Source organism: Frondihabitans sp. GW821-FHT04F02 (assembly GCF_059420045.1).
Genome location: NZ_JBWKSZ010000004.1, coordinates 506,666 through 554,944 on the forward strand (window position 1 = coordinate 506,666; position 48,279 = coordinate 554,944).

Genomic DNA, 48,279 nt, shown 5'->3' on the forward strand with positions numbered 1-48,279 from the left:
TTCCCTCGCGCCGTCAAAGCCGGCACGGTCCGCTCGAAGGCGTGGAGTCAGACGAAGTACGGCGGGACGTACAAGGAGATTCACAAGGGCACGTTCTACTACGACGGGGCGAGGGCCTGGTCGAAGGAGCAGACGTACCGAGGCAAGAAAGGATCGCACTCCTGCGGTGTCGCCGGCAGCTGGGGCTTCGGGGTGAACGTTGCTACGGTCGCCTGCACTCAGCCGCGTTCCGGCGCGAACGTCGTGAACCGCGAGACCTACAAGGTGCAGGCGGTGGCGAACGGCAGTCCGATCAACTGGACGCTGGCGATGTCCATGATGCTGAAGGCCAACGGAACGATGACGAGCCGTGCGTCCTGAGGCAGTGCCGGTCGGGAAGGTCGCCGTGGACGGTCGTGCGGTGGCCCTATTCGTTCTGGGAATCATCGTCTTTGGCGCCATCGTCCCGGGCGGGGGTCTTCTGGTCGCGCTCGCCGCGCGCTTCACGACTGTGCGTCAGTCGAAGCGCGCGATGGTGATGCTCTGGGTGGTTGCCGGAGTCATCACGGCCATTCCGGTCATCACGATGATCAGCTTCGCGTTTCCACCCGTAGCAACCGTCGGCCCGGAGGTCGTGGTCAGTGATTGACATAGGTCTCGCCGATCGGCTCCCCGACTGGGAAACGGGTGGCCCTTCGTCCCGACGCATGTCTCCCAGAATCGATCGCGTCTTCGTTGTCGTCTGCGCTCTCCTGATCGCGATCGGAGTCGTGGTGGTCGTCGGCATGGTGCTGGCAGCGGTCGCCTTCGTGAACGGCACGAGCATCGGCATCCCGCTCGTCGCGACCTTCGATGGCGTTCGAGATGTCAGCGCGACGCCCACGGTCACCATCACCGGATCGGGGGTCGCCGTCGGCGTGGTGGCGATCGTCCTTGCTCTTCCGCTCGGGATCGTCGCCCTGCAGTACCCCGACGAAGTGCCGGGGCGGGCGGGCGGCGAGGTCAGCGGGCGAGGGAGTACTGCACGTCGATCGCGTGGTCGGTGAAGCCGCGGGTCGCGTAGAGGCCGAGGGCCGCGTCGTTGTCGCCCTCGACGTAGAGGGACGCGGTCGCGACGCCGCGCGCCGCCAGGCGTGCCAGGCCGGCGTCGACCACTGCTCCTCCGAGATGCTCGCCCTGGTGATCCGGGGAGACACCCACGGCATAGAACTCGCCGATGGGCGCAGCGAACTCGCCGATGGGCCCAGCGAACTTGCCGATGGGCGCAGCGAACTCGCCGATGGGCGCGGCGAACTCGCCGATGGGCGCGGTGAACTCGTCGACCGAGGCGTCCGGCTCCACCTTCAGCCAGGCGAACGCCACGAGCTCGTCGCCGAGCGAGAGGAGGAGGAAGTCGTCGGCGTCGAACCACTCCTCGGCCATTCGCGCATCGAGGTCGAGCTGCGTCAGGGAGCCCTGCTCGGGGTGCGAGGCGAACGCGCGGGCGTTGAGCTCGAGCCAGGCGGTGTCGTCGGCGCCGGGGCGGAACGCTCGGACGGTGGTGCCGCCAGGGAGTTCCTGCGCCGTGAATCCCGAAGGGACGGAGGCGCGCTGCTGGAGGAGCCGACGCGTGGGGGTGAACCCGAACCCCTCGGCGAGACGGCGCGCACCCGGGTGGTCGCCGTGCGCCCAGACGGCGAGCGGGCCGGTGGTCGCGTCGAGCACGGAGTGGAGCAGGGCGGTTCCGAGGCCCCTGCCGCGCGCGGACGGACGCACGACGAGCTCGGCTTCGCCCGGGCGCAGGATCGCGGCAGCGTCGTCGCCGCCGATCACGCGGGCGTCGCCCGAGCGCGCCTCGACCAGTGCCTGGTCGGAGAAAGGAGGAGCGCCGTCCGCCGCCGCCGCCTCGGCGGCCAGCGTCGTCAGCGCACTATGAGGTGAGGACATCTCGCTGGTCGTCGTCGTAGACGTTGAAGCGATAGCCGACGTTTCGCACGGTGCCGATCAGCGACTCGAGGTCGCCGAGCTTGGCGCGAAGGCGCCGAACGTGGACGTCGACGGTGCGGGTGCCGCCGAAGTAGTCGTAGCCCCACACCTCGCTGAGCAGCTGCTCGCGCGTGAAGACCCGCGAGGGGTGCGTCGCGAAGAAGCGGAGGAGCTCGAACTCTTTGAAGGTGAGGTCGAGCGGGCGGCCGTGGACCTTGGCCGAGTAGCTGGCCTCGTCGATCACGACGCCGGAGGCCTGGATCTTGGAGCCCGACTGGCTCTGCGCGAGGCGGCCGGTGACGAGGCGGATGCGCGCATCGACCTCGGCGGGGCCGGCCGACTCGAGGATGACGTCGTCGACGCCCCACTCGGAGTTGACGGCGGTGAGGCCGCCCTCGGTGAGCACCAGGACAAGGGGAACGGTGACGCCGGTGGTGCGAAGGATCTTGCAGAGCGCCTTGGCGCTGGAGAGGTCGGTGCGGGCGTCGACGAAGATGAGGTCGCTCGACGGGGCGTTCACGAGGTGCGCGGGCTCTGCGGGGATCTGCCGGGTGCGGTGGCTGAGGAGAGCCAGCGCCGGAAGGACTTCAGACGTACCGGAAGAGGTCAGGACCAAGAGCTGCGCCACACGACCTCCAGTAGATGTACTCTCGACGATTCTAAGTCACGCCGAACTTGCCCCCGATAACCCTAGTGGGTGCCCGCAAGGCTCGAGTGGGGGAGGATGGTGGTCGTGGAAACCATCTCGCGCCGCACCCGTCTCCGTCTCGCCACGACGATTCCGGTCTGGTGCGTCGCTCTCGCGGGGGCGATCGTGGTCGGTCTGACGGTCAAGGGCGACGGGTTCCTGACCTGGCTGCCTCTGGTGCTCGGGGCCTCGATCCTGGTGACGTTCTGCCTGCAGCTGGCGACGCGGGAGAAGGACGGCCTCGTCGACCGCACGATGCTGAGCCTGAGCGGCAGTCTCGTGGTGCTGGGAATCGCGACCGGAGTCCTCGCTCTTCTCTCGCTCTGACGGGGGTCGCGGGTAGCATGGAGCCTATGGACTCGCTGCTTCCCCTCGAGATGTTCTACATCGGCCTGCTCGTACTGGCCTCCCTCTGCATCGCCTTCGTCGCGGTCACCGTTCTGGTCAAGCTGTTCAAAGGACAGCGCTAGTGGCCCCTGAAATCGGCGCCGCATGATCGACATCCCCACCGATCTGCCGGCCGAGCTCGTGCCCCTGTCGTGGCTCCTCGGCGTCTGGGAAGGCACCGGAGTCGTCGACTACAAGACGGGCGACGACCCCGATTCGCGACGCACCCACGAGTTCGGGCAGCGCGTGAGCTTCAGCCACGACGGCCTGCCGTTCCTCAACTACAGCTCGTACAGCTGGCTGCTCGACGACGAGCGCACGCCGCTGGTGAGCGAGACCGGCTACTGGCGGCTCGACCGCCCCGCCGAAGAGGGCGACCGCGGTCCCGGCATGCTCCCGGGCGTCGGCATTCAGCCCTTCACGACCGCTCGCGCCGTCGAGGTCCTGCGCACCCCGGACGACGGCTTCAACCTCGAGGTGTCGCTGGTGCACCCGACGGGTGTCAACGAGCTCTACCTCGGCCGGGTCAAGGGCCCGCGCATCGACCTCTCGACCGACGCCGTCGTGCGGTCGAGCCACGCCAAAGAGTATTCGGCGGCCACCCGCATGTACGGCCTCGTCGACAACCACCTCCTCTGGGCGTGGGACGTAGCGGCGCTCGGCCATGAGCTCCGCACCCATGCATCGGGGCGGCTCGCTCATGTCGACTGACGCGTCGACCAGCACTCCCTCTCCGTTCTCCACCCGGCCCGGCTTCGTCGCCGACGAGGCGACGGGTGTCGCCGCGCACTTCGGCAATCCGCTGGTGGAGCAGAGGGCGCTGGGCGCCGGCACCGCGGTCGTCCAGGTGCCGTCCCGGGGTTTGATCACGGTCACCGGCCCGGACCGCCTCTCGTGGCTCGACTCGCTCACCAGCCAGAGCCTCAAGAGGCTGGCTCCCGGTGTCTCGACCGAGACGCTCCTCCTCGATCCCTCGGGCCGTGTCGAGCACGCTGCCGGTGTCGTCGACGACGGCGAGACGACGTGGCTCCTCGTCGACGCGGCTGCCGTCGAGTCGTTCGCCGTCTGGCTCGACCGGATGCGATTCATGCTCCGCGTCGAGGTTGCCGACCGCAGCGCCGACTTCGCCGTGCTCGGCTCGTTCGGCGAGCTCGGGCTTCCCGCCGCCGCGCCGTCGGGCGTCCCGCTCGTCTGGCTCGACCCGTGGGCGTCCATCGCGGTCGGCGGCGTGGGCTACTCCGACGCCGCCACCCACCCCGCGCGCGACTGGTCGTATCGCGAGACCGTCGTGAGCCCCGAGTCGCTGGCCGAGGTCGCGGCGTCCGGCGTGCCCGTGGCCGGTTCGCTCGCCCTCGAGGCGCTCCGCGTCGCCGCCTGGCGGCCCAGCCTCGTGCACGAGCGCGACGAGCGCACGATCCCCCACGAGCTCGACTGGCTCCGGTCGGCCGTCCACCTCGACAAGGGCTGCTACCGCGGCCAGGAGACCGTCGCGAAGGTGCACAACCTGGGGCACCCGCCGCGACGCCTCGTGATGCTGCACCTCGACGGCTCCGACACCGTGCTGCCGGCGCCGGGATCCCCCGTCTTCGCCGGTGAGAACGAGGTCGGCTCGATCACGTCGAGCGCGATCCACTTCGAGCTGGGCCCGATCGCGCTGGCTGTCGTCAAGCGGACGGTCGACGTGAGCGCGCAGCTCGTCGTGCGCGCCGACGGCATCGAGATCGCGGCCGCGCAGGAGGTCATCGTGCCTCCCGAGGCCGGTGCCGCCGCGGGTGTCCCGCGTCTGCCGCGCCTGGGAGCCGTGCGGCGCTGACCGTGCGCGTCCCGTTCTTCTCGCGTACCGATCTCGTCACCTCCCTCGCCCGGGTCCGGTCGTCGATCCCGGCGATAATCCAGATCGTCCTCGCCGCGGGCGCGGCCTACGCCATCACGCACTACGGAATCGGGCACGCCATCCCGATCCTGGCCGTGACGGTCACCATCTCGTCGCTCGGGTTCGCCCGCGACGCACGCCCCCGGCGGGTGCTCGAGAATGCGATCGGCGTCGTCATCGGCATCGCCCTGAGCGAGCTGCTGCTCATCGCGTTCGGCAAGGGCGTCTGGCAGTACGGCGTCGTGCTGCTCGCCGCGCTCGTGATCGCCAGGTTCTTCTCGGCGTCGAGCGCGTTCGCGGTGGCGGCAGCGACCCAGTCGATGTTCGTGATGCTGCTGCCGGATCCTGCGGGAGGGCCCTTCACCCGGTCGCTCGACGGCCTGGTCGGAGGCGCCGTCGCGATCGCTGTCACGGCGATCATCCCGCGTGACCCGATCGGCCTCGCTCGCGCCGACGCCCGCCGTCTCTTCGCCGAGCTCGAGCCCGCCTTCGCCGCGATCGTCGCCGCTCTGCGGCATGACGACGTGCGCCGGGCCGACGCGGCGCTCGACCGGCTGCGGGCGACGCAGCCGCTTCTCGACGACTGGGCGGCGACCCTCGGAACGGCGCAGTCGATCTCGCGCATCTCGCCCTTCCTGAGGCGGCGGCTCCCTGCCGTGACCGAGGAGGCCCGCCTCCTGCGCTACCTCGACCTCGCCGTCCGCAACCTGCGGGTCGTCACGCGCCGAATCGACACGACGATCGGCGACGGCCGACGACGTCCCGAGCTGGCCGACCTCGTCTCGCGGATCGCCGTCGCGACCCAGGTGCTGGGGGAGTCGCTCGCCGACGTCGAGAAGCGGCCCGCTGCCCGTGACGCGCTGGAGGCCGTCGGCGGCCGGCTCGACCCGGCTCTCGTCCTGCCCGGAGCGCCGGTCGGCGAGACCGTGCTCGTGCTGATGCTGCGCCCGCTCGTCATCGACCTGCTCATGGCGACGGGGATGGCGCACGACGACGCCCGCGGGCGTCTGCCGGCGCTCTAGCCGGCGTCCGGCCCGGCGAGCACGGGGGTTGAGCTGGCCGCTACTGCGCCCCCGGCGGCAGGGTCGCAGCAGTCGGCGCGACCGAGGCCCACGGCACCGTGATCTCGCCGAGACGCCAGCGGGTGCGGCCGTGCAGCACGGGCCAGCCCCCGTCGCGCATGGCATCGACGGTGGCGAGCCACCGCTGCACCGGCGAGTAGACGGCGAGCCCGGCGTTGTACTGCCAGTTCCGGCTCAGGTCGTCGAGGAAGGCGTGCACACGCTCACCCTCGACATTGCGGTGGATCAGCGCCTTGGGAAGCCGCTCGGCGATGATCGACGGAGTCTCGAGCGACGCCAGGTGCAGCGAGGCAGTGAAGGTGCGCGGGCCGTCGGCGGTGAGGTCGATCCAGCTCGCGACCCGGCCGACCTCGTTGCAGGTGCCCTCGACGAGCACCCCGTCAGGAGCCAGGCGCGACGTCATGAGGTCCCAGGCGGCGGGGACGTCTGCTTCGGAGTACTGCCGCAGCACGTTGAACGCGCGGATCACTGCGGGCCGCCGGTCGCCGTCGAGCGGCACCTCGAAGCCGCCGAGCCGGAACGACACCCCGGGCCTCGCCGACAGCGATGCCGTCGCCACGCGCTCCGGCTCGATCTCGATGCCGATCACCTCGACGTCGTCGCGCACCCGCGAGAGGCGCTGGTGCAGCTCGAGCGGAGTCGTCGCGCTGGCACCGTAGCCGAGGTCGACCACGAGCGGATCAGGGGAGCGCAGGAACTCGGGAAGCGCGGCGATCCACCGATCGATGCGGCGAAGACGGTTCGCGCCCGTCGTCCCCCGTGTGACCTGACCGATCGGCATGGCACCCATCGTAAGACGGCGTCGCCTGCCGAGAGGCGGCGATAGGATCGTGGCCATGACTTCGACCCTCATCCTCCTCAGGCACGGCAACAGCGAGTGGAACCAGAAGAACCTCTTCACCGGGTGGGTCGACGTCCGCCTGAGTGAGCAGGGTATCGCCGAGGCGAAGCGCGCCGGCGAGCTTCTCCGCGAAGCCGACCTGCTGCCCGACATCCTCTACACATCGCGCCTGACCCGGGCGATCCAGACCGCTGACATCGCTCTCGAAGAGATTGACCGCCTCTGGATCGACGTCAAGCGATCCTGGCGTCTGAACGAGCGTCACTACGGCGCCCTCCAGGGCAAAGACAAGGCGCAGACCCTCGAGGAGTACGGCCCCGAGCAGTTCCAGACCTGGCGCCGCTCGTTCGACGTGCCGCCGCCGCCGCTCGATGACGACAGCGAGTTCTCGCAGGCGCACGACAAGCGCTACGCCGAGCTCGGGATCAACGCTCCCCGCACGGAGTCTCTCGCACTCGTCATCGAGCGCATGATCCCCTACTGGGAGAGCGACATCACGGAGAGCCTGGCCGCCGGCGACGTCGTGCTGGTCACTGCGCACGGCAACTCGCTGCGCGCGCTGGTCAAGCACCTCGACGGCATCTCGGACGACGAGATCGCCGAGCTGAACATCCCCACCGGCATCCCGCTCGTCTACGAGCTCGACGACGACTTCCACCCGACCGGCCCGGGCAGGTACCTCGACCCCGAGGCCGCTGCCGCCGGTGCTGCCGCTGTCGCCGCGCAGGGCAAGAAGTAGGGCGAACATCTGCAGTGTTGCTTTTGTAGCAACGCATTGAGACAATCATCGCTACAAAGGAGTGGTCGATGAGTCTTTTCTTCGTGGCAGAGTGCGTCATCCTGGGCGGCCTGCTGGTGGGCACGGCGGTGCTCTCGCGAGTTCCTGCGTTCCAGACCTGGCGGATCGGCAAGCTCGCCGAACGCGTCGGGCTCGGCGTGCCCGACGAGCTCGACGGCATGATCCGCGACTGAGTGGCCTCGCGGCTCCTGGCCAGCAGCATCGGCGGTGTCATCGGGCTGGTGCCCGGCGTGTTCTTCTCGTGGGGCTACGGCTGGACCCGCGGCGACATGAACGAGCAGCTGGTCGCCCTGTACGTCGTGCTTGCGGGCTCCGCCACCGGGACGGCCCTGGGAACGGCGTGGGCGGCGCTACGGGCCGAGACGCGACTCGACGATCGACCGCGAATCGCTCGCGCCGACGTGGTGACGATCTCGGACTACATCGTCTCTCTGCTCAGAGGGCTGGCCTGGGCGGTCGTGGTGCTCGCCGCGGTGACCGTCGCCGTGGTCCGCTGGCAGCAGGGCGCGCTGCGAGGCCCGGGCCTCAGCGTCGGGCCGGGCGAGGTCCTGGTGGTGATCGCCGTCGCGTGCCTGATCCTGTTCGAAGTGCTCGGCCGCCGACTCGTACGGCGGGGGCGTCCGTCGACCTCCACCGACGAGCTCGTCTGGAACGACGCTCTCACCTCGTCGGCTCTCCGCGACATGCTCTACGCGCCCGTGCTCGCGGTCGGCCTCGGCTCGTACTGGACGGTGATCACGCCGGGCCCGGCGAGCCCGTCGGGCCTGTCGATCGGAGTGGCGCTGTCTCTTCTGGGCGTGTACGCGGTGTTCGCCTGGATCTACCGGTCGACCCCGACCTGGTACCTCACGCAGCTGTGGCCGAACGCGCGGCGCGGAACGCCGGAGGAGCGTCAAGCGCGTCGGGAACGCGAGAGCGCCCAGGCGCGGCACGCATGATCATCCTCGACCCGCGGTCGCCGGTACCGCCCTTCGAGCAGCTGCGCCTCCAGCTCGCCGAGCAGGTGCGGGACGGCACCCTCCCCATGAGCCAGCGACTGCCGACGGTGCGCCGCCTTGCCGAGGACCTCGGGATCGCTCCCAACACGGTGGCGCGCGCCTACCGAGAGCTCGAAGCCGACGGGTTCGTCGAGACACGCGGACGCAACGGGACGGTCGTGCGGGCTCAGGGCGAGGTCGCCGCGCAGCAGGCCCAGGAGGCCGCTCAGGCCTACGCGGAGAGGATCGCGCGGCTCGGCGTCTCGCAGGCCGATGCGCTCCGGTTCGTGACGGGGGCGCTCGGCGCCTGACCCGGGTGCGCCAGGCCGGGGTGCGCCAGGCCTGGCCGTCCTAGGCCCGGACACGCTAGGCCCCCTGATCCGGGCTGAGCACCCGTCCGCGGGCGGGTCCGGTGGCCGGTTCGGAGGGTTCAGCCCGGTTCGGAGGGTTCAGCCCGGTTCGGAGGGTTCGGCCCGGTTCGGAGGGTTCGGCCCGGATCGGAGAGTTCAGGCGGGGCGGAGGGTCGGCGAGCGGAAGTTCAGCGAGCGGAGGCTCAGCGCGGCCGCTGAGCTCGCGCGATCGCGCCGAGCACGCCGGTCACGAGCAGCAGTGCCCCGAGCGCGACGACCGCCACGAGGCCGGCCCCCCACGGGCCGAGGCTCTGCGCCCAGACGGCGAAGGAGTAGCGGGAGGCGTCGCTCGACAGCACGCTCATGACGGTGATGCCGAGGGCGGCGAACACGGCGCCCCAGACGATCCCGGCCCAGCGGACCCGGGGGAGCGCCGGAGTCGAGGGGGCCGGAGTCGAGGGGGCGGGCGGGGCGGCGAACGGGGTGGCGGGTTCTGAAGCCGGGCCCGAGGGCCCTTCGCCCGACGGCGTAGCCGGAGTGCTGGTGTCGTTCATGATGATCGCTTTCGGTTCAGTACGTGAAGTAGAGCGAGTAGCCGCGACCGATGAAGGTCGTGCCGAGGAGCAGCATCGCGGTGACCACGGTCAGCACGATGGCGAAGAACGCCAGGACGCCGCTCCGTCGTTTCAGGGCACCGGCGACAATCATCGCCACGCCGACGACGACCGTCGCTGCGGCCGTGCCGACCGCCGCCTCCCAGCCGCGGACCCCGGGCATCGACCAGCCCACCGCCACGCCGATCGCACCGGCCATCAGGGCGAGTCCGAGCGTGATCGCAACGAAGGAGCCGCTGATGCGCGGGTTGGCGATGCGGTCGAGTCGGGCCCGCTCGAAGGCCTCGGCGCTGCGCGCCGCAGCTTCGGCGTTCCGCTGCTCGCGGGCGGCGCGGTTGGAGTCGGCCTGCCGGTCCTTCCACTCGTCGTAGCGGGCGCGCCACTCGTCCTGCCGTGCGCGCCACTCGTCGACGGCGGCCGGGGTCGCGCCGGCCGCGGGACGAGGTGGTGCGGTCGGTGCGGCGCCCGCCGGCTCCTTGTCGAGGAAGCTGGCCGCCATGGTCCGGGCGTCCGCGGCCGCCGCAGCAGCTGCGGCCGGCGCAGCAGAGTCCGGAGCAGCGGGGGCCGAAGCGCTGGACGGTGCGTCCTGAGAAGCCGACGCCCCCCACGAGCGGCCGTTCCACCCCGCTCGCCGCGTCGCCCAGACGACGAGCCACACGATGGCTCCGATGACCAGGGCGCTCCAGAAGACGCGCCCCAGGCTGTCGACCCAGCCGATGCTGCTGCCGAACGGCCAGGCGGCCGCCCACCACACGCCCTGCGCCAACGGCAGGAACGACAGCAGCACGAACACGATCACGCCGGCCGTCGCCGCCTCGAACACACCGCCGATGAGGGTCTGCAGATGGATCCGGTCGACCTCGTCGGGGAGCAGGAGCCAGGCGATCGCGTAGACGAGGAAGGCGGGCCCGCCGAGGAGTGCGACGACGACGGCGATGCCGCGGACGATGAGCGGGTCGATGCCGAGGCGCGCGGCGATCCCGCCGCAGACGCCGCCGACCCAGGCGTCGCCACGGACGATCCCGAGGCGCCGCACCCAGTCGAAGAAGCCCTGGCCGGGAGTCGGCGCGGGTCGTCCGGAGGTCGAGGCCCCCGGGGACGGAGAGGAGGTGTGATCTGACATGCTCCGATGGTGGCCCCGCGTCGCGGTCCCCGCTATGGGGTGACACCCTGATCGCACCCTGAGATCCGGCCCCGAGCCCCCGATGACCAGCCCGCGGATGGTTTGATTCTGGGGTGACCACTCCGACCCCTCGATCCGCGCGCGTGGTGACGCGTCCGCGCGAGTGCGTCGTGAGCGGGGTCAGCGCCGGAGTCGCCGAGCACCTCGGCTGGAGCCCGTCCGCGGTGCGGTGGGCCTTCGTGCTGTCGAACCTCGCCGCCGGGGCGGGCGTCCTGCTCTACCTGTGGCTGTGGGCGCTGACGCCCGTCCGTCCCGGCGATACGACGCCGACCCGGACGGTCTCCGTCCCGGCGCTTCTCGTCGCATCCGCAGCGGTGCTCGTGGCGGGGGCGTTCGGGGTGACCCTTACGGCCGGCACGACGTCGGCGTTCGGGGTGACGGTGCCGCTGGCGGTCGCGCTGGGACTCGGCGCGGTCGGGTGGTCGCGGTCGATCGAGCCGCCGCTGACGGGGGAGGGGCGGCGGTCGGCGCAGTTCCTGCGCGTCGGGGTCTTCGGTGGTCTCGTGCTGGTGGCAGTGCTGCTGGCGGCGACCGCGACACTGCCGCGGGCGGGGTGGCTGTGGCTGCTGGTCGCCGTGGTCGCCGCTGCCGCCGCGGCCGTCGCCGTGGGGCCGCAGGTGCTCACGCTGCGTCGAGATGCCGCCGACCGCCGCACCGCGGTTGTCCGCGACGAGCAGCGCGCCGAGATGGCCGCGCACCTGCACGATTCGGTGCTGCAGACGCTGGCGCTGATCCAGAACCGGGCGGGCGCCTCGAGCGAGGTGGCGCGCATCGCCCGGGCGCAGGAACGCGAGCTCCGCGACTGGCTCTACGCCGGCGCGACCTCCTCCGGGCGCGACCTGGCCGGAGAGCTCCGCGAGTTCGCCGCCGCCCTGGAGCTCGACTACGCCGTGCGCATCGAGGTCGTCGTGGTCGGCGACACGAGCGAGCTCGGCACCGGCGAGCTTGCCGCGGCCGCCCGCGAGGCCATGTTCAATGCCGCGCGCCACGCCGGCGGCGAGGTGTCGGTCTACCTCGAGAGCACGCGGGCCTCGGTCGACGTCTTCGTGCGCGATCGCGGCCCCGGATTCCGGCTCGACGACGTGCCCGAAGACCGCCTCGGCGTGCGGGAGTCGATACTGGGTCGCATGCGCCGCGCCGGCGGAACCGCCCGCGTGCGGCCGGGCGCGGGCGGCGTGGGCACCGAAGTGCAGCTCCATCTCGAGAAGGCAGACGACGAATGACCGACGCGCAGGAACTCCCCGGCGCCGACCAGGCCCCGCGCATCTCGGTGCTCATCGTCGACGACCACTCCATCTTCCGGTCGGGACTCCGCGCCGACCTCGATCCCGACCTCGACGTCCTCGCCGAGGCCGCCGACGTGCCGACCGCCGTCGAGGAGATCCTGGTGCGGAAGCCCGACGTCGTGCTGCTCGACGTGCATCTTCCCGGAGGGCAGGGCGGTGGAGGGGCCGAGGTGCTGAAGCGGACGGTGTCGCGGGTTCCCGGCACGCGCTTCCTGGCGCTGAGCGTCTCGGACTCGGCAGAGGACGTCGTCGGGGTCATCCGGGGCGGCGCCCGCGGGTGCATCACGAAGACCAGCTCGGGTGCCGAGGTGAGTGCCGCCGTGCGTGCGGTCGCCGGGGGAGACGCCGTGTTCTCGCCGCGGCTGGCGGGCTTCGTGCTCGACGCCTTCGGGGCCGCGAGCGGCGAGCAGGCTGACGCGGCCGACGAGCTCGACCGCCTTTCGGCCCGCGAGCGCGAGGTGATGCGCCTCATCGCGCGCGGCTACGCCTACAAGGAGGTCGCGAGCGAGCTGTTCATCTCGATCAAGACCGTCGAGACGCACGTGTCGAGCGTGCTGCGCAAGCTGCAGCTCTCGTCGCGCCATGAGCTGACGGCGTGGGCGCTGGAGCGGCGGCTGCTGTAGCTCCGCCCGCCCCGCCCGCTCCGCCGCGCCCGTCCCGCCCGCCCGCTCCGCTCGACCCTCGAGATCGGCCTGAACAGGTGTCCGGGGACTATCGCTGGCGCCGATCGGGAGGCTTCAGCGCCTCCGCGTTGCCGCGCTGCCGCAGTTCAGCGGCTCAGCGGCGCGGGTCGCGGGCGGCAGCTAGACGAACAGGGCGCTGATCTGCTGCACGAGGGCGTCCATGTCGACGGTCGCTACATCGTCGACCTCGACGAGCGGCGTGATGTCCAGTGCGCCGCCGGCCGGGCCGCACCACACCTCGACGACGCGGGGGGCTCCGGCCGTCGCGATGCCGGCGCGAACGGTCTCGGCGTCGTCGGCCGTGAGGGTCGCGTCGACGATCACGCCCGCCTCGATGAGCCCAGCCGTCCGCCACACGGTCTCGACGCCGAGCGTGCGCACGGCCTCACGCGGTGCCACCGGGCCGGTCTGCTTCGTGATCGCCTCCTGAACGACGGACGGGTCGAGCACGGGGCACCCGAGCAGGATTCCGAGCGCGCGGGCGATCTCGGTCTTGCGGGGATCGGGGGTGCCGTTGACGATGATTGCGACCTGGGCCATGGGTCAATCCTGCCGGATGTGCCGGCGCTCTTCGCGCCGGCGTGCGCCGCGTCCTGTCCGCGTCGGTCGGCGTCCGCGAGGTGGCCTCCCGCGTCGGGTCGGCGTCCGCGAAGCGACGGCGGGGGCCACCTCGGCCGTGCGCCGTGCCCCGACGCCTTCGCGAACCGGGTAGCGGTAGAACCTTCCACGCCCCGCGGCGACCGACGCGATGATGCCGAAGATCGCTCGGATGACGAGCACGACGAGCATGATCCCGTGGCCGACGAAGGACACGCCGATGCCGGGCGGCAGCCCCGGGTCGGCGGGCGTGCCGCGGGCGGCGCTGGAGAACGAACGGTCCCGGACGTCGGTGCCCGCCGGGGCTCGAGATGGCCCTCGTCGTCGGGTCGCCGTCCGCCGTGCGACGGCGAAGGCCACCTCGCCACCCGCCAAAGGTTCGAGTATTGACAGTTAGAACTCAAACGGTTAGAGTTCTAACCATGAACGCGGACACCCCACCCCTCACGACCAGCCTGGACCTCCTGCGCTGGATCGGCTGGGCGCAGCGCGAAGCCGGCATGGACTGGATTCGCGAGCGCGAGCTCACGCACGAGCAGAGCTTCGCACTGGGATTCCTCGTTCAGAACCCCGGATCGATCCAGCGCGACATCGCTGCGATCACCCGGACGAGCGCCGCGAGCGTGTCGAGCCTCCTGCAGGGGCTCGAACGGCGAGGGCTCATCGAGCGCCGCACCTCCGGGGGCGACTCGCGCAGCAAGCGCGTGTTCGCCACCCCGGCCGGCGTCGAGCTCATCGACGGATTCGACGTCGCCATGCGCGATGCCGAGGAGTCGATCCTCGCCCCCCTCGACGAGGCCGAGCGTGTCACGCTCCACGACCTGCTCGCCAAGATCACCTCCGTGCTTCCGCAGCCGACCCGGCCCGAGTAGCGCTCCCTCTTACCTCTCTCTTCGTCGGCCCCGTCGACAAGAAGCTTTGCCCTGCCCGGAAAGGAGCAGTCATGAGCACCGAAACCTCCTCCCCGAACGTCGAGACGTCCGCGCGGTCCAACCGGTGGTACCTGTCCAACGCGCCCATGGTGCGTGCCCTCCTGCACCTCTGCGTGCCCATGGCCGCCGCGATGATCGTCGGCGCCGTCTACAACGTCATCAACGCCGGCTTCATCGGCTCGCTCCACGACACCGCCCTCCTCGCCGCAGTCACGTTCGGCTCGCCGATCCTCGGCCTGGTCATGGCCGTCGGCGGCGTCTTCGGCGTCGGCGGAAGCGCACTCATCTCGCGCCTCCTCGGAGCCAGCGAGAACGATCCCGAGAAGGCCGGCGACATCAAGCACGTCGCGTCGTTCGCGGTGTGGGGCGCTGTCGTCGTCGGCGTCGTGCTCGGCGGCCTCGGCCTCGTGCTCCTGCACCCGCTGGTCGGGGTCCTCGGCGCCCACGGGGTGGCCGTCGCACCGACAGCCGCCTTCGTCGGCGTGATGCTGGCGTTCGTGCCCGTGCTGGCCGCCGCGTTCTGCCTCGAGCAGATCGTGCGCGCCGAGGGCGCAGCCCGCCAGGTCATGATCGGCCTGATCGCCTCCACCGTCGCGAACCTCGTGTTCGACGTGCTGTTCATCCTCGTGCTCCACTGGGGCGTCGCAGGCGCCGCTCTGGCGATCGGCCTCTCGAACGTCGTCACCATCGTCTACTTCGTCACCTGGCTCACCCGCCACAGCGAGAACATCAGCCTGGCGCCGAAGTGGTTCAGCCTCTCGCCCGCCATCGTCAAGCCGGTCTTCGGCGTCGGAGTCGGCGAGCTGCTCCAGTCGGCCTTCCTCATCGTCACGTCGCTCGTGCTCAACAACCTCGCCGCCGGCTACGGCGACGGTCCGCTCGCCGCCATGGGAGTCGCCGTCCGCATCGCTCAGGTGCCGGAGTTCCTGGTGATGGGCGTCACGCTAGGCATCCTGCCGCTCCTCGCCTACTCGTTCGGCAAGGGCGACGGCGCTCGTCTCGCCTCGGCGCTCCGAGCCGGCGCACTGACTGTCGGAACGATCACCGTCGTCTCGGCCCTCGTCGTCGTCGTCTTCCGCGACCCGATCTTCTCGGCCTTCGTCAGCGACCCGAAGGTGCTGGCCATCGGCGCCACCATCATGACGGCGCAGCTCGTCGCCATGATCGCCAACGGCTTCACCGGCCTTCTCACCTCGCTCTTCCAAGCGACCGGCCGTGCCACGGCGGCCATCGTCATCTCGATGGCGCAGGGTGTCCTGTTCATCCCGATCGTGATCTTCGGCAACCTCTGGTTCGGCCTCGGCGGAATCATCTGGTCGCTCACCGTCACCGAGATCCTGGTGTTCGTCGCCGCTGTGGTGCTGTGGCTCACATCGCGCCGGGCCATCGCCACGGGTCTCGCCGAGGGCACTCCCGAGCGCGCCGAGGCCACGCTGCAAGAGGCCTGACCTCGTCCATCTGAGTCCCGACACGGGCGCAGGAATCGGCCCCCGCCGTCGCACCCCGCCGGCGGGGGCCGCTCGCGTCTCCGCCGGCGCCCGGCCTAGTGCCCCTGGGGTGCCGGGGCGGCCAGCACGTCGCGCACCGTGACCGGCTGGCGCCCGAGCAGCTCGCCGAGCAGGGGATCGGTGCCGGCGAAGAAGCCCTGGTCGGCGGCCTCGTACATGCCCAGCATGAATCGCGCCAGGAACTCCGGCTGGCCCGCTGCCACCTGACGGGCGACCCACTCCTCCGGGTCGACCACGCGGGTCGTGACCTCGCGGCCGGTCAGCTCGGAGGCGATCGCGGCGACCTCGACGAAGGTGGGGGCGGCGCTCGCCGTGATCGTGACGAGGCCCTCGCGCGGAGTCGCCGCGGTCAGGATATGCGCCGCAGCCTCGGCCGCGTCGCCGCGCGAGGTCCACGAGACGGGTCCGTCGGCGGGCACCTCGATCACTCCGGTCTCGCGCCAGGGGCCGAGCAGCCAGGCGAGGCTGTGGGCATAGAAGCCGTTGCGGAGCGAGGTCCATGCGACGCCGGACTCGGCGAGGAGCTTCTCGGTCGCGTAGTGATCGCGGCCCGGGCCGAACGGGGTATCGGCGGCGGCGCCCTAGTGGCTCGTGTAGAGGATCCGGCCGACGCCCGCGGCTGCGGCGGCGCCGATGGCCGTGCGGTGCAGCTCGACGGCATCGGCGCGGGGGTCGCTGGACGACACGAGCAGCAGCTGGTCGGCGGCGTCGAACGCGGAGGGAAGCGACTTCGCGTCGGCGTAGTCGCCGCGGCGCACGTCGATGCCGAGGTCGGCGAAGCGCTGGGCTTTCGCGACGTCGCGCGCGACGACTGCGAGCTCGGCGGCGGGAACCCTCGTGAGCAGCTGGTCGACGGTCGCGCCGTTCAGCGCGCCGGTGGCTCCGGTGATGACGATCATGGGTGTGCCTCTCGTGCGTTCGACGAATCACCGTTATCGATGAATACCGTGGAACGCTACCATCGGAAACACATTGATAGCAAGACTGCGTTATCGTCGATTCATGACCGAGACCGCCAAGGCCAGCGACCGTGCCGATACACGCACCCGGATCGTCGACGTGGCTGCCCGGCTGCTCCGCGACGAGGGGCCTGTCGCCGTCACGACGCGGGGTGTGGCCCAGGCCGCGGGCGTCCAGGCCCCGACCATCTACCGGATCTTCGGCGACAAGGAGGGCCTGCTCGAGGCCGTCGCCGAGACGGTCATGGAGGCGTTCGTCTCGGCTAAGGCGGCGGTCGTGGCCGATGCCGAGGCCGGCGACATCGATCCGCTCGTCGACCTTCGCGCGGGCTGGACGGCTCAGCTCGAGTTCGGACTGTCGAGCCCGGCCCTCTTCTCCCTGCTCAGCGACCCGTTGCGGGTGCGCCACTCGCCGTCCGCGAAGGCCGGGCAGCGCGTGCTCGAGGCGAGGCTCCACCGCGTAGCGCTCACCGGGCGGCTCCGCGTCAGCGAGAGCCGTGCCGTCGACATGATCAGCTCGGCGGGCGTCGGCGCGATCACCACGACGCTGGCGCGCGGCCCGGTCGGCGACGCTCGGGCCGGCGTCCTCGAGCGCTACGACCTCGGCACCGCCGACGCGATGTACGAGGCCGTGCTGGCTCAGATCCTGACCGACGCGCCGGCGCGCCCGGCCGCAGACGCAGGCGTCCTGGCCGCTGCGGTGGCCCTGCGTGCTGTCGCGCCCTCGCTCGAGTCGCTGTCGGTGCCGGAGCGCGAGCTGCTGGGCGAGTGGCTCGACCGCGAGATCGCCGCGCGGCAGTAAGGGGCGCTTCGGCGGGCGCCCGCCGGAACGGGCAGGCCTCCGGGGGTGAGCCCGAACGGAGGAGTACCCGCCGATGACGGCTCAGCTGATCGACGGCAGGCAGTTCCTGCGCCCGTGCCTCGACGCGAGGACCCCCGCCCGGCCGAAGCCGAGCGGGGGTCCTGTGCGAGCCGGGAGGTGTTACTGACCGGCCTTGGCCAGCGCCTCGAGGGTCGAGTTGTTGGCGTACTCCTTCACCGCGTTGTCCTTGGTGATGAGGATCGGGGTCAGCTCGATGGCCGGAACCGTCTTGACGCCGTTGTAGTTGTTCTTCTTGTCGAGCACCGTCTTCGGCTTGTCGCCCTTCGACAGGGTGGTGACGAGGTCGACCGCGGCCTGAGCCTCGGTGTCGGTGTTCTTGTAGATGGTCGAGTACTGCGTGCCGTTCATGATGAGCGGGATCGACGCGGTCTCGGAGTCCTGACCCGTGACGACCGGGTTGGGCTTTCCAGCGGACTTCGTGGCCTGCAGGATCGCACGGCCCAGGGTGTCGTTGGGGGAGAGGACGCCGTCGAGCTTCGTCGAACCGGAGTAGTCGGCCTGGAGCAGGTTGCTCATGCGCGACTGGGCGTTCTGAGCGAGCCAGCCCTGCGTCGAGACCTGCTTGAAGGTGGTCTGCTTCGAGACGACCTTGAGCGTGCCGTCGTCGATCTTCGGCTGGAGCACGTCCATGGCGCCGTTGAAGAACACCGGGGCGTTGGCGTCGTCGGGCGAACCGGCGAACAGCTCGATGTTGTACGGGCCGTCGCCCTTCAGCTTGGCGAGACCGTCGAGGAGCGCCTGGCCCTGCAGCTGGCCGACCTTGAAGTTGTTGAACGCGACGTAGTAGTCGACGTTCTTCGTGCCGGTGATGTTGCGGTCCCATGCGATGACGGGGATGCCGGCGTCCTTGGCCTGCTTGACCTGGGTGCCGAGCTGCGAGCCGTCCTGGGCGGCGATGATGATCGCCTTGTCGCCCTTGGTGACCATGCCCGAGATCTGGTTCTGCTGGTCGGTGACCGTCGACGAGGCGGCGGCGTACTGCACGTCGGCCTTGAAGCCGGCGGCGGCGAGCGACTTCTCGAACGCGGCCTTGGCGAGCACCCAGTTCTGCGAGGTCTTGGCGGGCAGCGCGACGCCGATGGTCGAGCCCTTGGGGATGTCGACCGACGAACCCGAGTCCGAGCCGCCGCGGGCGGTTCCGGAGCACGAGGTCAGCGTGACGACGGTCAGAGCAGCGACCGCGAGGCCGCCGATGAGCTGTTTCTTCATTGAAAGGCTTCTTTCATTTCTGTGGTGGTGTGCGCCTGGGCGCACGTGGTGTGGGTGCTGGTGCATCCGGTGCTGTGGGACGAGTGGTGCATCCCGTGTTTCTGCTGGTGCCTGAGGGGCCTGCGAGTGCGCCGCTCAGGGAAGCAAAACCTGTGAGTCCTGGTCGATCGACTGCGGCTGCGCGCCGGAGCCCTTCAGGCCGCCGGACGTGGGCCCGTCGTCCTTCTTGTTCTTGCGACCGAAGCCGCGGGTCAGGTAGCCGGTGATCGACGGGCGGCCCTGAGTCTTGTTGTAGACGTCGAACGCGACGGCGATCAGGAGGACGAGACCGCGGATGATCTGGACCAGGTTGGTGTCGATGCCCTTGAGCGAGAGGCCGTTGGCCAGGAACGCGAGGACGAGACCACCGATGATCGAGGCGACGACGGTTCCGACGCCACCCGCGACCGCGGCTCCGCCGACGAAGACGGCGGCGATCGCGTCGAGCTCCCAACCGGTTCCGTCAGCCGGGCCGGACGAACCCGAGTAGCCGACGAAGACCATGCCGGCGACGGCGGCGAGCACCGACATGTTGAGCATGACGAGGAAGTTGACGCGGCGCGAGTTGACGCCCGAGAGGACGGCGGCGTTCGAGTTGCCGCCGACTGCGTAGAGGTGGCGGCCGAAGGTGGTGGTGTTCGTGACGAAGCCGTAGATGATGACGAGCACGCCGAGGATGATCGCGACGATCGGGACGGACGTGTTGGGGCGACCCGAGGCGAACAGGATGGTGGCGTAGGCGGTGACGCCGCCGAGCACGACGATGCGGACGATGCTGGTCCACAGCGGAGCCGGCTGCGCGCCCATCTTGACGCGGTTGTTGCGGGCACGGAACTCGAAGATGACGATCGCGACGATCGTGACGATGCCGAGGAGCAGGGTGCCGTTGCTGAAGCCGGTGTTGGGGCCGAAGTCGCTGATGTAGCCGTTGCCGATGTTCTGGAAGTCGTCGGGCACCGGCACAGCGGTCGAGTTGCCGATGGCCTGGTTCGCGCCTCGGAAGATCAGCTGACCGGCGAGGGTCACGATGAACGCGGGGACTCGCACGTAGGCGACCCAGAAGCCCTGCCATGCGCCGACGAGCACGCCGACCACGAGGCCGAGGATGATCGCGGCCCACCACGACCAGTGCCAGACCGCCATGGCCTGCGCCACGATGATGCCGACGAACGCCGCGACGGAGCCGACCGACAGGTCGATGTGACCGGCGACGATGACCATCACCATGCCGATGGCCAGGATCAGGATGTACGAGTACTGCTGGAAGACGTTGATCACGTTTCCGGGAGCGAGGGTGTTGCCACCGGTCCAGATCTGGAAGCCGATGATGATCACGATCAGCGCGATGATCATGCCGTACTGGCTGATCCCGCCCCCCTTGTTGCCGAGGATGCTGTCGATGTTCTTCTTGATGTTCGTCATCGAACCGTTGTCCTTTTCGAGGTCATGCTCACCATCAGCGACTCGGGGTCGGCCTCGGCTGCGGTCAATTCATTGGTGATGGAGCCTTCGAAGATCGTGTAGATGCGATCCGAGAGGCCGAGGAGCTCCGGGAGCTCGGAGGAGATGAGGATCACGGCTTTGCCCTGGGCCGCGAGGTCCTGGATGATGCCGTAGATCTCGAACTTGGCGCCCACGTCGATGCCGCGGGTCGGCTCGTCGAGGATCAGCAGGTCGGGGTCGGTGAACATCCACTTGGCGAGGACGACCTTCTGCTGGTTGCCGCCCGACAGCTTCGAGACGCCCTGGTCGACGCTCGAGGCCTTGGTGCGGAGGCTGCGGCGGTAGCGCTCGGAGACCTCGTACTCCTCGACCGAGGAGACGACGCCGTTGTGCGTGATCTTGGGGAGGCCCGCGGCGACCGTCGATCGCTTGATCGTGTCGAGCAGGTTCAGGCCGAGGGCCTTGCGGTCTTCGGAGACGTAGCCGATGCCGTTCTTGATGGCGTGGGCCACCGTGTCGGTGCGGATCTCGCGGCCGTCCTTGTAGACCTCGCCCGACACGAAGGTGCCGTACGAGTGGCCGAAGATGCTCATCGCGAGCTCGGTGCGACCGGCGCCCATGAGGCCGGCGAAGCCGACGATCTCGCCCCGGCGGACGAAGAAGTTCTCGCTCTTGCAGACGAGGCGCTCGGGGTCGAGCGGGTGGCGCACCGTCCAGTTGGTGACCTCGAAGAACTTCTCGCCGATGTTCGGCGTGCGGTCGGGGAAGCGGCTCTCGAGCGAGCGGCCGACCATGCCGCGGATGATGCGGTCTTCGTTGACGCCGTCGGCCTTGACGTCGAGCGACTCGATCGTCTTGCCGTCGCGGAGGATCGTGATGGTGTCAGCGATCTGCTCGATCTCGTTCAGCTTGTGGCTGATCATGATCGAGGTGATGCCGCGGGCCTTGAGGCCGACGATGAGGTCGAGGAGGTGCTGCGACTCCTGCTCGTTCAGCGCGGCGGTGGGCTCGTCGAGGATGAGCAGCTTGACGCTCTTGTTGAGGGCTTTCGCGATCTCGACGAGCTGCTGCTTGCCGACGCCGAGCGATTTGATCTTCTGGTCGGGGTTCTCGGTGAGTCCGACGCGGGCCAGCAGGTCTTTCGCCGTGCGCTGGGCTTCGATCCAGTTGATGACGCCGCGCTTGCCGGGCTCGTTGCCGAGAAAGATGTTCTCGGTGATCGACAGCTCGGGGATGAGCGCGAGCTCCTGGTGGATGATCACGATGCCTGCGGCCTCGGACTGCTTGATGCCCGAGAACTGGGCGACCTGCGACTCGTAGACGATGTCGCCCGAGTACGTCCCGAAGGGGTAGACGCCCGAGAGGACCTTCATCAGGGTCGACTTGCCTGCACCGTTCTCGCCGCAGATCGCGTGGATCTCGCCGGCCTTCACGGTCAGGTTCACGTCAGAGAGGGCCTTCACACCAGGGAACTCCTTGGTGATCGAGCGCATCTCGAGGATGGTTGGTGAACCAGCCATTGTGCACCGCCATTTTTCTAAAGACATCGTTGTCGGGTTGAGCTTCGTCGCCCCGCTGGCCACTTGGCCCGGGATCACAGTAGGCCGATCCGGCGCTGGCGTCAAAAGGTTAACGCAACGAATTTGTAACGGCTTCACGAACCTCTGCCATTGGGAGCGCTCACATTCGGTCTACTCCCGTTGCGGCCTGAAGGCGAGCAAGGTTCAGATAACGCGGACTGCCGCCTGGTGGAAGACCAGGGCCGCGGCGCCCAGCGCCTCGCCCCGATCGTCGAGCGTGGAGGCCACGATCTCGGTCGCGTCGCGGACCAGCGGCAGGACGTGACGCGCGAACGAGCGCGAGATCGGCTCGAGGAGGGTGTCGCCGAGCACGGCCAGGGGGCCGCCGAGCACGATCACCTCCGGGCTGATGATGCTGGCGAGGTCGCCGACCACGCGGCCGATGAGACGGCCGGCATCCTCGATGACGCGCAGGGCCGCCACGTCGCCCGCCTGGACCGAGGCGACGAGCTGCTCCGTCGACTGGATGGGCGTGACGGTGCCGAGCCGGTCGAGCATGGCGGTGATCGAGGCCTCTGCCTCGAGGCAGCCGCGGTTGCCGCAGCGGCAGGCCTGACCGTCGGGCACGACCTGCACGTGCCCGACCTCGCCGGTCACGCCGGTGGCCCCGTTGAACGGCTGCCCGTTCAGGATGAGCCCGGCACCGATGCCGGAGCCCACCTTGAGGTACACGAGATTGCGGGTGCCGCCGTAGAGCCCCCAGATCGTCTCGGCGACGCTGCCGAGGTTGGCGTCGTTGTCGAGCACGACGGGTACGCCGAGGCGGTCCTCGAGCTCGACGACCACGTCGACGAACGCCCACTCGGCCCAGACGGTGCCGATCACGGGCATGAGGTCGCGGCGGTCGATCGATCCCGGGATGCCGACGCCGACACCCGAGAGCGCCTCCCACGAGACCCCCGTCTGCTCCATCAGGCGAGTGAGGACCTGCTTGGCGACGTCGAAGCCGTGGCGCGGATCGTACTTCTGCTCGAGGACGACGTTCTCCTCGGCCGCGATCGTGTAGTCGGGGTAGACGAGCACGACCCTGAGGTGCCGGCGGCCGAAGCCGATCCCCGCGGCGACCGTGCCGTTCTGGGTGATGAGCTGCACCGACACCGCTCTGCGGCCGGAACTGGTCGTCGGGGTGAGACTGACCATGCCGTTCTTCGCCATGTACGTGACGATGTTGGAGATGGTCGCGGTGCTGAGGCCGGTGCTGCGGGCGAGGTCCGCCTGAGTAGATGCCCCGACGCGCATGAGCGTCTCGACGACACGCTGCTGATTGCGCTTGCGGAGGGAGGTCTGCGAGCCGGGACTCTGCCCGGCAGGCGGGAACTGCCTGCGGTCCGCCGGTGGACCTTGGAGATTTGACACGCTCGAATCATTGCCCTCGAAATGTCTGTCGTCAAGACTTGAACGCAAACCGAGACGCAACTGAAAAGGGCCTCGAGCAGTGCTCGAGGCCCCCGTTTCCCGCGGACCTAGACCTCGGCGCCGACCCAGTCGCCGGTCGCGAGATACTGGACCTTCTTGGCGATCGAGACCGCGTGGTCGGCGAAGCGCTCGTGGTAGCGGCTGGCCAGCGTGGCGTCGACAGTGTCGGCCGGAGCGCCCTTCCAGGTCTCGCCGAGCACCTTGTCGAAGACGCTCAGGTGCAGCTCGTCGATGCGGTCGTCGTCGTTGCGGATCTCCTCGGCGAGACGCATGTCTTCGGTGGTGAGGAGCTCGGTGAGCTTCTTCGCGATCGCGACATCGAGCTGGCCGAGCTCGGTGAACGTGGGGCGGAGGCTCTTCGGCACGACCTTCTCGGGGAAGCGGTAGCGGGCGAGCTGAGCGATGTGCTCGGCCATGTCGCCCATGCGCTCGAGCGAGGCCGAGATGCGGAGGGCGCTGACGACGATGCGGAGGTCGCGGGCGACCGGCTGCTGGCGGGCCAGGATGTCGATGGCGAGCTCGTCGAGGCTGATGGCGAGGGAGTCGATCCGCTCGTCGTCCACGATGACCTGCTCGGCCAGGCTGACGTTCGACTCGCCGAACGCGCGCGTGGCGTTCTCGATCGAGACGGCAACCATCGACGAGATCTCTACGAGCCGCTCCTGGACCTCCTGGAGCTCTAGCTGGAATACCTCGCGCATTGTCTTGGTCGACCCTTTCGTTGCGGCATGCCGCATGGTGCGGGGCGTCCTGGTTCAGGACGCGCCCGTCAAGAATTATCTGTCTCGATCCGCAGAATCTCGCCCGCGCAGTGTGACCGAGCCTCCACCGCCCAGGTTAACGACCGGTGAGCCGCAGGAGAACAGTCTCCAACCTAGTGCGGTCGCCGACACCGCGGCACTGGCGGTCCACCTGCTGTTCACTAACCTGAGAACCATGTACTCCCCCTGGCTGGTGCCGATCTCCCTGGCATTCGGCATCGTCATCGGCGCGGGGCTCGTTCTCCTGATCTTCTTTGCGGCCGAACGCGGTCGTCGGGCTCGTGCTCTCAGCGACGTGTCCCTTCCCGATGGCGTCGGCGCCATCCTCGACGCGCTCGACACCGCCGGCTTCGTCGTCGATCCGTCGAACAACGTCCAGAAGGCCTCCGCGATGGCTATCGCCCACGGCCTCGTCGCGATGCAGCAGGTGTCGCACTCGGAGATGGTCGACCTCATCGAGCGGGCGCGGCTCTCGGAGGACCCGGTGACCGAAGACCTCCTGATCGCGCGCACCCTCCGCCAGGAGACCGACCTGCGGATGCACGTCCGGGCCGCCCGGCTCGGTACGCGCTACGTACTGGTCCTCGCTCAGGACAACACGGAGTCGCACCGCCTCGAGGAGGTCCGTCGCGACTTCGTGGCGAACATCAGCCACGAGCTCAAGACTCCGATCGGCGCGGTCGGCCTCCTGGCCGAGGCCCTCGAGCAGGCCGCCGACGACGAGGAGCAGGTGCGCTACTTCGCCAAGAGCCTCACTCGCGAGTCGCTCCGACTCGGACGCCTGACGCAGGACATCATCGAGCTCTCGCGCCTGCAGGCGGTCGATCCGCTGTCCGAGCCGTCGATCGTCGACATCCGCACAGTCATCCGGGCGGCCGTCGAGCGCAATCGCGTCGAGGCTGACGCGCGAGGGATCGAGATCCTCGCCCGCGGCGGCAAGAAGGCCACCGTGGTCGGCAACGCCGATCAGCTGGCCATGGCCGTCCACAACCTCGTGGCGAACGCCGTCCACTACTCGCCCGACGGCTCGCGGATAGGCATCGGCGCGACGATCACCGACCAGGGGATCGTCGAGGTCGCGGTCACCGACCAGGGCGACGGCATCTCCGATGCCGACCGCGAGCGCATCTTCGAGCGCTTCTACCGGGTCGACCCTGCGCGGTCGCGTCGCACCGGCGGCACCGGCCTGGGCCTCGCGATCGTCAAGCACGTGGTGCAGAATCACGGCGGCGACATCCGCCTGTGGTCGCAGCTCGGCTCCGGATCCACCTTCACCATCCGTCTTCCCGAGGCCTCAACGGCCACGGTCCCCGTCCGAGGAGACAACTGACATGCCCACCCACATCCTGATCGTCGAAGACGAAGAATCCCTGAGCGAGCCCCTCGCGTTCATCCTGGAGCGTGAGGGCTACCAGATCACGGTCGCCGACGACGGCCCCAAGGCGCTCGCGGCGTTCGACCGGGAGGGCGCCGACCTCGTGCTGCTCGACCTGATGCTGCCGGGACTGCCGGGCACCGAGGTCTGCCGCGAGCTGCGCAACCGCTCGCAGGTGCCGATCGTCATGCTGACCGCCAAGGACAGCGAGGTCGACATCGTGGTGGGGCTCGAGCTCGGCGCCGACGACTACGTCACCAAGCCGTACTCGACGCGCGAGCTGCTGGCTCGCATCCGGGCCGTCCTTCGCCGCCGCGTCGACCTCGAGGAGCTGAGCGACTCGACCCTGACCGCCGGCGAGATTTCGATGGACGTCGAGCGCCACGTCGTCACGGTCCGCGGCACGGACATCGCCATGCCGCTGAAGGAGTTCGAGCTCCTCGAGCTGCTCATGCGCAACGCCGGCCGCGTCCTGACCCGCGGTCAGCTCATCGACCGCGTCTGGGGGTCCGACTACTTCGGCGACACCAAGACCCTCGACGTGCACATCAAGCGCATCCGCTCGAAGATCGAGTCCGTCCCCTCCGAGCCCAAGGCGCTCGTGACGGTCCGCGGTCTCGGCTATCGCATCGAGGCCTGACCGCTCGGGTCGGCGGGGGTTCGTCGGCTTCGGGGCGTCTCCGGAGACGCGCCGAAGCCGACGGGCACCCGCCCAAGCACCCGGGCGCACCGCGCAGGACGATGAAGGCCCCCACCGCGAGGTGGGGGCCTTCGTGAGAAGTGCGGGGGTGGGCTGATCGCTACGGAGCCGGCGTCGCCGAGTCGGTCGGCACGACGTCATTGGTCGCGACCGGCGACGGGAGGAGCGTCGCGTACTCGGCGAACGAGCCGTCGAGCACGGGCACCTTGAGGTCTTTGCCGGTGGACGAGCCGTACTGGATGTAGACCTTGAGGAGGGAGCCGGCCTGCTCGCCGATGCCGTTCATCAGGATCTGCTCGTCACCGCCCTGCGTGCCGCGGCTGACGGTCTCGCCGGCCGGGACGTCGACGCTCACGGTCTTCGGCGACCCGAGCGACTCGTACTGGATCTTCACGTTGGCGTCGGAGGAGCCCTCGTTGAGCAGCGTGACGCTGAGGCTGGCCTCGTCGCCGTTGTCGGTGAACACGATCGCGTTGCGGACCTCGACGTCGCCGACGTTGATGCTGACCCCGTCGCTCGCGTCGTAGTGCTCGGTGGTGGCCTGGGGGCTGATGAAGTTGCAGCCCGCGGTGAGGACCATCACGGCTCCGGCAATGACGACGGCTGCCGTGGTGCGTGCTCTCACAGGTTCCTCCAGAACGGGTTTCGAATGCTCCCCCAGCCTAGCCTAGAGCGGCCCTCGTCGATGTCACGGGCGGGTCTGGTAGGGCGCCCGCATGGTAATCTGGGCCACCGGAACGGAGCCCCAGCATGCAGTTCGAGGTCGGCGAGACCGTCGTCTATCCGCACCACGGTGCGGCAGAGATCACGGCTGTCAAGACGCGCGTCATCAAGGGCGCAGAGAAGCTGTACCTCACCCTCAAGGTCACGCAGGGCGACCTCGTCATCGAGGTCCCGGCCGAGAACGTCGACCTGGTGGGCGTCCGCGACGTCATCGGCCGCGAGGGCGTCGAGCAGGTGTTCGACGTGCTGCGCGCTTCCTTCACCGAAGAGCCCACGAACTGGTCGCGTCGCTACAAGGCGAACGTCGAGAAGCTGGCCTCCGGCGACGTCATCAAGGTCTCCGAGGTCGTCCGCGACCTGTGGCGCCGTGACCACGACAAGGGCCTCTCCGCCGGCGAGAAGAGCATGCTCGCGAAGGCGCGGCAGATCCTGGTGTCCGAGCTCGCCCTGGCCGAGAACACCGACGAGGCGGCGGCCGAGACCGTCCTCGACGAGGTCCTCGCATCGTAGGCGAAGCTCCGAGCCGCGCGGTCGTCGTCGTCGCCGCCGGCAGCGGCACCCGCCTGGCGCAGGGGCTCCCGAAGGCGTTCGTCGAGGTCGCCGGCCGCACGATCCTCGAGTGGTCGATCCGCGGCATCCTCCGGTGCCCGGTGCCGTACCAGATCGTCCTCGTCGTCCCGCCGAGCCTGACGACCCGGGCGCAGGAACTCGCCGCCACCACCGCCGGCCACGCCGCCCCGCTCGTCACCGTCGTCGCGGGCGGCCCCTCCCGCCAGGCCTCCGTGGCGGCCGGCCTCGCCGCCGTCGCCCCCGCGGTCACCACCGTCCTGGTTCACGATTCGGCGCGCTGCTTCACGCCGCCCGCCCAGTTCGAGGCGGTCGCCCTGATGGTCGAGCAGACGGGTGGGGGCGTCGTTCCCGGGCTCCCGGTCAGCGACACGATCAAGCGCATCACATCCTCGGGCCTCGTCGCCGAGACCGTCGACCGGTCGGAGCTCGTCGCGATGCAGACGCCTCAGGGCTTCCCGCGGGCGGCGCTCGACGCCGCGTACGCCGAAGCGGAGGTCGACCACACCGACGACGCGGCCCTCTTCTCCGCCGCCGGGCACGACGTCGTCGTCGTCGAGGGCTCGCACGACGCGTTCAAGATCACGACGCCGTGGGACTTGCAGCGAGCCGAGATGCTCGCCGGGGGCAGTGCGGTTCCTGCGCCCGATGCCCCTGTCGAGCACCGCGTCGGCGTCGGTATCGACGTGCACGGCTTCGACGCCGACCAGACGCTTCGCCTCGGCACGCTCGACTGGCCGGGCGAGCCCGGGCTGGCGGGGCACAGCGACGGCGACGCGGTCGCGCACGCCATGGTCGACGCGATCCTGTCGGCGGCCGGGCTGGGCGACATCGGGTCGCGGTTCGGAACGGCCGATCCGCGCTACGCCGGTGCGTCGGGCGCCGTCTTCCTGGAGGGGACGCTCGAGCTGCTCGCCGAGGCCGGAGCCCGGATCGTGAACGTGTCGGTGCAGGTCGTCGGCAATCGCCCGCGCCTCGCTGTACGCCGCATGGAGATGGAGGCGGCCCTCACCGCGGTAGTCGGCGCTCCCGTCTCGGTCTCGGCGACGACGACCGACGGCCTCGGGTTCACCGGTCGCGGCGAGGGCGTGACAGTCATCGCCACGGCGCTCGTCGAGGTCGCCGCCCGCTGAGCGGTCCATGCCGGCGCTGCCTCGCGAGCCGCACGCCGATTAGGCTGTGGCGGTGACCATTCGCCTCTACGATTCCCGCGCGCAGTCGATCACCGACTTCGTCCCGCTCGTCGACGGTGAAGTGGGCCTGTACGTCTGCGGCCCGACGGTGCAGTCGTCGCCGCACATCGGCCACCTCCGCTCGGCTCTCGTCTACGACCTGTGGCGCCGCTGGTTCACCTACCGCGGGCTGCGCGTCACGCTGGTGCGCAACGTGACCGACATCGACGACAAGATCCTGAACCTCGCCGCCGACACCGCGGAGGAGTGGTGGGCGCGCGCCTACCGCTACGAGCTCGAATTCACCGCCGGCTACACGGCGCTGGGCATCCTGCCGCCGACCTACGAGCCGCGCGCGACGGCGAGCGTCTCCGAGATGCAGGCCATCGTCGCGACTCTCATCGAGCGCGGCCATGCCTACCCGGCGCCCGACGGCTCGGGCGACGTCTACTTCGACACGGTCTCGTGGCCGACCTACGGCGCACTGACCAATCAGAAGCTCGACGACATGGTGTCGGCGACCGACGCCGATCCGCGCGGCAAGCGCGACTCGCGCGACTTCGCGCTCTGGAAGGGCACCAAGGCCGGCGAGCCCGAGTCGGCGAGCTGGGAGTCGCCGTGGGGCCCGGGCCGCCCGGGCTGGCACATCGAGTGCTCCGCCATGTCGAAGCGCTACCTGGGCGCCGCGTTCGACATCCACGGTGGCGGGCTCGACCTGCGCTTCCCGCACCACGAGAACGAGCTGGCGCAGTCGACGGCCGCGGGCGACGACTTCGCGCACCACTGGATGCACAACGGCCTCGTGAACGTCGACGGCCAGAAGATGTCGAAGTCGCTGGGCAACTCGATCTTCGCATCGGAGTTCCTGGCCATGGCGCGCCCCATCGTGGTCCGCTACTTCCTCGCGGCGGCGCACTACCGCTCGACGATCGACTACCACGACGGCGCCCTCGAAGAGGCCGAGGCCGCACTCGACCGCGTCGAGGTGTTCCTCGGCCGGGCCGGTCGCCGCCTGGCCGGCACCCGCTTCGTCGGAGTCGGCAGCCGGGTCGTGTCCGACGCCTTCGCCGAGGCCATGGACGACGACCTCAACGTGCCCCAGGCCCTCGGCGCCCTGCACGACAGCGTCCGCCGCGGCAACGCGGCCCTCGACGACGACGACCTCGACACCGCCGCGCGCGAATGGCAGCACACCCGTGCCATGGTGGAGGTCCTCGGGCTCGACCCGTACGCTCCCGAGTGGAGGGGGTCCGACGAGGGCGCCGCGCACACCGCGCTGGCCACCCTGGTCGACAAGCTGCTCGAGGCTCGCAACAGCGCCCGAGCCGCCAAGGATTTCGCGAACGCCGACCGCATTCGAGCCGACCTGGCCGCTGCGGGCATCACGATCGAAGACAGCCCCTCGGGGTCGCATTGGAGTCTTGAACAATGAAGAACACGTCAGGTGAGCGCAAGGGTCGCCCGGGCGCCGTCCGCCAGGGCGGCAAGGGCAAGCAGGTCGGGTCCGGCGGCCAGGGTCGCCAGGCCCTCGAGGGCAAGAAGCCCACGCCGAAGGCCGAAGACCGTCCGTACCACCCCGCCGGAAAGCGCAAGGCGGCGCAGGATCGCCTGGCCTCCGCCCGCGGCAAGGCCGGCAGCCAGGCTGAGCGTCCGATCCGCACGGCCCGGACCGCCGTCGACCGCACCGTTCCGCCGCGCTCGAAGAAGGCCTCCGACGACAGCGAGATCGTGACCGGCCGCAACTCGGTGCTCGAGGCCCTGCGCGCGCGCATCCCCGCGTCGACGCTCTACATCGCCGCTCGCCTCGAGATGGACGACCGCGTCAAGGAGGTGCTGACGCTGGCTACCCGTCGCGGCATCCCCGTGCTGGAGGTCATGCGCCCGGAGCTCGACCGCCTCACCGGCCCCGACTCGGTGCACCAGGGTCTCGCGCTCAAGGTGCCGCCCTACGAGTACGCGCACCCGATGGAGCTGCTCGAGCAGACGCGTCGCCGCGGTCAGAAGCCGCTGTTCGTCGCGCTCGACGGCATCACCGACCCGCGCAACCTCGGCGCGATCATCCGCTCCGTCGCGGCGTTCGGCGGTCAGGCCGTCATCGTGCCCCAGCGCCGCAGCGTCGGAGTGACCGCGTCGGCGTGGAAGACGTCGGCGGGTGCCGCTGCCCGCGTCCCGGTGGCCATGGCGTCGAACCTCACGCAGACCCTGAAGTCGTTCAAAGAGGCGGGCGTGTTCGTGCTCGGCCTCGACGGCGGCGGCGACGTGCAGCTCCCCGGGCTCGAGCTCGCCGATCAGCCCCTCGTCATCGTTGTCGGCTCGGAGGGCAAGGGCCTGTCGCGCATCGTCACCGAGACCTGCGACGCCATCGTGTCCGTGCCGATCACCGCTGCGGCCGAGAGCCTCAACGCCGGTATCGCCGCCAGCGTCACCCTCTACGAGATCAGCAAGCTGCGGGCCGAACGCAAGTAGCCCCGTACATTCACGGAGATTCTGCCTGCGCCGGGCCGGTCGTGCTGACCGGGCTAGCGGCCGGCCGAGAAACTCCGTGAATTTCGGGGCGGGGGCGAGTTCCTGCGCCCTCAGACCTTGCTGCGCCAGTCCTCCTCGGCCTCGGCAGCCTGCGCGTTCTCTTCCTGAATGGCCACGGGGAGGGTGATGGCGCCCGTCGGCGGCGCGATCACCATCTGCTCGTCGCGGCGGTGCCGCAGCACGTCGTTGACGTAGGAGGTCAGCGCCTCGGCGATCGGCACGTCGCGGTTCTCGGCCTGCGACTGGTACCAGCGGTGCTCGAGCAGCTGGTGAAAGATCTCGGCCGGCTCCAGGCGCCCGCGCAGGTCGCGCGGGATCGACCGGATGACCGGCTCGAAGACGCGGGCGGCCCACTCGTGCGCCACCATCTCTTCGTCGAGCTCGGCGCGGTTGTTCTTCGAGCGGTACGAGTCGAGGTCGTTCAGCAGGCGGCGGGCCTGGTTCTCTTGGGCGTCGAGCCCGGTGAGCCGGAGCAGGCGCCGCGAGTGGTGCCCGGCGTCGACGACCTTGGGCTGGATCCGCACCTGCGTGCCGCCCTCGGTGGTCTTGATGGCGAGCTCCTCGATGTCGAAGCCGAGGTCGTTCAGGCGCTCGACGCGGTCGTTGATGCGCCAGCGCTCGGAGTTCGAGAACGTCTCAGTGCCCGTCAGCTCGACCCAGAGGCTGCGGTACTTGGCGACGATGCCGTTCGACACCTCGACGGCGTCGAGGTCTTCGTCGAGACGGTCGCCCGCCTCGAGGTCGAGCAGCTCGCCGGCGATGTTGACGCGCGCGACCTCGAGGTCGTTCTCGCGCTGGCCGTTCGAGAGGCCGCCGGGGTAGAGCTTGCCGGTCTCGGCGTCGACGAGGTAGGCGGCGAAGGCGCCGGCGTCGCGGCGGAAGAGCGTGTTGGAGAGCGAGACGTCGCCCCAGTAGAAGCCGATGACGTGCAGCCGCACGAGCAGCAGCGCCAGCGCGTCGACGAGGCGGGCCGCCGTGTCGGGGCGGAGCCTCTGCGAGTAGAGCGCGCGGTAGGGGAGCGAGAACTTGAGGTGGCGCGTGACGAGCACGGGGTTGAGCTCGTTGCCGTCTCCATCGCGACGGTTCGTGATGACGGCGAGCGGGTCGACGCACGGGATGTCGAGGCGCTGCAGCGTGCGGAGCATCTCGTACTCGCCGCGGGCCATCTCGCCCGACGTCTCCTTGATGGCGATCACGTAGCCGCTCAGGTACGCGAAGCGCACCAGGTGCCGCGAGATGCCCTTGGGCAGGGTGGCGATGGCGTCTTCGGGCCAGACGTCGAGGGGGAGGTCCCAGGGGAGGTCGAGGAGAGCCGGGTCGGCGGTGGCCGAGGTGATGTTGAGCGAGGTCACGGGGGTCCGTTCGAGGGGAAACGAGCAAGGCCCGCCGGTGCCGATGAAGGTCGGCGACGACGGGCCATGCGGTGAAGCGAGATTACGCGGAGACGACTGCCTTGTCGCCGAGGCGGAGGCCCGACTCGGTGTCGAAGACGTGCAGGTGGTGTGCCTGCGGGGTGATGTAGACGGTGTCGCCGGCGCTGGCGTGCGAGCGGCCGTCCACGCGGGCGACGATGTCGGCGCGCTGGCCGTTGACGTCAGCGTGACCGTAGAGGTAGCCGTCGGCACCCAGCTCTTCGACGACGTCGACGGCGACCTTCAGGCCCTCGCCCGTGGTCGAGACGACGACGTCCTCGGGGCGGACGCCCACGGTGACGTTCTTCTGCGTGGCCTGCGACAGGATGTCGCGCTCGACGGATGCGACGCTCGTTCCGAACTGGACGCCGCCGTCGACGATGTCGGCGGGAAGCAGGTTCATCGCGGGCGAGCCGATGAAGCCGGCGACGAACACGTTGTCGGGCTTCTCGTACAGGTCGCGGGGGGTGCCGACCTGCTGGAGGACTCCGTCTTTCAGGACGGCGATGCGGTCGCCCATGGTGAGCGCCTCGGTCTGGTCGTGCGTGACGTAGACCGTGGTGACGCCGAGACGGCGCTGGAGGGACGCGATCTGCGTGCGCGTCTGGACGCGGAGCTTGGCGTCGAGGTTCGACAGCGGCTCGTCCATGAGGAAGACCTGGGGCTGACGCACGATGGCGCGGCCCATGGCGACGCGCTGACGCTGACCACCCGAGAGGGCCTTCGGCTTGCGGGCCAGGTAGGGCTCGAGGTCGAGGAGCTTGGCGGCCTCGAGGACGCGGGTCGCGCGCTCGTCCTTGCCGACGCCGGCGATCTTGAGCGCGAAGCCCATGTTCTCGGCGACGGTCATGTGCGGGTACAGCGCATAGTTCTGGAACACCATCGCGATGTCGCGGTCTTTCGGCGGCACGTCGGTGACGTTGCGGTCGCCGATGAAGATGTCGCCCGAGTTGACCTCTTCGAGGCCGGCGAGCATGCGGAGGGTGGTGGACTTGCCGCAACCCGAGGGGCCGACGAGCACGAGGAACTCGCCATCGGCGACCTGCAGGTCGATCTGGTCGACTGCAGCGCGGGTCGAGCCCGGGTAGAGGCGGGTTGCTTTTTCGAACGTCACTGACGCCATGATGTTTCTCCTTCACCGGCAGGTACGTGCCGGACGATCCGTTGTGAATGGATGACTATCACCGAGGCAATCCACGGTGATGGCCTCGCTCATTATGGCAGTCCGAACCGTCTCGTACACCCCCCGGACGGGGGTAGAACGAATTCGCCCCTCGTCGTCGCTTGGACTTTTCCCAGCGGATCCTCATAACCTGGAGGATGTCGGCCTCGTCCGGCCATTCCCTCGACGGCTGTTCACTGATCGCTCGTCGATCCCCAGCATCTGCGTCGCCGCTTCTCGGCCGCGCTCGGAGAACCTGTTCCATGACTGACAACGACAACGGCTCGCCTTCCGGATCCGGTCGACCCTCGCGCGGCGACCGCCGCCAGGTGGCACGCGAGAAGGCACGGCTGGCCCGAGCTCGGCAGAAGGCCCGAGCGCGACGGGGCCGCTGGGCCCTCATCGCCGGCGTCGCGGTCGTCGTGGTCGCGCTCATCGTCGGCGTCGGCTACGCAGTCGTCAGCTCCGTTCCCGATGCGGCGACGAACCCGCGCAACATGGCCGGCAACGGCATCACCATCGGCAAGGGGCTGAAGCTCGTCTCGGGCGATTCGACCACGACGTCGGCGTCGGCCGATCCCACGTCGACAGCGACCGCCGGAAGCGCCGACACGGTGAAGATCTCCATCTACCTCGACTACCTTTGCCCCGTCTGCGGAGGCTTCGAGAAGGCCAACAACGACTACATCAAGGGCCTGGTGCAGTCGGGCGCCGCGACCGTCGAGTACCATCCGATCGCCATCCTGACGAACTCGTCGCTCGGCACCAAGTACTCCCAGCGGGCAGCCGCGTCGGCAGCCTGCGTAGCGACGTACTCGCCCGACTCCTTCTTCGACTTCAACACGGCGATGTTCGACCGCCAGCCTGAAGAGCAGACCGCGGGGCTGACGAACGCGCAGCTCGTCACCCTGATCAAGGGCGTCTCCGGTATCACCGACACCGACAAGATCCAGAAGTGCGTCACCGATCAGACGTACGCGCCGTGGGTCCTGACCGCGACGCAGCAGGCGCTCACCGGCCCGCTCGACGGCACCGACGTGAAGAAGGTCGCCGGTACGCCGACCGTCCTCGTCAACGGCCAGCAGTACAAGTACACGACGCCGTTCACGAACGAGGAGTTCAGCAACTTCATCGTGACCGCGGCCGGCAACAGCTACACCGACACCGCGACGGCGACGCCGACCCCGACGCCGACTCCGACTCCGACCAAGTCGAGCAAGAAGAAGTAGGTCCGGGCGGCCGTCGGCGACCGCCGGTACGGTTACCGGACGACGACGAAAGCAGAAGACCACGTGGGCCTTTTCGATGCAATCCTTCCGCGCCGCAGCGGGGCCGAAGACACTCGGCCACCCGAACCCCTCGACAAGCAGCCTGCCCTGACCTGGTCGGCGCAGCGCACCATCTGGTCCGACGCGTTCGGCCGACTCGCGACCCGCAGCCTCCAGATCATCCTGGTGGTGATCGTCGCCGCCGGCCTCGTCTTCGCGATGACACAGCTCAGCCTGGTCGTCATCCCGGTGATCCTGGCGCTCATCATCGCGTCGGCCATGTACCCGCTGCTCGACCTCATGCGCCGCCACGGCGTCCCCTCGATCCTCGCGACCTGGATCGCCCTCGTCGCGATCGTCGTGGTGCTCGGCCTCGTCGTCTGGCTCATCGTGAACGCGATCCAGAACCAGGTGGGGGAGCTCGTCGACTCGGCGACCCAGGGCATCGCCCAGCTGCAGGACTTCGCCAAGAACGGCCCCTTCCACATCAGCGACAAGCAGATCCAGACGGCGCTCGACTCTCTGGTCGACTTCGTTCAGAGCAGCACGTTCACCAGCGGCGCCTTCGCGGGCGTCTCGGCCGCGACGAGCTTCGTCACGGGGCTGGCGCTCTTCGTCGTCGTGCTGTTCTTCTTCATGAAAGACGGCCCGAAGATCTGGGCCTTCCTCGAGCGTCCCTTCACGGGCGAGCAGTTCGAGCGTGCTCAGCGGGTCGGCCAGAAGACGGTCTCCACGTTCGGCGGCTACGTCCGCGGCACTGCCACGGTCGCTCTGGTCGACGCCATCGGAATCGGCATCGGCCTCTTCGCGCTGCAGATCCCGCTGGCCCTGCCGCTGTCGGTCATCGTCTTCCTCTCGGCGTTCATCCCGCTCGTCGGCGCGACCGTCGCCGGCGTCCTGGCCGCGCTCGTGGCCCTCGTCGCCGCTGGCTTCTGGCCCGCCGTGATCGTCGTGATCATCGTCGTCGCGGTCAACCAGCTCGAGGGCAACTTCCTCCAGCCGGTCGTCATGGCGCGCTCCCTGTCGCTGCACCCGCTGGTCGTCCTGATCGCCCTGACGGCCGGCACGATCATCGGCGGAATCGTGGGCGCCGTCCTCGCGGTGCCGATCGCCGCAGTCGCCTGGGGCATCATCACCGTCTGGAACGGCGATGAGAATCCCGCAGAATTCGCACGCCAGAAACGCGCCGAACCCAAGATGTGACGGGGCTCGGGGGCGCACGCTGCGGCGTTGTCGCCCGGCCGACATGGCTCCGCCATAGTCGACCGGGCTCCGCCTTGCATCGCACGCCTCCGAGCTCCGTCACGGAGCCGGCCGGTGCTCGGGGGCGGTCCGGCGTCTCTGATCAGCCGAGCAGGTGGGCCTGGTGCACGAGAGCGGCCGCCCCGATGAGCGGGCTCTCGTCGGACAGACCCGAACGGACGACCCGGATCCGCGTGGCGTACGGGTTGTACGCGGCCTCGTCGATCACGGCGCGCACGAGGTCGAGGTAGTCGGGGCTGACCCGAGAGAACCCGCCGCCGACGGCCACGACATCGAGGTCGAGCAGCGTCGTCACCGACGTGATGGCCTCGCCGAGCGCGGTGGCGGAGCGGCGCACGGCGGCGACGGCCAGCTCGACGCCGGCCGCATAGTCTCGGGCCAGGTCTTCGCCTCGGGAACCCGACCACCCGAGTTCCTGCGCCCATCTCACGGTGTGCGGGCCGGAGGCGAGCACTTCGAGGGTGACCGACTCCGACGACTCGCCCTCGGGGCGCGTGCGCACCTGCAGCTGGCCGATGTGACCCGCGTTGCCGGTGCCGCCCGAGAGCAGGCGGCCGTTGACGATGAGTCCGCCGCCGACGCCTGTCGACACGGTGATGGCGAGGGCGTTGTCGATGCCCTGCGTGGCGCCGACCCAGTGCTCGGCGAGGGCGAGGCTGACCCCGTCGAGGCGGAGGGTGACCGGAGCGCCCGGCCCGACGAGCGAGGCGACCAGCTCGACGATGGGGTAGCCGCGCCAGGCCGGGAGGTTGATGGGCGAGACCGTTCCGGCGGCGAGATCGACCGGGCCAGCGCTGCCGATGCCCGTGCCGAGGATCACGGCGCCCTCGGGCAGGGCCGCGAGCGCGTGCGCGACGACGGCTCTGACCGCATCCGCGAGCTCGTCGGACGTCGACCCGTGCCCCGTCGGGCGACGGTCTCGGCTGCCGTCGAGCAGCTGCCCGTCGGCGTCGACGAGGGCGGACTCGACCTTGGTGCCGCCGATATCGACGGCCAGCGCGTACTGACTCACGGCCACAGACTAACGGACGCCATGACAACGTGAGACATGCCCGAGGCGCCGACCTTGAGGACCCGGGGCGCCGATCTCTCGAGGAGAGCCGCGGGGCTACTCGCCCTCGGCCGCTCGTTTCGCCGCACGCTCTTCGTCGCGCTGGCGGATGCGGATCTCCTCGTCGCGCACCTGCGCGAGGTTGTAGCGCTCCTGAGAGAGCCAGAACGGCATCTCCTCGAGCAGCGCCTGGATCTCGTCGGTGGTGAGAGCGTCTTCGACGCCGCCGCGGGCCAGGCCCGAGATGGTGATTCCGAGCTTGCGAGCGACCTCGGGGCGAGGGTGCGGCCCGGTACGGCGCAGCTCGACGAGCCACTCCGGCGGGTCGCTCTGCAGATCGGCGAGCTGCTCGCGGGTCACCGGGGCGTCCTGGAACCCCTGGGGCGTCGCCGGCAGGTGCACTCCGAGCTTCTTGGCGGCGGTGAAGGGCTTCATGGTCTGCGACGCGCGCGACTTCGTGGTCGGAGCCGTCTGAGCGGTGTCCGGCTGATCGCTGTTCTCGGTGGTCATTGCCCCAGGGTAGCCTTTCGGGCGTGGAGCTCCGTATCGCGTTCGTGCCAGGGGTGACCCTCGGCAAGTGGTCGCGCATCTGGGAAGAGCGCTACCCCGACGTCCCGCTCGTCCTGATCCCTGCAACGGCGCAGGAACTCGAGACGGCCCTGACCGAGGGCCAGGCCGACATGGCCTTCGCCCGCCTTCCGCTCCGGGGCTCCGGCCTGCACGCCATCCCCCTCTACGAGGAGCTCCCGTTCGTCGTACTGCCCCGCGAGCACGCCCTCGCCGACGACAAGCTCGTCGCGCTCGCCGACCTCGAGGGCGAGACCCGGTTCGACCTCGACCCGACCCTCGACCTCGACCAGGCGGTGGGCGTCGTCGCGACCGGCACGGGCGTCGCCGTGATGCCCCAGTCGCTCGCTCGTCTCTACGGTCGCAAGGGCGCCGTGAACCGGCAGGTCGACGGGCTTCCACCGACGACCATCGCCCTCGTCTGGCCGGAGGGCGACCAGTCGGACGCCATGGGCGACTTCATCGGCGTCGTGCGAGGCCGCACCGCGAACAGCTCGCGCGACCGCGCCCCCGTCGAGGAGCCGGCTCCGGCGAAGCCCGCGCGAGCGCCTCGACCGGCGGCGAAGCCCCGCAAGTTCGTGCCGCGCCCGTCGCGCAAGCGCCGCCGCTGAGCCCTCGCCGCCGGTAGTCAGGCAGCCTGGCAGGATGGCGGCCTGGCAGGATGGCGGCATGACGAAGACGTCCCGAACAGTCCTGCTCACCGGCGCCGGCCGCCGCGAGAACATCGCCGCCGCGACTGCGCTGGGCCTGGCCGAAGACGGCTGGGACCTCGTGCTGGTGACCAACGCCGCCTACGAGGAGCGGATGCGCTGGGGCTCCCGGCCGAATGACGTGCCCGCCCTGGTCGCCGACATCGAGGCGCTCGGCCGCCGGGCCGTCGTGATGGAAGCCGACCTCGCCGATGCCGCAGACGCGTCGACGCTGGTCGACCGGGCGGCCGCCGCCCTCGCGCCGATCGACGCGATCGTGCTGTCGCACTCCGAGAGCGTCGACTCCGGGATCCTGGACACGACCGTCGAGGCGTTCGACCGCCACTTCGCCGTGAACGTCCGGGCGGCGTGGCTGCTGATCAAGGGCTTCGCCGAGCAGGTGACCGGTCCCGGCGGGCGAATCGTCGCCCTCACCAGCGACCACGTCGTCGACAACATGCCGTACGGCTCGAGCAAGGGCGCCCTCGATCGCATCGTCATCGCCGCGGCGCGCGAGCTCGGGCACCTCGGCATCTCGTCCAACGCGCTCAACCCCGGCCCGATCGACACCGGGTGGATGGACGACGAGACGAGGGAGGCCCTCACCGCCCGCCAGCCCACCGGCCGCCTCGGACGGCCGTCCGACACGGCCGACCTGGTGCGCTTCCTGCTGTCGCCGCAGGGGGCCTGGGTGTCGGGGCAGCTCATCACGAGCAACGGCGGCTTCTCGGTCTGACGGCGTGGATGCCGTGCGCTCGGAGGGCGGCTGCGGGTCGGCGGGCAGTTCCTGCTCTAGGCCTTCGAGCGGTCGAGCCGGCGCACCCGCGGGCTCACGGCGACCGCGGCTGCCGCCAGGAGCACGAGGGTGCCGAGACCGCAGAGAGTGAGCGGTGCGCCGATCAGGCCGACGACCGGGCCGACCACTAGCTCGCCGACGGGCATTCCCGCCAGCGAGGCGAGCGTGAGGCAGGCGTAGGCGCGGGCCAGGTACGGGCGGGGCACCTGGTGCTGGATCATCACGTCGAGCGGGACGGTGAAGATCTCGAGCCCGATGCTCGCGCCGGCCAATGCGACGCTCAGCCAGAAGAACCAGTGCAGCGGGTCGATCACGACCGGGTCGACCGTCAGGATGAGCGCGAGGACTCCGAGGGGGAGCGCCATGCCGGCGACGCCGAGGGTCGCGGTGGCCAGACGCAGCCGGCCGCGCAGGTTGCCGGCCACCACTGCTCCCACGACGAGGCCGACGGTCTGGACGGCTCCGGCGAAGCCCCACAGCGACCGGCCGAACGAGGCGTCGGCGGCGAAAGGGCCGAGCACCTGCACACCCCCGGCGAAGGCGAACTGGGCGACGAAGAGGAGAGCCAGCGTCGAGCGCAGCCAGCGGGTGCGGAGGACGAACGCGATGCCCTCGCGGAGGTCGTGCGCGAACGAGCCGCCGCGGATCGCTCCCAGCGCTCGCCGGGGGAGGCCCGCGAAGACGGGGATGGCGGCCGTGAAGAGGAGAGACCCCACCGCCAGCGCGATCTCGGGCGAGAGCATGTCGACCAGCTCGCCGCCGAGGGCCGTGCCTGCGACGAGGCCGATGTTCATGCCGAGCCGGTTGAGGATCGTCGCGTCGCGGAGCTGCTCGGTCTCGACGACGTCGCGGAGCAGCGCCCCCGTGGCCGGAGCGAAGAACGCCGAGCCGGCGCCGCTCACGGCCGCGGCTCCGGCGAGCAGCGGCAGGCTGGCGTCGCCGGTCGCGAGAAGTAGCGCCGGCGCGGCGAGCGAGGCCGCCGACACGGCGGAGGCCGTCACCGCCACCGCCCACTTCGGTGCCCGGTCGGCCACCGCTCCGCCGAACAGCACGAGAAGGACGTTCGGGATGGACCGGCACGCGATCACGATGCCGAGCACCGTGACTCCGGCACCCAGGTCGATAGCGGCGAACACGATCGCCACCGGCCCGACACCGCTGCCGACCCACGACAGGAGCCGGCCCCACCAGAGCGCTCGGAAAGCCGGGCGGCGCAGCAGCGACCAGTTCATCGGCGCCGGGATCTGCTGCGAACCGCACCGGTCGCAGAGTCGACGGGCTTCACCCGGCAGAGCCTACTCACGCCGACCTCCCGTATCGTCGGTGTCGTGAGCATCGAGACGACCGCCGACGACGCGCGCGTCGCCACCCGCCGCGGCAGCTATGCCAAAGGCGTGGCGAAGCGCGAGGCGATCCTCGACGCGGCGCTGCCCGTGTTCGGGCAGTCCGGCTTTCACGGGGCGTCGCTCCGCGAGATCGCGCGGCAGTGCGGCGTCTCGCACCAGTCGCTGATGCACTACTTCCCGACGAAGGACGCCCTGCTGCTGGCCGTCCTCCGTCGCCGCGACGAGCGCCTTCGCACGCATTTCGACGATCCGGGCGGAATGCGGCTCGGCGAGCTGGTCGAGCTCGCCGAGTACAACGTCGGCGTGCCCGGCGTCATCCAGCTCTTCAATACTGCGTCGGCCGAATCGACGTCTCCAGAGCACCCGGCGCACGACTACTACGCCGATTTCTATGAGCGGATCATCGCCTCGACGACGCAGTACCTCGAGGTCGCCGAAGAGCGCGGTCTGCTCGCGCCTGGTTTCACGGCGGAGACAGCGGCCCGAGTCGTTCTGGCCGTGCAGGACGGCCTGCAGCTGCAGTGGCTCTACGACCGGGACGCCGTCAAGGTCGCCGAGGCGATGCGGCTCGTGATCGCCACGATCGTGACGGTCCCGCTCGACGAGCTCGACCGGCTCGTCGCCGAACGCTAGAGGAGGCGCTCGCCGGTGCCGCGCTCACCGCGAGCTGATCGACTCGTACCGTCGGATGCACCACGGCACGAACACGAAGAGCATCACCGCGATCCCGATGAGCACGGTGGCCAGCGAGTGCTGCTGCGTCCACACGTCGGGGGTCGGGGTGGAGCCCTCGTTGCCGAACAGCTCGCGCGCCGTCTGCACGAGCGATGACACCGGGTTCCACTCCGCGAAGATGCGCAGCGCGGTGGGCAGCGTGTCGCTCGGCACGAAGGCGTTCGAGACGAAGGTCAACGGGAACAGGATCATGAACGAGGCGTTGTTGATCGTCTCGGGCGACTTCACGCTCATGCCGAGCAGGGCCATCACCCAGCTGAACGCGTAGCTGAAGAGCAGCAGCAGCCCGACGCCGGCGAGGAACTCGAGCGGCGTGCCGTTCACCCGCCAGCCGACGGCGAACCCGGTCGCCATCATGATCACCATCGAGATCCCGTTGAGCACGAGGTCGGAGTTCGTCCGCCCGATCAGAACGGCCGACGACGACATCGGCAGGGTGCGGAAGCGGTCGATGATGCCGTTCTTGAGGTCGTTGGCCATCGCCGACCCCGAGAACGTCGCTCCGAAGACGACGGTCTGGGCGAAGATGCCCGCCATCAGGAACTGCGTGTAGTCCGTGCCCTTGACGGCGATCGCCCCGCCGTAGACCTGGCTGAAGAGCAGCACGAACATGATCGGCTGCAGAACGGCGAAGATCAGCATGTCGGGGGAGCGCTTGATCTTGATGAGGTTGCGCTTGGTGACGGCCCAGCCGTCCGAGAACCAGCTGGCCAGTCCTGTCGCGGGTGCGACGCGGGGGCTGCCGGGGGCGATGACGGCGGTCACGCTGCCTTCTCCTTCGAATGCTTCGACTTCTTCGGCCTCTTCGACTTCGTGCCCGAGGGGCCGGCGGTCTCGTCGGGATCGCCTGCGTCGGCCTCGGTGCTCCGGCCGGTCAGGCGCAGGAACACGTCGTCGAGGGTCGGGCGCCGCATGCCGGCGTCGTGCAGCTCGATGCCCGATGCCTCGAGGTCGGCCAGCACGCTCTGCAGCGACTGCGGGCCGTTCGTCACGCCGACGTCGACGGTGCGGCCGTCGCTCGAGACGACGGGCTCGCCGTCGCCGTATCGGGTGAGGATGCGGACGGCCTCCTCTCTCGCATCGGAGGTCATCAGCGAGACGACGACGCGGTGGCCGCCGACCTGCTCCTTGAGCTGATCGGACGTGCCCTCGGCGATGACCCGGCCGCCGTCGATGACGGAGATGTCGTCGGCGAGCTGGTCGGCCTCCTCGAGGTACTGCGTGGTGAGCAGGACGGTCGTCCCCTCCTTCACCAGGTCGGTGATGATGCCCCAGAGCGACAGACGCGACCGCGGGTCGAGTCCGGTGGTCGGCTCGTCGAGAAAGAGCACCTCCGGGTTCGTGACGAGCGCGCCAGCGAGGTCGATGCGCCTCCGCATGCCGCCCGAGAAGCCCTTGACCGGCCGGTCGCCGGCGGCGGTCAGGTCGAACATGTCGACGAGCTCGCGCGCTCGCCGCTGCGACTCGGCTCGCCCGAGGTGGTAGAGGCGGCCGATCATGTCCAGGTTCTCGAAGCCCGTGAGGTTCTCGTCGACGGCGGCGTACTGGCCCGAGACGCCGATGACCCGCCGGGTGGCTCGTGGATCGGCGAGCACGTCGATGCCGGCGATGGTCGCGCTGCCTTCGTCGGGACGCGTGAGCGTGGTGAGCACCTTCACCGTGGTGGTCTTGCCCGCTCCGTTGGGGCCGAGCAGCGCCTTGACCGTGCCCCGCGGCACCGACAGGTCGAGTCCGTCGAGGGCGTGGACGGGCCCGGACTTGGATTTGTAGCGCTTGGTCAGTCCTCGCGCCTCGATGATCGTCATCAGTGCCTCCAGATCGTGGTCGCCCCGCGGTGGTGGCCGACAATATATCAGCATCAGTGGAATTTCTATGAGCGGATTTCCCCGCTTGTGAATAACTCGTTACAGACCTTGCCGAGCGGCAAGTTTTGCTCCTATCCTTGCCGCGTGTCCGACATTGACGAGTCCCTCAGCACCCCCGTCCCGACCCACCTGGGCGAAGCAGCGGTCGCGCTCGCGCATCGCTGGGTCCACGAGTCGAGCTCGTCGCCGAGCACTCGCTCGGCCGAGCTGCTCGCCGAGGTCCTTCGCGACGAGGCCGGGCTGGCGTTCACGATCGGCTTCGTCGATCGGGTCGTGCGCCCCGAGGACCTCTCGGTAGCGGCACGCAACCTGGCCGACCTGGCCAGGCGGGCACCGGAGTTCCTGCCCTGGTACATGAGGGTGGCCGTCCGCGCAGGAGGCCTGCTCGCACCCGCCGCGCCGAGAGTGGTCGTGCCCGTCGCCCGGCGCGTGCTGCGCTCGATGGTCGGCCACCTCATCGCCGATGCGAGGCCCGAGCGGCTCGGCAGGGCGATCGCGGCGCTCAAGGCCGATGGCACCCGCCTCAACCTCAACCTGCTGGGGGAGGCCGTGCTCGGCGACCGCGAGGCCGAGCACCGGCTGGCCGGGACGAAGGCGCTGCTCGAGCGGCCCGACGTCGACTACGTGTCGATCAAGGTGTCGTCGATCGTGAGCCAGCTGTCGATGTGGGCCTTCGACGAGACGGTCGAGCGCGTCGTCGAGCGGCTCACGCCTCTGTACGAGATCGCGGCGCAGTCGCCCTCGCCCAAGTTCATCAACCTCGACATGGAGGAGTACCGCGACCTCGACCTGACGCTCGCCGTCTTCATGCGCCTGCTCGACCAGCCGCAGCTGCACTCGCTCGAGGCCGGCATCGTGCTCCAGACCTACCTGCCCGACGCGCTCGCCGCGATGCAGCGGCTCTCGACCTGGGCCACGACACGCGTCGACTCGGGCGGCGCGGCGGTGAAGGTGCGGGTCGTGAAGGGCGCGAACCTCGCCATGGAGCACGTCGACGCCGCCGTCCACGACTGGCCGCTCGCGACGTACGGCACGAAGCTCGACAGCGATGCCAACTACAAGAGGGTGCTCTCCTGGTCCATGACGCAGGATCGCACCCGCGCCGTCCGCCTCGGCGTCGCGGGGCACAACCTCTTCGACATCGCCTTCGCCCACCTGCTCTCCGTCGAGCGCGGCGTCGCCGATCGGGTCGAGTTCGAGATGCTGCTCGGCATGGCCGAGGGGCAGGCCGAGCTGGTCAAGGCCGACGTCGGCGGGCTGCTCCTCTACACGCCGGTGGTGCACCCGCGCGAGTTCGACGTCGCCATCAGCTACCTGATCCGCCGCCTCGAAGAGAACGCCTCACATGACAACTTCATGTCGGCCGTGTTCGAGCTGGCCACGAGCGACGCCCTCTTCGAGCGCGAGAAGAATCGCTTCCTGGCGGCACTCGGCGCAGCGACCGACGAGGTGCCCGCGCCGCACCGGCTGCAGTCGAGGCCGACCGAGCAGCTCGCCGTGCGTCAGACCTTCCACAACGAGCCCGACACCGACCCGGCGCTCGCCGCGAACCGCGACTGGGGCCGGGCGATTCTCGCCGCTGTCCCGTCGTCCGAGCTCGGCGTCGCGACTATCGAAGCGGCACGGATCATCGATTCCGCGACGCTCGAGTCGGTCGTCCGGGGAGCGGTCGCCGCCGCGCCCTCCTGGGCCGCTCTGGGCGGGACCGGCCGAGCCGAGGTGCTGCGCCGCTGCGCCGTCGAGCTGGGTCGCCGTCGCGCCGACCTGATCGAGGTCGCCGCGAGCGAGACGGGCAAGACCATCGCCGAGGGCGATGTCGAGGTGTCGGAGGCCATCGACTTCGCGAACTACTACGCGGGTCTCGCCGAAGAGCTCGACCTCGTCGACGGGGCCGAGTTCCTGCCCCCTGCTCTCGTGGTCGTCACACCGCCGTGGAACTTCCCGGTGGCCATCCCCACGGGGTCCACCCTGGCGGGGCTCGCTGCGGGCGGCTCGGTCGTCATCAAGCCGGCCGGGCAGGCGAAGCGCTGCGGCGCCGTTCTCGTCGAGGCGCTGTGGGCGGCGGGCGTGCCGCGCGACGTGCTTCGCCTCGTCGACATCGACGAGGGCGACCTCGGGCGTCGGCTGGTGTCGCACCCGGAGGTCGATCGCGTGATCCTGACCGGGGCCTTCGAGACGGCCGAGCTGTTCCGCTCGTGGCGGCACGACCTGCCGCTGCTGGCCGAGACGAGCGGCAAGAACGCGATCGTCGTGACGCCGAGCGCCGATCTCGACATCGCGGCCTCCGACGTCGTCAAGTCGGCGTTCGGGCACGCAGGGCAGAAGTGCTCGGCGGCGAGCCTGGCCATTCTGGTCGGGTCGGTGGCGACGTCGGAGCGCTTCCTGCGCCAGCTCGTCGACGCCGCCTCGAGCCTTCGGGTGGGGCTGCCCGATGACCCGACGACGCAGATGGGGCCCCTGGTCGAACCCGCCGCGGGCAAGCTGCTCGATGCCCTCACGGTGCTGTCGCCGGGCGAGAAGTGGCTCGTCGAGCCGCGTCGCCTCGACGACTCCGGCCGCCTGTGGTCGCCGGGCATCCGCACCGGGGTCGCTCCGGGCAGCCCGTTCCACCGCACCGAGTACTTCGGGCCGGTGCTCGGCATCATGACGGCCGCGACCCTCGACGAGGCCATCGAGCTGCAGAACGCCACCGACTTCGGGCTCACCGCGGGCATCCACACGCTCGACCGCGACGAGCTGGCCACCTGGGCCGAGGGCGTCGAGGCCGGCAACCTCTACGTCAACCGCGGCATCACCGGGGCCATCGTGCGCCGCCAGCCGTTCGGCGGCTGGAAGCGCTCCACGGTCGGCGCCGGAGCAAAGGCCGGCGGCCCGAACTACCTGGTGCACCTCGGCTCGTGGCGGCCGGCGCTCCTGACAGAGCCGGCGCCTGTCGACCTGATGCCCGCCGTGCGGCAGATCGTCGAGGCATTCGGGGCGCAGGAACTCCTGGCGGCGGCCACCGCCGACGAGCACGCCTGGCGTTCGTCCTTCGGCGCCGCCGTCGACGTGTCCGGGGTCGGCCTCGAGCGCAACGTGTTCCGCTACCGCCCCCTCCCCGTGGCCGTGCGGCTCGCCGAAGGCGGCTCAGTGGCCGACTTCGCGCGCGTGCTGTGCGCCGCACTCCGCGCGGGGGCGCCGGTCGAGGTCAGCTCGGCGGTCGAGCTCCCGGCGTCGGTCGTCGAGGCGCTCGGGTCGAGGCTGTCGGCGCCTGCCGCCGACACGGAGTTCGCCGACCTGCTGTCGCGGGGTGCGCTCGGTGCGACGCGCCTGCGGCTCGTGGGTCCGGCCACCGCTGTCGCCGCGGTCCACGTCGCCCTCGCCGGCGACCCGTCCGTCGCCGTGTACGCCCAGCCGGTCACGGCAGCGCCCCGCCTCGAGCTCCTCCCCTTCCTCCGGGAGCAGGCCGTCGCCGTCACCGCACACCGCTTCGGCAACCCCGACCCGTGGAGCGACGGCGTCCTGTAGTGCCGGGATAGGCTCGGGGCGTGAAGATCGCGCGTTTTGCTAGTCCTGGTGAAGACCCCCGCTTCGGCGTCGTCGACGGCGAGGACCTCGTCGTCCTCGCCGGAGACCCCATGTACGCCGGCTACGAGACGACGGGGGAGCGCGTGCCCCTGCGCAGCACGAAGATCCTCGCGCCGGTGATCCCGCGCTCCAAGGTCGTCGGCATCGGGCTGAACTACTACGACCACGCCGACGAGATGGGCCAGGAGGCGCCGGAGTTCCCGGTGATGTTCCTGAAGCCCAACACCACCGTGGTCGGCCCCGGCGACCCGATCCAGATCCCGCCGGTCGAAGGCGAGATCCACCTGGAGGGCGAGCTGGCCATCGTGATCGGCGCCGTCGCCAAGCGTGTCAAGGCGGAGGACTATGCCGACGTGGTCTTCGGCTACACGATCGCCAACGACGTGACGGCCCGCGGTCCGCAGCAGTCGGACGGACAGTGGACCCGGGGCAAGAGCTACGACACCTTCTGCCCGATCGGCCCGTACATCGAGACCGAGCTGGACTGGAGCGACCTCAAGATCCAGTCGCGAGTCGACGGCGAGCTGCTGCAGAGCGAGTCGACGATGCAGATGATCCACAAGATTCCTGAACTCGTCGCCTACGTCAGCGATGTCTTCACGCTCCTCCCCGGCGACATCATCCTGACGGGGACCCCGGCGGGCGTCGGCCCGTTCACGGAGGGATCGACGGTCGAGATCGCCATCGAAGGCCTCGGCTCGCTGATCAACCCGGCGCGCGCCCGGATCTAGTGCGATGCCGGCTGGCCCCGCAGAAACGGCTCGTCCCCTCCTGTACTCAGGAGGGGACGAGCCGTTTCTGCGGGACTTGGCTGTGTCTAGGCGGCAGGTGTCGCGCGACACGCCCGGGATGCGGCCGAGATTTGCCGGAAACGGGATCGACACGTATTGTTTTCTCTTGTCACCCCAAAGGAACGGAAACGGGCCGCTGGTTGAAGCGCTAGTCGCTCCAGATAGCTGCTAACCTTCCTCAAGCGGGACACCTTCTCCCCTCACTTCAGTGGGATGCGGAGGAGCAAGCAAGATTCCAACCGCCAGTCCTCGGACTGGGTGCGAAGCTCTCTCGGGAGTGTCGAAGTCTAGTTGAACATCGGTCTAGAACCGGGTTTGACAGGGCCCGATCGGGTGGATAAGGTTTCAAAGTTGCCTCGGGCGAAGATGGTTTAGATCGTCGGGTTTCGGGTGCGTTTGGTCCTTGAGAACTCAACAGCGTGCACATTGTCAAATGCCAAATTATACCTCGGCATTCAGTGTTGTCACACCTTTCGGTGTGATGTATCTGGGTGTTGGGTTTCTTTGAGATTGAAATGGACAACAATCGTCAGATTGTTTGTACCTTTTGGTCAGCATCAAACTTGCTGCAGGTCACCTATTTTCGGGTGGTCTGTGGTGTTTTTCTTTTACGGAGAGTTTGATCCTGGCTCAGGACGAACGCTGGCGGCGTGCTTAACACATGCAAGTC

General features: G+C 69.7%; 50 protein-coding genes and 1 rRNA gene (1 of these 51 running past the window's edge). 30 read left to right on the top strand and 21 right to left on the bottom strand.

Annotated features, from left to right (window positions below; genetic code table 11):
- The 3 genes in view from AC07TY_RS14035 to AC07TY_RS14045 are tightly spaced (at most 58 nt apart) and all read left to right on the top strand, a layout consistent with a single transcriptional unit that may run on beyond the window.
- On the top strand, positions 1–360 hold the 3' portion of the coding sequence (locus tag AC07TY_RS14035; protein ID WP_494785709.1) for a hypothetical protein. It extends 114 nt beyond the left edge of the window; 360 of the gene's 474 nt are visible here — the last part of the coding sequence; the start codon falls outside the window, past its left edge; it ends in the stop codon at positions 358–360.
- A gap of 40 nt (positions 361–400) precedes the next feature.
- Positions 401–628 carry a hypothetical protein gene (locus tag AC07TY_RS14040; protein ID WP_494785710.1) on the top strand — a complete coding sequence of 76 codons (228 nt, stop codon included), beginning with the start codon at positions 401–403 and terminating at the stop codon, positions 626–628.
- A 58-nt stretch (positions 629–686) separates the two neighbouring features.
- Complete coding sequence (locus AC07TY_RS14045; protein ID WP_494785711.1) at positions 687–1,025, top strand: hypothetical protein; 339 nt, start codon at positions 687–689, stop codon at positions 1,023–1,025.
- Here the strand turns inward: AC07TY_RS14045 and AC07TY_RS14050 are convergent.
- The gene (locus AC07TY_RS14050; RefSeq protein WP_494785712.1) at positions 982–1,905 is read right to left on the bottom strand and encodes a GNAT family N-acetyltransferase; all 924 of its coding nucleotides are present in this window, start codon (positions 1,903–1,905) and stop codon (positions 982–984) included. The two genes, AC07TY_RS14045 and AC07TY_RS14050, sit on opposite strands and share 44 nt — an antisense overlap.
- Entirely contained in the window at positions 1,889–2,572 is a 684-nt protein-coding gene (locus AC07TY_RS14055) for a winged helix-turn-helix domain-containing protein (protein ID WP_123507047.1), read from the bottom strand. The genes AC07TY_RS14050 and AC07TY_RS14055 overlap by 17 nt, the downstream gene beginning before the upstream one ends.
- 105 nt (positions 2,573–2,677) lie before the next feature.
- Between AC07TY_RS14055 and AC07TY_RS14060 the strand changes: the two genes are divergently transcribed.
- The 4 genes from AC07TY_RS14060 to AC07TY_RS14075 all read left to right on the top strand — a co-directional run bounded on the left by AC07TY_RS14060 (position 2,678) and on the right by AC07TY_RS14075 (position 5,914).
- The gene (locus tag AC07TY_RS14060) at positions 2,678–2,959 is read left to right on the top strand and encodes a hypothetical protein (protein ID WP_148061228.1); all 282 of its coding nucleotides are present in this window, start codon (positions 2,678–2,680) and stop codon (positions 2,957–2,959) included.
- A 165-nt stretch (positions 2,960–3,124) separates the two neighbouring features.
- Positions 3,125–3,730, top strand: coding sequence for a nitrobindin family protein (locus AC07TY_RS14065; RefSeq protein ID WP_488625468.1), 606 nt, complete (start codon positions 3,125–3,127; stop codon positions 3,728–3,730).
- Positions 3,720–4,832, top strand: a complete 1,113-nt coding sequence (ygfZ, locus tag AC07TY_RS14070) for a CAF17-like 4Fe-4S cluster assembly/insertion protein YgfZ (RefSeq protein WP_494785740.1) — start codon at positions 3,720–3,722, stop codon at positions 4,830–4,832. Before AC07TY_RS14065 ends, ygfZ begins: the two co-directional genes overlap by 11 nt.
- A 2-nt stretch (positions 4,833–4,834) precedes the next feature.
- Positions 4,835–5,914, top strand: coding sequence for an FUSC family protein (locus tag AC07TY_RS14075; protein ID WP_494785713.1), 1,080 nt, complete (start codon positions 4,835–4,837; stop codon positions 5,912–5,914).
- Positions 5,915–5,954: 40 nt separating this feature from the next.
- Here AC07TY_RS14075 and AC07TY_RS14080 read toward each other — a convergent pair whose 3' ends face one another.
- Positions 5,955–6,764: a class I SAM-dependent methyltransferase gene (locus AC07TY_RS14080; protein WP_494785741.1), complete on the bottom strand. Its 810-nt coding sequence runs from the start codon at positions 6,762–6,764 to the stop codon at positions 5,955–5,957.
- Between the two features lie 40 nt (positions 6,765–6,804).
- On the opposite strand from AC07TY_RS14080, the gene AC07TY_RS14085 reads away from it, so the two are divergent.
- The 4 genes from AC07TY_RS14085 to AC07TY_RS14100 all read left to right on the top strand — a co-directional run bounded on the left by AC07TY_RS14085 (position 6,805) and on the right by AC07TY_RS14100 (position 8,902).
- Positions 6,805–7,554 carry a phosphoglyceromutase gene (locus AC07TY_RS14085; RefSeq protein WP_494785714.1) on the top strand — a complete coding sequence of 250 codons (750 nt, stop codon included), beginning with the start codon at positions 6,805–6,807 and terminating at the stop codon, positions 7,552–7,554.
- Positions 7,555–7,622: 68 nt separating this feature from the next.
- A complete protein-coding gene (locus AC07TY_RS14090) occupies positions 7,623–7,787 on the top strand; it encodes a hypothetical protein (protein WP_494785715.1) in 165 nt (54 codons plus the stop codon).
- Positions 7,788–8,552, top strand: a complete 765-nt coding sequence (locus AC07TY_RS14095) for a hypothetical protein (protein ID WP_494785716.1) — start codon at positions 7,788–7,790, stop codon at positions 8,550–8,552.
- On the top strand, positions 8,549–8,902 hold the full coding sequence (locus tag AC07TY_RS14100; protein WP_494785717.1) for a GntR family transcriptional regulator: 354 nt from the start codon (positions 8,549–8,551) through the stop codon (positions 8,900–8,902). Before AC07TY_RS14095 ends, AC07TY_RS14100 begins: the two co-directional genes overlap by 4 nt.
- A 242-nt stretch (positions 8,903–9,144) precedes the next feature.
- On the opposite strand, the gene AC07TY_RS14105 is transcribed toward AC07TY_RS14100, so the two are convergent.
- Both AC07TY_RS14105 and AC07TY_RS14110 read right to left on the bottom strand, forming a co-directional pair.
- Entirely contained in the window at positions 9,145–9,495 is a 351-nt protein-coding gene (locus AC07TY_RS14105) for a hypothetical protein (RefSeq protein ID WP_494785718.1), read from the bottom strand.
- A gap of 16 nt (positions 9,496–9,511) precedes the next feature.
- Positions 9,512–10,678, bottom strand: a complete 1,167-nt coding sequence (locus AC07TY_RS14110) for a PspC domain-containing protein (RefSeq protein WP_494785719.1) — start codon at positions 10,676–10,678, stop codon at positions 9,512–9,514.
- Positions 10,679–10,791: 113 nt separating this feature from the next.
- On the opposite strand from AC07TY_RS14110, the gene AC07TY_RS14115 reads away from it, so the two are divergent.
- A complete protein-coding gene (locus AC07TY_RS14115; protein WP_494785720.1) occupies positions 10,792–11,961 on the top strand; it encodes an ATP-binding protein in 1,170 nt (389 codons plus the stop codon).
- Positions 11,958–12,647, top strand: a complete 690-nt coding sequence (locus AC07TY_RS14120) for a LuxR C-terminal-related transcriptional regulator (protein WP_494785721.1) — start codon at positions 11,958–11,960, stop codon at positions 12,645–12,647. The genes AC07TY_RS14115 and AC07TY_RS14120 overlap by 4 nt, the downstream gene beginning before the upstream one ends.
- A gap of 180 nt (positions 12,648–12,827) precedes the next feature.
- Here AC07TY_RS14120 and AC07TY_RS14125 read toward each other — a convergent pair whose 3' ends face one another.
- A complete protein-coding gene (locus AC07TY_RS14125; RefSeq protein ID WP_488625475.1) occupies positions 12,828–13,247 on the bottom strand; it encodes a hypothetical protein in 420 nt (139 codons plus the stop codon).
- 479 nt (positions 13,248–13,726) lie between these two features.
- On the opposite strand from AC07TY_RS14125, the gene AC07TY_RS14130 reads away from it, so the two are divergent.
- Both AC07TY_RS14130 and AC07TY_RS14135 read left to right on the top strand, forming a co-directional pair.
- Positions 13,727–14,176 carry a MarR family winged helix-turn-helix transcriptional regulator gene (locus AC07TY_RS14130; protein WP_123507061.1) on the top strand — a complete coding sequence of 150 codons (450 nt, stop codon included), beginning with the start codon at positions 13,727–13,729 and terminating at the stop codon, positions 14,174–14,176.
- A gap of 71 nt (positions 14,177–14,247) precedes the next feature.
- The gene (locus AC07TY_RS14135) at positions 14,248–15,684 is read left to right on the top strand and encodes an MATE family efflux transporter (RefSeq protein WP_494785722.1); all 1,437 of its coding nucleotides are present in this window, start codon (positions 14,248–14,250) and stop codon (positions 15,682–15,684) included.
- A gap of 95 nt (positions 15,685–15,779) precedes the next feature.
- Here AC07TY_RS14135 and AC07TY_RS14140 read toward each other — a convergent pair whose 3' ends face one another.
- Together AC07TY_RS14140 and AC07TY_RS14145 are read right to left on the bottom strand one after the other, a co-directional pair.
- Positions 15,780–16,172: a Rossmann-fold NAD(P)-binding domain-containing protein gene (locus AC07TY_RS14140; protein WP_494785723.1), complete on the bottom strand. Its 393-nt coding sequence runs from the start codon at positions 16,170–16,172 to the stop codon at positions 15,780–15,782.
- Between the two features lie 153 nt (positions 16,173–16,325).
- On the bottom strand, positions 16,326–16,643 hold the full coding sequence (locus AC07TY_RS14145; RefSeq protein WP_494785724.1) for an NAD(P)H-binding protein: 318 nt from the start codon (positions 16,641–16,643) through the stop codon (positions 16,326–16,328).
- Positions 16,644–16,746: 103 nt separating this feature from the next.
- Here AC07TY_RS14145 and AC07TY_RS14150 point away from each other — a divergent pair, with 103 nt between their 5' ends.
- The gene (locus AC07TY_RS14150; protein WP_494785725.1) at positions 16,747–17,505 is read left to right on the top strand and encodes a TetR/AcrR family transcriptional regulator; all 759 of its coding nucleotides are present in this window, start codon (positions 16,747–16,749) and stop codon (positions 17,503–17,505) included.
- A 180-nt stretch (positions 17,506–17,685) separates the two neighbouring features.
- Here the strand turns inward: AC07TY_RS14150 and AC07TY_RS14155 are convergent, their stop codons facing one another.
- From AC07TY_RS14155 to phoU, 5 genes are all read right to left on the bottom strand, one after another.
- Positions 17,686–18,795, bottom strand: coding sequence for a substrate-binding domain-containing protein (locus AC07TY_RS14155; protein ID WP_123507065.1), 1,110 nt, complete (start codon positions 18,793–18,795; stop codon positions 17,686–17,688).
- A gap of 135 nt (positions 18,796–18,930) precedes the next feature.
- The gene (gene mmsB, locus AC07TY_RS14160; RefSeq protein WP_123507066.1) at positions 18,931–20,256 is read right to left on the bottom strand and encodes a multiple monosaccharide ABC transporter permease; all 1,326 of its coding nucleotides are present in this window, start codon (positions 20,254–20,256) and stop codon (positions 18,931–18,933) included.
- Entirely contained in the window at positions 20,253–21,797 is a 1,545-nt protein-coding gene (gene mmsA, locus AC07TY_RS14165) for a multiple monosaccharide ABC transporter ATP-binding protein (protein ID WP_494785726.1), read from the bottom strand. Before mmsA ends, mmsB begins: the two co-directional genes overlap by 4 nt.
- 204 nt (positions 21,798–22,001) lie before the next feature.
- Positions 22,002–23,213: an ROK family transcriptional regulator gene (locus AC07TY_RS14170; RefSeq protein WP_488625479.1), complete on the bottom strand. Its 1,212-nt coding sequence runs from the start codon at positions 23,211–23,213 to the stop codon at positions 22,002–22,004.
- A 107-nt stretch (positions 23,214–23,320) separates the two neighbouring features.
- Entirely contained in the window at positions 23,321–23,974 is a 654-nt protein-coding gene (gene phoU, locus AC07TY_RS14175; protein WP_123507069.1) for a phosphate signaling complex protein PhoU, read from the bottom strand.
- Positions 23,975–24,209: 235 nt separating this feature from the next.
- Between phoU and AC07TY_RS14180 the strand changes: the two genes are divergently transcribed.
- Positions 24,210–25,364 carry a sensor histidine kinase gene (locus AC07TY_RS14180; RefSeq protein ID WP_123507070.1) on the top strand — a complete coding sequence of 385 codons (1,155 nt, stop codon included), beginning with the start codon at positions 24,210–24,212 and terminating at the stop codon, positions 25,362–25,364.
- Position 25,365: 1 nt separating this feature from the next.
- A complete protein-coding gene (locus AC07TY_RS14185; RefSeq protein WP_123507071.1) occupies positions 25,366–26,049 on the top strand; it encodes a response regulator in 684 nt (227 codons plus the stop codon).
- 160 nt (positions 26,050–26,209) lie between these two features.
- Here the strand turns inward: AC07TY_RS14185 and AC07TY_RS14190 are convergent, their stop codons facing one another.
- Complete coding sequence (locus AC07TY_RS14190) at positions 26,210–26,734, bottom strand: hypothetical protein (protein ID WP_488625480.1); 525 nt, start codon at positions 26,732–26,734, stop codon at positions 26,210–26,212.
- A 125-nt stretch (positions 26,735–26,859) separates the two neighbouring features.
- Here AC07TY_RS14190 and AC07TY_RS14195 point away from each other — a divergent pair, with 125 nt between their 5' ends.
- Genes AC07TY_RS14195 through rlmB form a run of 4 tightly spaced genes read left to right on the top strand, consistent with a single transcriptional unit; the run spans position 26,860 to position 31,037 of the window.
- Positions 26,860–27,342, top strand: coding sequence for a CarD family transcriptional regulator (locus AC07TY_RS14195; protein WP_488625481.1), 483 nt, complete (start codon positions 26,860–26,862; stop codon positions 27,340–27,342).
- A complete protein-coding gene (gene ispD, locus AC07TY_RS14200) occupies positions 27,336–28,532 on the top strand; it encodes a 2-C-methyl-D-erythritol 4-phosphate cytidylyltransferase (RefSeq protein WP_494785742.1) in 1,197 nt (398 codons plus the stop codon). The genes AC07TY_RS14195 and ispD overlap by 7 nt, the downstream gene beginning before the upstream one ends.
- 52 nt (positions 28,533–28,584) lie before the next feature.
- Entirely contained in the window at positions 28,585–30,003 is a 1,419-nt protein-coding gene (cysS, locus tag AC07TY_RS14205; protein ID WP_494785727.1) for a cysteine--tRNA ligase, read from the top strand.
- Positions 30,000–31,037 carry a 23S rRNA (guanosine(2251)-2'-O)-methyltransferase RlmB gene (gene rlmB, locus AC07TY_RS14210; protein WP_488625482.1) on the top strand — a complete coding sequence of 346 codons (1,038 nt, stop codon included), beginning with the start codon at positions 30,000–30,002 and terminating at the stop codon, positions 31,035–31,037. The genes cysS and rlmB overlap by 4 nt, the downstream gene beginning before the upstream one ends.
- Before the next feature lie 110 nt (positions 31,038–31,147).
- On the opposite strand, the gene AC07TY_RS14215 is transcribed toward rlmB, so the two are convergent.
- Positions 31,148–32,449, bottom strand: a complete 1,302-nt coding sequence (locus tag AC07TY_RS14215) for a DUF4032 domain-containing protein (protein WP_123507077.1) — start codon at positions 32,447–32,449, stop codon at positions 31,148–31,150.
- 82 nt (positions 32,450–32,531) lie between these two features.
- Complete coding sequence (locus AC07TY_RS14220; protein WP_123507078.1) at positions 32,532–33,632, bottom strand: ABC transporter ATP-binding protein; 1,101 nt, start codon at positions 33,630–33,632, stop codon at positions 32,532–32,534.
- A 302-nt stretch (positions 33,633–33,934) separates the two neighbouring features.
- Between AC07TY_RS14220 and AC07TY_RS14225 the strand changes: the two genes are divergently transcribed.
- Together AC07TY_RS14225 and AC07TY_RS14230 are read left to right on the top strand one after the other, a co-directional pair.
- Positions 33,935–34,900, top strand: a complete 966-nt coding sequence (locus AC07TY_RS14225) for a DsbA family protein (protein WP_158614267.1) — start codon at positions 33,935–33,937, stop codon at positions 34,898–34,900.
- Positions 34,901–34,963: 63 nt separating this feature from the next.
- Positions 34,964–36,142, top strand: a complete 1,179-nt coding sequence (locus AC07TY_RS14230; RefSeq protein ID WP_494785728.1) for an AI-2E family transporter — start codon at positions 34,964–34,966, stop codon at positions 36,140–36,142.
- Between the two features lie 142 nt (positions 36,143–36,284).
- On the opposite strand, the gene AC07TY_RS14235 is transcribed toward AC07TY_RS14230, so the two are convergent.
- Together AC07TY_RS14235 and AC07TY_RS14240 are read right to left on the bottom strand one after the other, a co-directional pair.
- Positions 36,285–37,214, bottom strand: a complete 930-nt coding sequence (locus AC07TY_RS14235) for an ROK family protein (protein WP_123507130.1) — start codon at positions 37,212–37,214, stop codon at positions 36,285–36,287.
- A 96-nt stretch (positions 37,215–37,310) separates the two neighbouring features.
- Positions 37,311–37,688 (bottom strand): DUF5997 family protein, encoded by a 378-nt coding sequence (locus tag AC07TY_RS14240; protein WP_494785743.1) that lies wholly within the window; start codon positions 37,686–37,688, stop codon positions 37,311–37,313.
- A 98-nt stretch (positions 37,689–37,786) separates the two neighbouring features.
- Here AC07TY_RS14240 and AC07TY_RS14245 point away from each other — a divergent pair, with 98 nt between their 5' ends.
- Together AC07TY_RS14245 and AC07TY_RS14250 are read left to right on the top strand one after the other, a co-directional pair.
- Positions 37,787–38,431, top strand: coding sequence for a LysR family substrate-binding domain-containing protein (locus AC07TY_RS14245; protein WP_488625484.1), 645 nt, complete (start codon positions 37,787–37,789; stop codon positions 38,429–38,431).
- A gap of 58 nt (positions 38,432–38,489) precedes the next feature.
- Entirely contained in the window at positions 38,490–39,245 is a 756-nt protein-coding gene (locus AC07TY_RS14250) for an SDR family oxidoreductase (protein WP_494785730.1), read from the top strand.
- Between the two features lie 56 nt (positions 39,246–39,301).
- Here the strand turns inward: AC07TY_RS14250 and AC07TY_RS14255 are convergent, their stop codons facing one another.
- Positions 39,302–40,537 carry an MFS transporter gene (locus tag AC07TY_RS14255; RefSeq protein WP_494785731.1) on the bottom strand — a complete coding sequence of 412 codons (1,236 nt, stop codon included), beginning with the start codon at positions 40,535–40,537 and terminating at the stop codon, positions 39,302–39,304.
- 96 nt (positions 40,538–40,633) lie between these two features.
- Here AC07TY_RS14255 and AC07TY_RS14260 point away from each other — a divergent pair, with 96 nt between their 5' ends.
- Positions 40,634–41,284 (top strand): TetR/AcrR family transcriptional regulator, encoded by a 651-nt coding sequence (locus AC07TY_RS14260; RefSeq protein WP_494785732.1) that lies wholly within the window; start codon positions 40,634–40,636, stop codon positions 41,282–41,284.
- 24 nt (positions 41,285–41,308) lie between these two features.
- Here the strand turns inward: AC07TY_RS14260 and AC07TY_RS14265 are convergent, their stop codons facing one another.
- Positions 41,309–42,151 (bottom strand): ABC transporter permease, encoded by an 843-nt coding sequence (locus AC07TY_RS14265; protein WP_494785733.1) that lies wholly within the window; start codon positions 42,149–42,151, stop codon positions 41,309–41,311.
- On the bottom strand, positions 42,148–43,191 hold the full coding sequence (locus AC07TY_RS14270) for an ATP-binding cassette domain-containing protein (protein ID WP_494785734.1): 1,044 nt from the start codon (positions 43,189–43,191) through the stop codon (positions 42,148–42,150). The genes AC07TY_RS14265 and AC07TY_RS14270 overlap by 4 nt, the downstream gene beginning before the upstream one ends.
- A 144-nt stretch (positions 43,192–43,335) precedes the next feature.
- Here AC07TY_RS14270 and AC07TY_RS14275 point away from each other — a divergent pair, with 144 nt between their 5' ends.
- The 3 genes from AC07TY_RS14275 to AC07TY_RS14285 form a co-directional block, all read left to right on the top strand.
- Positions 43,336–46,758 carry a bifunctional proline dehydrogenase/L-glutamate gamma-semialdehyde dehydrogenase gene (locus tag AC07TY_RS14275; RefSeq protein ID WP_494785735.1) on the top strand — a complete coding sequence of 1,141 codons (3,423 nt, stop codon included), beginning with the start codon at positions 43,336–43,338 and terminating at the stop codon, positions 46,756–46,758.
- A 20-nt stretch (positions 46,759–46,778) separates the two neighbouring features.
- Positions 46,779–47,549: a fumarylacetoacetate hydrolase family protein gene (locus tag AC07TY_RS14280; protein ID WP_123507087.1), complete on the top strand. Its 771-nt coding sequence runs from the start codon at positions 46,779–46,781 to the stop codon at positions 47,547–47,549.
- Positions 47,550–48,216: 667 nt separating this feature from the next.
- Positions 48,217–48,279: ribosomal RNA gene (locus AC07TY_RS14285) — 16S ribosomal RNA — on the top strand; the annotation flags it as partial.

Bases quoted from the DNA above. Each gene is read 5' to 3' on its own strand.
- AC07TY_RS14145 (WP_494785724.1), bottom strand. From the start codon at position 16,643: ATGATCGTCATCACCGGAGCCACCGGCGCGCTGAACGGCGCGACCGTC.
- AC07TY_RS14180 (WP_123507070.1), top strand. From the start codon at position 24,210: ATGTACTCCCCCTGGCTGGTGCCGATCTCCCTGGCATTCGGCATCGTC.
- AC07TY_RS14080 (WP_494785741.1), bottom strand. From the start codon at position 6,764: ATGGGTGCCATGCCGATCGGTCAGGTCACACGGGGGACGACGGGCGCG.
- AC07TY_RS14100 (WP_494785717.1), top strand. From the start codon at position 8,549: ATGATCATCCTCGACCCGCGGTCGCCGGTACCGCCCTTCGAGCAGCTG.
- ygfZ (WP_494785740.1), top strand. From the start codon at position 3,720: ATGTCGACTGACGCGTCGACCAGCACTCCCTCTCCGTTCTCCACCCGG.
- mmsA (WP_494785726.1), bottom strand. From the start codon at position 21,797: ATGGCTGGTTCACCAACCATCCTCGAGATGCGCTCGATCACCAAGGAG.
- AC07TY_RS14185 (WP_123507071.1), top strand. From the start codon at position 25,366: ATGCCCACCCACATCCTGATCGTCGAAGACGAAGAATCCCTGAGCGAG.
- AC07TY_RS14195 (WP_488625481.1), top strand. From the start codon at position 26,860: ATGCAGTTCGAGGTCGGCGAGACCGTCGTCTATCCGCACCACGGTGCG.
- AC07TY_RS14050 (WP_494785712.1), bottom strand. From the start codon at position 1,905: ATGTCCTCACCTCATAGTGCGCTGACGACGCTGGCCGCCGAGGCGGCG.
- AC07TY_RS14065 (WP_488625468.1), top strand. From the start codon at position 3,125: ATGATCGACATCCCCACCGATCTGCCGGCCGAGCTCGTGCCCCTGTCG.
- AC07TY_RS14090 (WP_494785715.1), top strand. From the start codon at position 7,623: ATGAGTCTTTTCTTCGTGGCAGAGTGCGTCATCCTGGGCGGCCTGCTG.
- phoU (WP_123507069.1), bottom strand. From the start codon at position 23,974: ATGCGCGAGGTATTCCAGCTAGAGCTCCAGGAGGTCCAGGAGCGGCTC.
- AC07TY_RS14150 (WP_494785725.1), top strand. From the start codon at position 16,747: ATGACCGAGACCGCCAAGGCCAGCGACCGTGCCGATACACGCACCCGG.
- AC07TY_RS14135 (WP_494785722.1), top strand. From the start codon at position 14,248: ATGAGCACCGAAACCTCCTCCCCGAACGTCGAGACGTCCGCGCGGTCC.
- AC07TY_RS14105 (WP_494785718.1), bottom strand. From the start codon at position 9,495: ATGAACGACACCAGCACTCCGGCTACGCCGTCGGGCGAAGGGCCCTCG.
- AC07TY_RS14250 (WP_494785730.1), top strand. From the start codon at position 38,490: ATGACGAAGACGTCCCGAACAGTCCTGCTCACCGGCGCCGGCCGCCGC.
- AC07TY_RS14270 (WP_494785734.1), bottom strand. From the start codon at position 43,191: ATGACGATCATCGAGGCGCGAGGACTGACCAAGCGCTACAAATCCAAG.
- mmsB (WP_123507066.1), bottom strand. From the start codon at position 20,256: ATGACGAACATCAAGAAGAACATCGACAGCATCCTCGGCAACAAGGGG.
- AC07TY_RS14130 (WP_123507061.1), top strand. From the start codon at position 13,727: ATGAACGCGGACACCCCACCCCTCACGACCAGCCTGGACCTCCTGCGC.
- AC07TY_RS14220 (WP_123507078.1), bottom strand. From the start codon at position 33,632: ATGGCGTCAGTGACGTTCGAAAAAGCAACCCGCCTCTACCCGGGCTCG.
- AC07TY_RS14255 (WP_494785731.1), bottom strand. From the start codon at position 40,537: ATGAACTGGTCGCTGCTGCGCCGCCCGGCTTTCCGAGCGCTCTGGTGG.
- rlmB (WP_488625482.1), top strand. From the start codon at position 30,000: ATGAAGAACACGTCAGGTGAGCGCAAGGGTCGCCCGGGCGCCGTCCGC.
- AC07TY_RS14120 (WP_494785721.1), top strand. From the start codon at position 11,958: ATGACCGACGCGCAGGAACTCCCCGGCGCCGACCAGGCCCCGCGCATC.
- AC07TY_RS14155 (WP_123507065.1), bottom strand. From the start codon at position 18,795: ATGAAGAAACAGCTCATCGGCGGCCTCGCGGTCGCTGCTCTGACCGTC.
- AC07TY_RS14225 (WP_158614267.1), top strand. From the start codon at position 33,935: ATGACTGACAACGACAACGGCTCGCCTTCCGGATCCGGTCGACCCTCG.
- AC07TY_RS14045 (WP_494785711.1), top strand. From the start codon at position 687: ATGTCTCCCAGAATCGATCGCGTCTTCGTTGTCGTCTGCGCTCTCCTG.
- AC07TY_RS14125 (WP_488625475.1), bottom strand. From the start codon at position 13,247: ATGGCCCAGGTCGCAATCATCGTCAACGGCACCCCCGATCCCCGCAAG.
- AC07TY_RS14240 (WP_494785743.1), bottom strand. From the start codon at position 37,688: ATGAAGCCCTTCACCGCCGCCAAGAAGCTCGGAGTGCACCTGCCGGCG.
- AC07TY_RS14110 (WP_494785719.1), bottom strand. From the start codon at position 10,678: ATGTCAGATCACACCTCCTCTCCGTCCCCGGGGGCCTCGACCTCCGGA.